Origin of the sequence: Streptococcus sp. 27098_8_91 (assembly GCF_041432385.1) — a bacterium.
Taxonomy (GTDB): Bacteria; Bacillota; Bacilli; order Lactobacillales; family Streptococcaceae; genus Streptococcus.
The window spans coordinates 55,092-112,762 of the sequence record NZ_JAPVZN010000004.1 but is presented as its reverse complement, the minus strand read 5'-3'; the positions used below and the strand labels follow the sequence as shown (position 1 = coordinate 112,762).

The 57,671-nt window shown below is 40.0% G+C and carries 55 protein-coding genes, 2 tRNA genes and 2 pseudogenes (2 of these 59 cut by a window edge); 5 read left to right on the top strand and 54 right to left on the bottom strand.

Going from position 1 to position 57,671, the window contains the following annotated elements; genetic code table 11:
• From trmFO to O3611_RS05225, 10 genes are all read right to left on the bottom strand, one after another.
• Nucleotides 1-1,021 carry the 5' portion of a methylenetetrahydrofolate--tRNA-(uracil(54)-C(5))-methyltransferase (FADH(2)-oxidizing) TrmFO gene (gene trmFO / locus O3611_RS05270; protein WP_371608034.1) on the bottom strand. Its footprint begins 314 nt before the window's first position, so the window shows 1,021 of its 1,335 coding nt (coding positions 1-1,021); the start codon lies at nucleotides 1,019-1,021; the stop codon falls past the left edge of the window.
• A 235-nt stretch (nucleotides 1,022-1,256) separates the two neighbouring features.
• Entirely contained in the window at nucleotides 1,257-2,135 is an 879-nt protein-coding gene (gene rsmI, locus O3611_RS05265) for a 16S rRNA (cytidine(1402)-2'-O)-methyltransferase (protein WP_371608033.1), read from the bottom strand.
• A 2-nt stretch (nucleotides 2,136-2,137) separates the two neighbouring features.
• A complete protein-coding gene (gene yabA / locus O3611_RS05260; RefSeq protein ID WP_001034369.1) occupies nucleotides 2,138-2,455 on the bottom strand; it encodes a DNA replication initiation control protein YabA in 318 nt (105 codons plus the stop codon).
• 24 nt (nucleotides 2,456-2,479) lie between these two features.
• Nucleotides 2,480-3,376, bottom strand: coding sequence for a DNA polymerase III subunit delta' (locus tag O3611_RS05255; protein WP_371608032.1), 897 nt, complete (start codon nucleotides 3,374-3,376; stop codon nucleotides 2,480-2,482).
• On the bottom strand, nucleotides 3,373-4,011 hold the full coding sequence (tmk, locus tag O3611_RS05250) for a dTMP kinase (RefSeq protein ID WP_371608031.1): 639 nt from the start codon (nucleotides 4,009-4,011) through the stop codon (nucleotides 3,373-3,375). Before tmk ends, O3611_RS05255 begins: the two co-directional genes overlap by 4 nt.
• Before the next feature lie 119 nt (nucleotides 4,012-4,130).
• Nucleotides 4,131-4,928: a pyrroline-5-carboxylate reductase gene (gene proC / locus O3611_RS05245; protein ID WP_371608030.1), complete on the bottom strand. Its 798-nt coding sequence runs from the start codon at nucleotides 4,926-4,928 to the stop codon at nucleotides 4,131-4,133.
• A 3-nt stretch (nucleotides 4,929-4,931) separates the two neighbouring features.
• Complete coding sequence (locus O3611_RS05240) at nucleotides 4,932-6,194, bottom strand: glutamate-5-semialdehyde dehydrogenase (protein ID WP_371608029.1); 1,263 nt, start codon at nucleotides 6,192-6,194, stop codon at nucleotides 4,932-4,934.
• 9 nt (nucleotides 6,195-6,203) lie between these two features.
• A complete protein-coding gene (gene proB, locus O3611_RS05235; RefSeq protein WP_371608028.1) occupies nucleotides 6,204-7,313 on the bottom strand; it encodes a glutamate 5-kinase in 1,110 nt (369 codons plus the stop codon).
• Nucleotides 7,314-7,470: 157 nt separating this feature from the next.
• Nucleotides 7,471-8,667 carry an elongation factor Tu gene (gene tuf / locus O3611_RS05230; protein ID WP_001040718.1) on the bottom strand — a complete coding sequence of 399 codons (1,197 nt, stop codon included), beginning with the start codon at nucleotides 8,665-8,667 and terminating at the stop codon, nucleotides 7,471-7,473.
• Nucleotides 8,668-8,887: 220 nt separating this feature from the next.
• Nucleotides 8,888-9,997, bottom strand: a complete 1,110-nt coding sequence (locus tag O3611_RS05225) for an AI-2E family transporter (RefSeq protein WP_371608027.1) — start codon at nucleotides 9,995-9,997, stop codon at nucleotides 8,888-8,890.
• Nucleotides 9,998-10,102: 105 nt separating this feature from the next.
• Here O3611_RS05225 and pbp3 point away from each other — a divergent pair, with 105 nt between their 5' ends.
• A complete protein-coding gene (gene pbp3, locus O3611_RS05220; protein ID WP_075231256.1) occupies nucleotides 10,103-11,344 on the top strand; it encodes a D-alanyl-D-alanine carboxypeptidase PBP3 in 1,242 nt (413 codons plus the stop codon).
• 29 nt (nucleotides 11,345-11,373) lie between these two features.
• Here the strand turns inward: pbp3 and O3611_RS05215 are convergent, their stop codons facing one another.
• The 29 genes and pseudogenes from O3611_RS05215 to O3611_RS05075 form a co-directional block, all read right to left on the bottom strand.
• A complete protein-coding gene (locus O3611_RS05215) occupies nucleotides 11,374-12,771 on the bottom strand; it encodes an APC family permease (RefSeq protein ID WP_371608026.1) in 1,398 nt (465 codons plus the stop codon).
• Between the two features lie 282 nt (nucleotides 12,772-13,053).
• Nucleotides 13,054-14,466, bottom strand: coding sequence for a Fe-S cluster assembly protein SufB (gene sufB / locus O3611_RS05210; protein WP_371608025.1), 1,413 nt, complete (start codon nucleotides 14,464-14,466; stop codon nucleotides 13,054-13,056).
• Between the two features lie 56 nt (nucleotides 14,467-14,522).
• Nucleotides 14,523-14,963 carry a Fe-S cluster assembly sulfur transfer protein SufU gene (gene sufU / locus O3611_RS05205; RefSeq protein WP_371560852.1) on the bottom strand — a complete coding sequence of 147 codons (441 nt, stop codon included), beginning with the start codon at nucleotides 14,961-14,963 and terminating at the stop codon, nucleotides 14,523-14,525.
• Nucleotides 14,950-16,176 (bottom strand): cysteine desulfurase, encoded by a 1,227-nt coding sequence (locus tag O3611_RS05200; RefSeq protein ID WP_371608024.1) that lies wholly within the window; start codon nucleotides 16,174-16,176, stop codon nucleotides 14,950-14,952. Before O3611_RS05200 ends, sufU begins: the two co-directional genes overlap by 14 nt.
• A gap of 10 nt (nucleotides 16,177-16,186) precedes the next feature.
• On the bottom strand, nucleotides 16,187-17,449 hold the full coding sequence (sufD, locus tag O3611_RS05195) for a Fe-S cluster assembly protein SufD (protein WP_084945975.1): 1,263 nt from the start codon (nucleotides 17,447-17,449) through the stop codon (nucleotides 16,187-16,189).
• Between the two features lie 27 nt (nucleotides 17,450-17,476).
• Nucleotides 17,477-18,247, bottom strand: coding sequence for a Fe-S cluster assembly ATPase SufC (sufC, locus tag O3611_RS05190; RefSeq protein WP_049503774.1), 771 nt, complete (start codon nucleotides 18,245-18,247; stop codon nucleotides 17,477-17,479).
• Nucleotides 18,248-18,400: 153 nt separating this feature from the next.
• Entirely contained in the window at nucleotides 18,401-18,595 is a 195-nt protein-coding gene (locus O3611_RS05185; protein ID WP_049503772.1) for a DUF3272 family protein, read from the bottom strand.
• A 22-nt stretch (nucleotides 18,596-18,617) separates the two neighbouring features.
• Nucleotides 18,618-20,282, bottom strand: a complete 1,665-nt coding sequence (gene dnaX, locus O3611_RS05180) for a DNA polymerase III subunit gamma/tau (RefSeq protein ID WP_371608023.1) — start codon at nucleotides 20,280-20,282, stop codon at nucleotides 18,618-18,620.
• Nucleotides 20,282-20,779: a GAF domain-containing protein gene (locus O3611_RS05175; RefSeq protein ID WP_070460986.1), complete on the bottom strand. Its 498-nt coding sequence runs from the start codon at nucleotides 20,777-20,779 to the stop codon at nucleotides 20,282-20,284. The genes dnaX and O3611_RS05175 overlap by 1 nt, the downstream gene beginning before the upstream one ends.
• An 85-nt stretch (nucleotides 20,780-20,864) precedes the next feature.
• Nucleotides 20,865-22,067 carry a 30S ribosomal protein S1 gene (gene rpsA, locus O3611_RS05170; protein WP_075231263.1) on the bottom strand — a complete coding sequence of 401 codons (1,203 nt, stop codon included), beginning with the start codon at nucleotides 22,065-22,067 and terminating at the stop codon, nucleotides 20,865-20,867.
• Between the two features lie 161 nt (nucleotides 22,068-22,228).
• A tRNA-Gln gene (locus O3611_RS05165) sits at nucleotides 22,229-22,300 on the bottom strand.
• Nucleotides 22,301-22,309: 9 nt separating this feature from the next.
• Nucleotides 22,310-22,390 (bottom strand) — tRNA-Tyr (locus tag O3611_RS05160).
• 49 nt (nucleotides 22,391-22,439) lie between these two features.
• Nucleotides 22,440-22,670, bottom strand: coding sequence for a DUF2969 domain-containing protein (locus tag O3611_RS05155; protein ID WP_075229097.1), 231 nt, complete (start codon nucleotides 22,668-22,670; stop codon nucleotides 22,440-22,442).
• Nucleotides 22,671-22,804: 134 nt separating this feature from the next.
• On the bottom strand, nucleotides 22,805-23,449 hold the full coding sequence (pcp, locus tag O3611_RS05150) for a pyroglutamyl-peptidase I (protein ID WP_371608022.1): 645 nt from the start codon (nucleotides 23,447-23,449) through the stop codon (nucleotides 22,805-22,807).
• Between the two features lie 13 nt (nucleotides 23,450-23,462).
• A complete protein-coding gene (locus O3611_RS05145) occupies nucleotides 23,463-24,386 on the bottom strand; it encodes a DUF979 domain-containing protein (protein ID WP_371608021.1) in 924 nt (307 codons plus the stop codon).
• On the bottom strand, nucleotides 24,383-25,072 hold the full coding sequence (locus tag O3611_RS05140; RefSeq protein WP_371608020.1) for a 5-oxoproline transporter, DUF969 family subunit: 690 nt from the start codon (nucleotides 25,070-25,072) through the stop codon (nucleotides 24,383-24,385). The genes O3611_RS05145 and O3611_RS05140 overlap by 4 nt, the downstream gene beginning before the upstream one ends.
• A 34-nt stretch (nucleotides 25,073-25,106) precedes the next feature.
• Nucleotides 25,107-27,074 carry a peptide ABC transporter substrate-binding protein gene (locus O3611_RS05135; RefSeq protein ID WP_371608019.1) on the bottom strand — a complete coding sequence of 656 codons (1,968 nt, stop codon included), beginning with the start codon at nucleotides 27,072-27,074 and terminating at the stop codon, nucleotides 25,107-25,109.
• 20 nt (nucleotides 27,075-27,094) lie between these two features.
• Complete coding sequence (locus tag O3611_RS05130) at nucleotides 27,095-28,117, bottom strand: branched-chain amino acid aminotransferase (RefSeq protein WP_371608018.1); 1,023 nt, start codon at nucleotides 28,115-28,117, stop codon at nucleotides 27,095-27,097.
• Between the two features lie 143 nt (nucleotides 28,118-28,260).
• On the bottom strand, nucleotides 28,261-30,312 hold the full coding sequence (locus O3611_RS05125) for a thiol-activated cytolysin family protein (RefSeq protein ID WP_371608017.1): 2,052 nt from the start codon (nucleotides 30,310-30,312) through the stop codon (nucleotides 28,261-28,263).
• A 327-nt stretch (nucleotides 30,313-30,639) separates the two neighbouring features.
• Nucleotides 30,640-33,120 carry a DNA topoisomerase IV subunit A gene (gene parC / locus O3611_RS05120; protein WP_371608016.1) on the bottom strand — a complete coding sequence of 827 codons (2,481 nt, stop codon included), beginning with the start codon at nucleotides 33,118-33,120 and terminating at the stop codon, nucleotides 30,640-30,642.
• 365 nt (nucleotides 33,121-33,485) lie between these two features.
• A complete protein-coding gene (locus O3611_RS05115; protein WP_371608015.1) occupies nucleotides 33,486-34,334 on the bottom strand; it encodes an aminoglycoside 6-adenylyltransferase in 849 nt (282 codons plus the stop codon).
• Between the two features lie 16 nt (nucleotides 34,335-34,350).
• Nucleotides 34,351-34,569, bottom strand: a pseudogene (locus O3611_RS05110) (GNAT family N-acetyltransferase); the annotation flags it as partial.
• A 65-nt stretch (nucleotides 34,570-34,634) separates the two neighbouring features.
• Entirely contained in the window at nucleotides 34,635-35,009 is a 375-nt protein-coding gene (locus tag O3611_RS05105; protein WP_371608014.1) for a GNAT family N-acetyltransferase, read from the bottom strand.
• A gap of 26 nt (nucleotides 35,010-35,035) precedes the next feature.
• Nucleotides 35,036-35,797, bottom strand: a pseudogene (locus O3611_RS05100) (DUF6261 family protein).
• 180 nt (nucleotides 35,798-35,977) lie between these two features.
• Entirely contained in the window at nucleotides 35,978-36,982 is a 1,005-nt protein-coding gene (locus O3611_RS05095; RefSeq protein WP_371608013.1) for a hypothetical protein, read from the bottom strand.
• A gap of 18 nt (nucleotides 36,983-37,000) precedes the next feature.
• Complete coding sequence (parE, locus tag O3611_RS05090; RefSeq protein ID WP_371608012.1) at nucleotides 37,001-38,944, bottom strand: DNA topoisomerase IV subunit B; 1,944 nt, start codon at nucleotides 38,942-38,944, stop codon at nucleotides 37,001-37,003.
• Nucleotides 38,945-39,071: 127 nt separating this feature from the next.
• Nucleotides 39,072-39,914 (bottom strand): amino acid ABC transporter substrate-binding protein, encoded by an 843-nt coding sequence (locus tag O3611_RS05085; RefSeq protein ID WP_371608011.1) that lies wholly within the window; start codon nucleotides 39,912-39,914, stop codon nucleotides 39,072-39,074.
• A 9-nt stretch (nucleotides 39,915-39,923) separates the two neighbouring features.
• A complete protein-coding gene (locus O3611_RS05080; protein WP_371608010.1) occupies nucleotides 39,924-40,553 on the bottom strand; it encodes an amino acid ABC transporter ATP-binding protein in 630 nt (209 codons plus the stop codon).
• Between the two features lie 10 nt (nucleotides 40,554-40,563).
• Complete coding sequence (locus tag O3611_RS05075; protein ID WP_006153198.1) at nucleotides 40,564-41,205, bottom strand: amino acid ABC transporter permease; 642 nt, start codon at nucleotides 41,203-41,205, stop codon at nucleotides 40,564-40,566.
• Nucleotides 41,206-41,420: 215 nt separating this feature from the next.
• Between O3611_RS05075 and plsY the strand changes: the two genes are divergently transcribed.
• The gene (gene plsY / locus O3611_RS05070) at nucleotides 41,421-42,062 is read left to right on the top strand and encodes a glycerol-3-phosphate 1-O-acyltransferase PlsY (RefSeq protein WP_371608009.1); all 642 of its coding nucleotides are present in this window, start codon (nucleotides 41,421-41,423) and stop codon (nucleotides 42,060-42,062) included.
• Nucleotides 42,063-42,156: 94 nt separating this feature from the next.
• On the opposite strand, the gene O3611_RS05065 is transcribed toward plsY, so the two are convergent.
• The 10 genes from O3611_RS05065 to O3611_RS05020 form a co-directional block, all read right to left on the bottom strand.
• Nucleotides 42,157-43,113 carry an ABC transporter permease gene (locus O3611_RS05065; RefSeq protein WP_371608008.1) on the bottom strand — a complete coding sequence of 319 codons (957 nt, stop codon included), beginning with the start codon at nucleotides 43,111-43,113 and terminating at the stop codon, nucleotides 42,157-42,159.
• 2 nt (nucleotides 43,114-43,115) lie between these two features.
• Nucleotides 43,116-44,174 carry an ABC transporter permease gene (locus O3611_RS05060; RefSeq protein WP_371608007.1) on the bottom strand — a complete coding sequence of 353 codons (1,059 nt, stop codon included), beginning with the start codon at nucleotides 44,172-44,174 and terminating at the stop codon, nucleotides 43,116-43,118.
• Complete coding sequence (locus tag O3611_RS05055) at nucleotides 44,167-45,702, bottom strand: ABC transporter ATP-binding protein (RefSeq protein ID WP_371608006.1); 1,536 nt, start codon at nucleotides 45,700-45,702, stop codon at nucleotides 44,167-44,169. Before O3611_RS05055 ends, O3611_RS05060 begins: the two co-directional genes overlap by 8 nt.
• A 141-nt stretch (nucleotides 45,703-45,843) precedes the next feature.
• Complete coding sequence (locus O3611_RS05050; protein ID WP_045763743.1) at nucleotides 45,844-46,899, bottom strand: BMP family protein; 1,056 nt, start codon at nucleotides 46,897-46,899, stop codon at nucleotides 45,844-45,846.
• A gap of 94 nt (nucleotides 46,900-46,993) precedes the next feature.
• A complete protein-coding gene (locus tag O3611_RS05045; protein WP_000246080.1) occupies nucleotides 46,994-47,383 on the bottom strand; it encodes a cytidine deaminase in 390 nt (129 codons plus the stop codon).
• On the bottom strand, nucleotides 47,370-48,032 hold the full coding sequence (gene deoC / locus O3611_RS05040; protein ID WP_371608005.1) for a deoxyribose-phosphate aldolase: 663 nt from the start codon (nucleotides 48,030-48,032) through the stop codon (nucleotides 47,370-47,372). Before deoC ends, O3611_RS05045 begins: the two co-directional genes overlap by 14 nt.
• A 17-nt stretch (nucleotides 48,033-48,049) precedes the next feature.
• Nucleotides 48,050-49,333 carry a pyrimidine-nucleoside phosphorylase gene (locus O3611_RS05035; RefSeq protein WP_371608004.1) on the bottom strand — a complete coding sequence of 428 codons (1,284 nt, stop codon included), beginning with the start codon at nucleotides 49,331-49,333 and terminating at the stop codon, nucleotides 48,050-48,052.
• Entirely contained in the window at nucleotides 49,330-49,920 is a 591-nt protein-coding gene (locus tag O3611_RS05030) for a class I SAM-dependent methyltransferase (RefSeq protein ID WP_371608003.1), read from the bottom strand. The genes O3611_RS05035 and O3611_RS05030 overlap by 4 nt, the downstream gene beginning before the upstream one ends.
• 107 nt (nucleotides 49,921-50,027) lie before the next feature.
• Nucleotides 50,028-50,306, bottom strand: coding sequence for a 1,4-dihydroxy-2-naphthoate prenyltransferase (locus O3611_RS05025; RefSeq protein ID WP_371561098.1), 279 nt, complete (start codon nucleotides 50,304-50,306; stop codon nucleotides 50,028-50,030).
• A 169-nt stretch (nucleotides 50,307-50,475) separates the two neighbouring features.
• On the bottom strand, nucleotides 50,476-50,880 hold the full coding sequence (locus O3611_RS05020) for a hypothetical protein (protein ID WP_371608002.1): 405 nt from the start codon (nucleotides 50,878-50,880) through the stop codon (nucleotides 50,476-50,478).
• Nucleotides 50,881-51,080: 200 nt separating this feature from the next.
• Here O3611_RS05020 and coaA point away from each other — a divergent pair, with 200 nt between their 5' ends.
• From coaA to O3611_RS05005, 3 genes are all read left to right on the top strand, one after another.
• A complete protein-coding gene (gene coaA / locus O3611_RS05015) occupies nucleotides 51,081-52,001 on the top strand; it encodes a type I pantothenate kinase (RefSeq protein WP_371608001.1) in 921 nt (306 codons plus the stop codon).
• Nucleotides 52,002-52,053: 52 nt separating this feature from the next.
• A complete protein-coding gene (gene rpsT / locus O3611_RS05010) occupies nucleotides 52,054-52,302 on the top strand; it encodes a 30S ribosomal protein S20 (RefSeq protein WP_029689628.1) in 249 nt (82 codons plus the stop codon).
• Nucleotides 52,303-52,367: 65 nt separating this feature from the next.
• Nucleotides 52,368-52,883, top strand: a complete 516-nt coding sequence (locus O3611_RS05005) for a DNA topology modulation protein (protein WP_371608000.1) — start codon at nucleotides 52,368-52,370, stop codon at nucleotides 52,881-52,883.
• A gap of 338 nt (nucleotides 52,884-53,221) precedes the next feature.
• Here O3611_RS05005 and O3611_RS05000 read toward each other — a convergent pair whose 3' ends face one another.
• The 5 genes from O3611_RS05000 to O3611_RS04980 all read right to left on the bottom strand — a co-directional run.
• Nucleotides 53,222-53,971 carry an NAD-dependent protein deacylase gene (locus tag O3611_RS05000; RefSeq protein ID WP_371607999.1) on the bottom strand — a complete coding sequence of 250 codons (750 nt, stop codon included), beginning with the start codon at nucleotides 53,969-53,971 and terminating at the stop codon, nucleotides 53,222-53,224.
• 231 nt (nucleotides 53,972-54,202) lie between these two features.
• Nucleotides 54,203-54,913, bottom strand: coding sequence for a purine-nucleoside phosphorylase (gene deoD, locus O3611_RS04995; protein ID WP_075231957.1), 711 nt, complete (start codon nucleotides 54,911-54,913; stop codon nucleotides 54,203-54,205).
• A 352-nt stretch (nucleotides 54,914-55,265) separates the two neighbouring features.
• Complete coding sequence (locus O3611_RS04990; protein WP_371607998.1) at nucleotides 55,266-55,976, bottom strand: type 1 glutamine amidotransferase; 711 nt, start codon at nucleotides 55,974-55,976, stop codon at nucleotides 55,266-55,268.
• A complete protein-coding gene (locus O3611_RS04985; protein ID WP_371607997.1) occupies nucleotides 55,973-57,208 on the bottom strand; it encodes a chloride channel protein in 1,236 nt (411 codons plus the stop codon). Before O3611_RS04985 ends, O3611_RS04990 begins: the two co-directional genes overlap by 4 nt.
• A gap of 4 nt (nucleotides 57,209-57,212) precedes the next feature.
• Nucleotides 57,213-57,671: the 3' portion of a purine-nucleoside phosphorylase gene (locus O3611_RS04980; RefSeq protein WP_371607996.1), read on the bottom strand. It continues 351 nt past the right edge of the window; 459 of the gene's 810 nt are visible here — the last part of the coding sequence; the start codon falls outside the window, past its right edge; the stop codon is at nucleotides 57,213-57,215.

Below are 57,671 nucleotides of genomic sequence, written 5' to 3'. Positions count from 1 at the left end.
GTTGTTTCTTAGAACGGTAGGTCTGTTCAAGAAGATTTGGTGAATCCATATAAGAATTGCGGTGCATGACCCCATAACGAACAAACTCCGCATTTTCAAGACCTGGAATCATTTGGAAGACACGCTTTTGTTCTCCCCATTTAAGGTGAGTTTGGAAACCAACGATGTTATAAAGACTACCTGCAGCATTGTCCTGACGAAGCTGAACGACCGCATAAGGAGTTTTAAATTCTCCATCACGAGGACCTGTGTAATCGTCTGGATACTCCAAACCAACTGGCTTCATGGGTCCATAGAGCATGGTTTTGATGCCTCGTTTAGCCATGACTTCGATTGGCATACAGCCTTCAAAGTATTTTTCTTTTTCAAAAGAGTTAAGAGGTGCTTCTTCTGCATTAACCAAAGCTTCATGGAAATCCATAAACTCTTGCTTGGTCATCGGAGCATTGAGATAGGCAGCTTCTCCCTTATCATAACGAGATTTGAGATAAACCTTGTTCATATCGATTGTATTGACATCCACAATAGGCGCTGCAGCATCGTAAAAATAAAAACCGTCACCGCCATTAAGAGCATGAATTTTCTCAGCAAGTGCATCACTAGTCAAAGGTCCAGTCGCTACAACTGTAATAGCATCTGTTGGCAATTCTGTAATTTCGTCACGAACGACCTCAATCAAGGGATGGTTGGCAATCTTCTCAGTAACCATTTGAGAAAAACCGTCACGGTCAACCGCGAGAGCACCACCAGCAGGAACACGCGTTGCTTCTGCTGATTCCAAGATAAGAGAACCTAGACGACGCATTTCTTCCTTGAGGAGACCTACAGCATTTGTAAGAGCATCTCCACGCAAGGAATTAGAACACACTAATTCTGCAAAATTGTCAGTTTTGTGTTGCGGTGTTGACTTGACACCACGCATTTCATAAAGTTTAACTGGAATACCACGCTCTGCGATTTGGTAGGCTGCTTCAGAACCTGCCAAACCAGCACCGATAACATTGATATAAGATTGAGACACGACACTAATACCTCTTTGGGAGTGTGAAGTAAAGATTCACATAAAAAAAGCCAACCGAACTTTTCTCGCTTTCGAGTTTTCAGGCTCAGGCTGAAAAAGTCCACAGGACTTACTTCGCTTTCGAGTTTTCAGGCTCAGGCTGAAAAAGTCCACAGGACTTTTTCACTCCCACAAATCTTTCTATTTTTTCTTCTTCTAGTATAACAAAAAAAGGGAAGAAGGAAAACTTCCCTGTCTAGTTGTTTTCTTGATTGTCTTCCCATTCGTGGTAGGCGGCGTAGAGTTGGCTTTTATTCCACTGGTAAATCTTAGCGACTTCCTTAATGGCTTGATTTTTCTTGATTCCTTGTTGGATACGCTCTTGGATTTCTAAGAACAAGTCCTCTTCATCCTTATCTTCTACTTCTTGACTAGCACCCTCTACAATGAGAAGACACTCGCCCTTAAGTGGTGTTTCAGCAATGCTTTCTAATAATTCAGTAATAGTCCCACGCTGATATTCTTCAAAGATTTTGGTCAATTCTCTAACCAAGACTACCGAGCGGTCGCCGTAGACTTCTAGCATATTTTCCAGTGTATCTGCAACACGGTGAGGTGATTCATAGAAAATTTGGGTCTCTGGATAAGCTTTTTTGGCTTCGAAAAATTGCTTTTGTTGGCCTGATTTTCGTGGTAAGAAACCATAAAAGATGTGGGGTTGTGGTGCCAAGCCACTGGCAATCAAGGCAGAAATCCCTGCACTAGCTCCTGGAACTGTGACAACTGCGATATCTTCTTCAATGGCAGCCTTGACCAAATCATGCCCCGGGTCAGAAATACTAGGCATCCCTGCATCAGATACTTGGGCAAGATTTTGACCTTGTTTCAACAAACCAATCAAATCAGGAATTTTTTCCTTGGCGTTATGTTCGTGAAAACTAATTTGCTTGGTTGAGATCTCAAAATGCTTGAGCAAAAGTCCAGTATTACGAGTATCTTCTGCCGCGATCCAGTCGACCTCTTTCAAGGTATGAATGGCGCGAAAAGTCATATCATCTAGATTACCAATTGGCGTTGCGACTAGATAAAGCTTACCATAGGGAGTATGTCCCTTAAAACTCTTTTGAATCTGCATACTTACTCCCTAAATAACAATTCATCACAAAACATGCATTCCGCATCTTGCTCTCGACGTTGACCATAAAAGTCACGGCAAACATGAAAACCGTCCTCATAAATACGACGGACATTTTCCCTTACATGTTTCGTTTTGGCTGGAGCTGTCTCCTCAACCTCTCCCAAACGTTCTCTCAGTTTATCATTTTCTAAACGAAGAGCTGTATTTTCCTCTACCAAACTCTTGAGATTTTTCTTGATAGCTTCGACGTCTGCCAAGGTTACCAACAATTGCTGTGAAAAGTCATCTAAAGCATCAAATAATTCTTTTTTATTCATTACAGCCCTTTCTATAATCTATCTTTACTTTAAATTTTTTTGTAAAACGAGGTATTCCAAAGCGTTTTGAAAGCTAACATTGGCCCGCCACATTTTTCGAGTTTGGACGAGATTTTGCAAGATGTTCCGCGCAGAAACATTGAGAACCTCCTGACCAGCTAATACCTCTAAAATTCTGAGCACTTGATCTTGCTTTTCTTTATCATCAGCCAAACTCGTTAGTTTCGCAACCTGCAAATAGGATTCTTTTTTATGGGCTAAAAGCCAAGAAAAGAGACGTTCACTTTCATCTACTAGTGTCCAAAATCCTGCTTGATGCACTAGCTTATCAGCCTCTGCCTGTGATTGACTAAACTGAGCCAATAACCTAGCTTTATTTTTTACTAAACCAGCCTCTTCAAGCTGTGACATTAAAGTAGAGACTTGCTTCTTAAATTGGAAAATCTGTGTCCGACTTCGAATCGTTGGTAACATCTGTTCCTCATCATCGGTCAAAAAGAAAATATAAATCTCACTTTGTGGCTCTTCAATAACCTTCAAGAGTGAATTTGCAGCATTTACATGCATTTTTTCTGCTTGTTCGATAATAAAGACCTGACGTTGATTTTCAATACCAGACTGGGAAAATTGACCAACTAATTCTCGAATACGCTCCGTCTTAATGACTTGATTCAGAGGTTTAATGATGGTCACATCAGGAAATTCTTCCTGCTCAATCAATTTACAATTCCGACATTTTTCACAAGGTAAAATATCAGTTTTCTCACTACAAAAGAGACTTTTAGACAAGAAAAGGGCCATCTCTAAACTTCCAAAATTACCTGAAAAGAGATAGGCATGATTAAGTTGCCCTTGCTCTAAAATATGAACAAAACGTTCAAATTGTAGAGGTTGACAAGTTCTTAATTGCTCTTGTTTCATCTCCGTAGTCCCATCCTATCAAAAAGTAGCTGTTGCGTATTCTCAATCACTTGATCAAGTGGTAGGCTAGCATCGATTTTTTCGATGCGATTTCCTTCTCTTTCAATAAGAGAAAGGTAACCTTGACGAACTTTTCGGTGTAGATCCAGACCTTCCATGTCCAAACGATTGACTTCCCGATTACTGTTGGCAGCAATACGTGCCAGTCCCTCTTCCACCTCAATATCAAAATAAAGAGTCAAATCAGGTTTTAGTCCATCAGTCGCAAACTCATTAAGCCAATTAATGGCATCGATATCTAAACCACGCCCAAAGCCCTGATAAGCAACCGAACTATCGATAAAGCGATCCATGATAACCAGTTTTCCAGCTGCAAGTGCTGGTAAGACCTTTTCCACCAAGTGTTGTCGACGACTAGCAATATAGAGGAGAAGCTCAGTCTTAGGATCCATTTCAGTATGACTAGGATCTAGGATAACTTCGCGAATTTTTTCTCCAATTAAGACCCCACCTGGTTCACGGGTTGTTAAAACTTCCACTCCCCTATCCTCTAATACAGGGATTAGGGCTTCAAGAACGCTTGTTTTTCCTGCTCCCTCTGGTCCCTCAAGAGAGACTAAAAATCCTTTTGACATGTCTGACTCATTTCTATTTTTCTCTCTTCTATTCTATCAAAAAAATGGGGATTTGTGAAAAGCTTTTTTCATTTCCTTCTTTGTAAGAAAAAAAGAGGGTGAGTTTTAACGCTCACCTCTTATTTACCTAATTCTTGAGTCCTTATGTAGGCTTGATTGACAGCATCCATAACGGTTCCTCTAAAAGCATGTTCTTCTAGACTTGCTACACCAGCAATGGTTGAACCACCTGGACTGCAAACTTGGTCTTTCAAGACTCCAGGATGTTGCTGACTTTCTAGGACCATTTGACCTGCACCAACTACTGTTTGAGCCGCCATTTTCAATGCCGTTTCTCTTGGTAATCCTGTTTGAACTCCTGCATCTGCCAAAGCTTCGATAAATAGATAGACAAAGGCTGGTCCACAGCCTGCAAGTCCTGTTGCTGCATCTATTAAACCATCACTTATTTCAACCAACTGCCCTGCATTGGCTAACAGTTGACAAAATAGTTCATTGTCTTCTGGATGACAATTTGCAGACAAGGCATAACTAATCACTCCTTGCCCAATAGCAACAGGTGTATTAGGCATGATGCGAATAATCCTATGGTGACTTGGAAGAAGACTAGCGAGTTTTTCCAAGGTCAAACCAGCAGCCATGGAAATCAAAAGAAGACTTTCTCGTTTCTCAAGGATTGACTGATATTGAGTAAGCAGTTCTGAGAATTGAGCTGGCTTTACTCCTAGAAAAATCACATCTGCTTCTGCAAAAATTTCGTCATTACTAGAAGCCAGACCACCATAATTGGCAATAAAAGCCTCCACCTTGGCTTGACTACGATTAGCAAGGAGAATCTGATGACTCGTTTTTGCCTGCAAGACAGCCTTAGCCAAACTGGAACCCATATTCCCCAAGCCGATAAATCCAATCTTCATCTCTTACTCCCTTATCTGTCCGTCACCAGTAACCACATACTTGTAGCTAGTCAATTCCTTCAATCCCATTGGTCCACGCGCATGTAGTTTCTGAGTAGAAATCCCCATTTCACAACCAAGACCAAATTGGCCACCATCTGTGAAACGAGTCGAAGCATTGACATAAACCGCTGCCGAGTCCACTTGACCTGTAAAGTAAGCTATAGCATCAGCATTTTCAGTCACAATCGCATCCGAATGATGGGTGCTGTGGGTTTCGATATGCTCTACAGCTTCATCAAGACTAGAAACTACTTTAACAGCTAGGACATAGTCTAAAAACTCAGTGTCAAAGTCTTGAGCCTCAGCAGGTTGACCTGAAATAAACTGCATTGCTTTGCTATCTAGGCGGAATTGAATCGGTTCCCGTCCAGTTTCTTTTCGATCGTCAACAAGAACTTGCTCCAAACGAGGAAGGAAGCTTGCTGCCTTGTCTTCATGAACCAGTAGAACCTCCATGGCATTACAAACAGAAGGACGACTGGTTTTAGCATTGTTGATGATAGACAGAGCCTTGTCTTCGTCTGCATCCTTATCCACATAGACATGGACAATCCCAGTCCCTGTCTCGATAACAGGTACAATAGCATTCTCAACCACAGCATTGATCAAACCAGCCCCTCCGCGAGGAATAAGAAGATCTAGATAACCCTTAGCCTTCATCATGGCATAACTACTTTCACGACTGGTATCTTCTACTAATTGAATGACGTCTGGATGAATGGTGGTAGTCTCCAAGCCCTTCTTCAAGGCTGCAACAATAGCATGAGCTGTTTGGTAGGCATCCTTACCGCTACGAAGAACAACCGCATTTCCACTCTTGAGAGCAAGGGCAGCTGCATCCGAAGTCACATTAGGACGACTTTCATAAATAATGCCAATAACACCCATAGCCACACGCTTCTTAGTAATAACCAAACCATTTTCAAGCTGACTTCTTTCTAGGACTTCACCGATTGGATCTGGTAAAGCAACCACTTCACGAATCCCAGTTGCCATTGCTTCTATACGCCCTGCATCCAAATAAAGACGATCCAGCATAACATCTGAGATTTTCCCCTTAGCCGCTTCCATATCGAGGGCATTGGCCGCTAAAATTTCCTCAGTAGCTGCCAACAAGTGATCAGCCATGGCTAGCAAGGCTTGATTTTTCACCTCTTCACTAGCTGTGTTAATCGATTTTTTAACAGCCTGTACCTGTTCAAATTGTTCTTGTGTACTTACCATAGTTTACCTCTAAAATTCTGTAAAGAGTAGTTGGATTTCAGGAGTAATAGAAATCCAGTCATCACGGTGAATCAGAACTCCCTTGGCTTTTTGAGAACGAAGGACATCTTTGAGCCCCGATGCACCTAGTTGCACTCTACCTTTTCCGAGTGATTTTCCAGTTTCCTTATCAAATACCGTTACAATATCACCATAAGAAAAATTGCTCTCAACATCTACAACCCCTGATAAAAGGAGACTCTTTCCATGTTGAGAGAGGGCTTCTGCCGCCCCTTTATCAACCCAAATTGCTCCCTGACTTTTGGCATAAAAGGCTAGCCATTGTTTCTGGGTACGAAGTCCCTTTTCCTGTGCAACAAAGAAAGAACCATCCAAAGTCTTCTCTGCCGCCTCTATCATAGCATCAGCTTTCAAGGATGAACAGATATATACGGGAACACCTGACTCAGTTGCAATGGTAGCAGCTTTTATTTTCGTCAACATACCACCAGTTCCATTAGATGATCCTGATCCACCAGCCATATCAATAATTTCACGATTGATGGTCTCAATTCTCTCCAGACGTTTAGCTCTTGGATCCGAGTTAGGATTACCAGTATAAAGACCGTCTACATCTGTTAAGAGGACCAAAAGATCTGCCTGCACCATTGCAGCTACCTGAGCACTGAGCGTATCATTATCCCCGACCTTGAGCTCATCAATAACGACACTGTCATTTTCATTGATAATAGGAATCGCACCACGATTAAGTAGGACTGACAAAGCTTGATGGGCATTTTTATAACGTCGCTTATCGACAAAATCATCCTGAGTTAGCAAGATTTGCGCTGAAACAATCTGTCTTAAGAGCAAATTTGTTGTATATTCTTCCAGAAGCAATCCTTGACCAACCGCTGCTGAAGCTTGCTTATCCGCAATCTTGGTCGGTCGTTTTTTAAATCCTAATGCTCCAAAACCTGCTGCAACAGCCCCAGAAGATACCAAAATCAGCTCATGACCTGCTTCATGCAGCATTGCAAGCTGTTGTGTGATAGCTTTTACTTTACTGCGAGATAAACTTCCATCTTTATGTGTCAGCGATGAAGTTCCCACTTTAAATACGATACGCTTGTACTTCATATTTTTCTCCAAATTTAATATTTAACCATTTTACCATGATTTTATGAAATTGTAAAAAAGTAACTCTCTCACTTTTGATCGCAAAAAAAGAACCTTGCATAGCAAGATTCTTTTAGTGTCTGACTTAAATAATTGTTCTTCTGGGAACTAAATCGAATTAAGCTTCGATTTCTGTAACCATACCTGAACCAACAGTACGTCCACCCTCACGGATAGAGAATGTAGTACCTTGTTCTACGGCGATTGGGTGGATCAACTCAACGTCGATTGTCACGTTATCACCTGGCATTACCATTTCAGTACCTGCTGGAAGTTCGATTGAACCTGTAACGTCAGTAGTACGGAAGTAGAATTGTGGACGGTAGTTGTTGAAGAATGGAGTGTGACGTCCACCTTCTTCTTTAGTAAGGATGTAAACTTCACCTTTGAATTTAGTGTGTGGGTTGATTGAACCTGGTTTAGCGATAACTTGTCCACGTTCGATTTCGTCACGTTGAACACCACGAAGAAGGACACCTACGTTGTCTCCTGCAAGACCTTCGTCAAGTTGTTTACGGAACATTTCAACACCAGTAACAACTGCTTTTTTAGTTTCTTCTTTGATACCAACGATTTCGATTTCGTCGTTGACACGAACAGTACCACGGTCGATACGTCCTGAAGCAACTGTACCACGTCCAGTGATTGAGAATACGTCTTCGACTGGAAGAAGCAATGGTTTGTCAGTGTCACGTTCTGGTTCTGGAATGTACTCATCAACAGTGTTCATCAATTCCATGATGATGTCTTCGTATTTAGAGTCACCTTCAAGAGCTTTAAGAGCTGAACCTTGGATAACTGGAAGATCGTCACCTGGGAAGTCGTATTCTGAAAGAAGGTCACGGATTTCCATTTCAACCAATTCAAGCAATTCTTCGTCGTCAACCAAGTCGATCTTGTTCATGAAGACGATAAGGTGTTTAACACCAACCTGACGTGAAAGAAGGATGTGCTCACGAGTTTGTGGCATTGGTCCGTCAGTTGAAGCTACTACAAGGATAGCTCCGTCCATTTGAGCGGCACCAGTGATCATGTTTTTAACGTAGTCCGCGTGTCCTGGAGCGTCGATGTGAGCGTAGTGACGTTTTTCAGTTTCGTACTCAACGTGCGCAGTGTTGATTGTGATACCGCGTTCGCGTTCTTCTGGAGCAGCATCGATAGACGCATAGTCTTTAGGTTGGTTAACTGCTGAAGGCAAGCGACGTGCCAAAACAGTTGTGATAGCTGCAGTTAGGGTAGTTTTACCGTGGTCAACGTGTCCGATAGTACCAATGTTAACGTGTGGTTTACTACGATCGTATTTTTCTTTTGCCATTTGAGTAAAAGCCTCCAATAAAATATATTTTATAGATAGACAGTAGGCAATACAGTCTAACTTTCCTTACTATTTTATCAAATTTCAGCTAAATTGCAAGTGTTTTACAAAGTTTTTGTGAATTATTCTTATTCTCACTCTACTTCCTCTACCAATTTATTTAAAATATCTATAACTAGGCTTATTTTTAGAAAAAAGAACCAGAGCGGATCTAGTTCTTTCATTCTGATAAGTGCTTCTCTTCTTCTTGTGCTTCCTTATGATTTTCATACAGTCGCGCTAAGAATTTAGCAATCTCTTTTAAAATGGAATAGGTTGGAACAGCAACAATCATCCCAATCACACCATAAATATTACTTGATAATAAAAGCAAGACTAAAATAGTAATCGGGTGAACCTTCATAACCCCACCCACAATACGTGGATATAAAATATTTCCATCAACTTGCTGAATAATCAACATATAAATGACAGCAATAATCATTTTATGAGGATCGGTGAAGAGATTTGAGATGATCATTGGAATCAAGCCAATGCTTGGTCCTACATACGGAATCAAATTAGCCAATCCAGAAAAAATGGCGAAGACCAAGGCATATCTTAGACCAATCACACTATAACCGATAAAAGCTAAACATCCAATAATAACTGCATCTATAGACACTCCACTAATGTAACGAGAAATAGTTGTATTTAGGTTTGTCAATAAACCAGATATGTTCAATTTATCTCGTTTTAATATAGTTCTTTCTAGCATGGGTAAAAATTTATGCCCATCAAGTAATAAGTAAATCAAGAAAACTGGTGTCATGATGATAATCAATACAGTGCTTACGAGTGCAGATAGAACACTTCCAACACTATTTGTCACACTGTTCAAGATATTTTGCAAAATATCAACATAAGAGAGGTTCAGTTGCTGAATAGTTTGTTGGATATCTAGATTTTGCTGGGCTGGATGTTTTGATAACTCAATGACTAAATCTTGAAGACGACCGTAAATGTTTTGACTCGAGTAAATTAAGCTACTTAACTGATTAATCAAAATCGGCAGCAGATAAACAAAACTAAGTACGAGTGCACAAACTAAGGCACAAAGGGTTAACAAAATCCCAATGATTCGATTGATTTTACATTCCTTCTCTAAAAAGATAACAATTGGGTTGGTTAGATAATACAAAAATCCTCCCAGTAAAAAAGGAATCATGATTGTATTTGCAACACTGACAAAGGGTGTAATAATAGCACCCATTTCTTTCCATAGATAGAAAATTAAGGTTATTAGTAGAATTTCAGTTGTCCAGAAGAATAGTTTGTTTCTCCGAAACATAGGCCACCTCCTCTTTTCCCTATTTTACCATATTTCAAAAAAGATTGATAGCCTTCATCATAAAAACAAGAATATTTTTTGTCTTTATGATAGAATAAAGTTACTATGAAGAAATTATTTTTAACATTAATCACGCTTATTTCATTTGGTTCTGCTACTACTGTTTTTGCTCAGGATTTTGATGTCGCAGCAAAACATGCCATCGCTGTTGAGGCTAACAGTGGTAAGATTTTGTATGAAAAAGATGCGACCCAACCGGTTGAAATTGCCTCTATCAGTAAACTACTTACCGTTTACCTAGTATATGAAGCTCTAGAGCAAGGCAAAATCACTCTTTCTACTCCTGTAGAAATCTCAGATTATCCTTACCAGCTCACTACTAATTCTGAAGCGAGTAACGTTCCTATGGAAGCTCGTAACTACACAGTTGAGGAATTGCTAGAAGCTACTCTGGTATCCAGTGCTAACAGTGCAGCCATTGCCCTAGCTGAAAAAATTGCTGGCTCTGAAAAAGACTTCGTTGATATGATGAAGGCCAAACTACTGGAATGGGGGATTCAAGATGCTACCCTCGTCAATACAACTGGTCTTAACAATGAAACTCTTGGGAATAATATCTATCCTGGTTCTAAGAAAGATGATGAAAATAAATTGAGCGCTTATGATGTTGCTGTCGTTGCTCGCAACCTCATCCTCAAGTATCCTCAGGTCTTAGAAATCACCAAGAAACCTTCTTCGACTTTCGCTGGTATGACCATTAATTCTACTAACTATATGTTGGAGGGAATGCCTGCCTATCGTGGGGGTGTTGATGGACTTAAAACTGGTACGACTGATAAGGCTGGAGCATCCTTTGTAGGTACTACAGTCGAAAAAGGAATGCGTATCATTACTGTTGTTTTAAATGCTGACAACCAAGATACCAATCCATATGCACGCTTTACAGCTACTTCTTCTCTCTTAGATTATATTTCCTCTACCTTTGCTCTCCAGACCATCGTCAAGCAGGGTGAAAGTTATGAGGATAGTAAAAGTCCTGTTTTAGATGGAAAAGATGACACAGTCACAGCGGTCGCAAAAGAAGATATCAAAATTGTTCAACGTTTGGGCAGTCGAGCTCAATCAACTATTACCTATACTGCTGATACTACTGAACATACTGCACCACTTGAAGCAGGAACAGTTGTTGGCCATCTCACTTATGAAGATAAAGATCTAGTCGGGCAAGGTTACATCACTACTGACAAACCTAACTTTGAAATGGTTGCAGAAAAAAATGTTGACAAAGCCTTTTTCTTAAAAGTTTGGTGGAATCGATTTGTTCGATTTGTAAACGAAAAGTTATAAAAAAATCGCGAATTTCGCGATTTTTTTCTTTATTCATTTTCAGCTACAGTCGAATGGTTATATCCATAAACAAAGTAAATAATAACTCCTATTAATAAAGCTAGTCCAAATGCCATCCATGTTTCTAGGGTATACTGAAGCATGAATGAGAGGCAAATCAGAATAGACAAGATTGGTAAAAAAGGTACCAGGGGAGTTTTAAATTCTCCCTCTTTGGGCATACCCTTATCTTTTCTCAATTTGATAATTCCATAGGCTAAGAGAATAAGATAGGCTAAAGTACAGATATTGAGAAAGGCTGCGATACTTGCCAGAGGGAAGATACCCGCTGCTATCGCTGAAACTCCACCTGTTAAAATGGTTGCATTCTTTGGAACGCGACTAGTCTTGGTTACTTGTTTGAAGCTTTGAGGCAATAGTCCATCGCGGGCCAAGCTATAAATCATTCGTGACAAGGCATAGGTCATGGAAATACATACCGTAATCAAGGTAAAAATCGCAACGAGCGAAACATAATTAGCTGCCCAACCAATACCAATACTTCTAAGAGCAAAAGCCACTGCATCATCAACATTGAGCTTGCTATAGTGAACGATACCTGTCAATATCAAAGTAACCAAGGCATACAGAATGGTTACAATGGTTAAGGATAAAACAATCCCACGTGGAATATTCTTTTGTGGACTTTGAATTTCATCAACTGCCATAGAAATGGATTCAAAACCTAAGAATCCAAAGAACATGAGTGAAGCACCTGCTATAATTCCAGTGCTTCCACCATAAATTTGACCAAAACCAAATGGTGCAAAATCTGACCAATTTTCAGGTTTAATGTACCAAATTCCAACAAGGATAAACAAGGCAAGAGCAGAAAATTTTAAAACAACAAGAATAGAATTAAAACGAAGAGCTGCTTTCGAATTTAAAAGTACAACGCCTGTAACAAGTAGAATTACTAAAATTGGTAAAAAATCAATATAAGTACCATGTTCAGGATTAAAAGTTCCATTTAAAGCTTGTGGCAAGGAAATTCCATAATGGCTAAGCAAACCCTTAAAATAGGCCGCCCAACCTGAAGCGACGCCAGAAACAGCTGTCATAAATTCCATGATAGTCAGCCAACCTGCAATCCAGGCTGGAAATTCACCCAAAATTGCATATAAATAACTATATGCTCCACCCGTTGCAGGAACACGAGAAGCAAATTCTGCAAAAAAGAGTGCAGATAAGGACACGCAGATAGCAGAAATTACAATCGATACCACAAGGGCAGGTCCTGCTAATGTTGCTGCAGCAGTCCCTGTAATGGTAAAAATACCTGTTCCCACCATAGCACCAATTCCCAAGAGAATTAAGTCCCATAGTTTTAAATGGCGATGCATTTCTGTCTTACCTAGACTAACGTCTTTGGTTCTAAAAATATTCATCATTCATCTCCCACTTTATGTGATTGTATTATTTTACCATACAAAAGACTTTTTGTGAATATTTATTAGCATCTTTCATCAAAAAAACTGAGAGTGGGACAGAAATCGGTAATTCGTTAGAATACGATTTCGTCGTCCCACCTCCGCACAGTTGAGTAGGGCTGTAAAAGCTGATGAAATCAGCGTAGTAGAGTCCACTCAACCACTGCATCTTGCTCGACAATCCAAAGACAATTGAGAGGCTAGGACTTTTGTCCCAGCCTCAGTTTCTGTTCATAAAGTTTATCCGACTGATCCTTCCATCTCATAGCTAATCAAGCGGTTAAGCTCAACTGCGTATTCCATTGGAAGTTCTTTGGTGAAGGGTTCTACAAATCCCATAACGATCATCTCAGTAGCTTCAGATTCTGACAAACCACGACTCATGAGGTAGTATAGTTGTTCTTCTGAAATCTTAGAAACCTTAGCTTCGTGCTCCAAAGCTACTTGCGAGTTGTGAATTTCATTAAACGGAATAGTATCTGATGCTGACAAGTCATCCATGATAATGGTATCACACTCGATGTGAGAAACAGATTTCTTAGAGTTCTTGTTGAAAGTCACTTGTCCACGGTAGTCAACCTTTCCTCCACCTTTAGCGATGGATTTAGAGACGATTGACGAACTTGTATGTGGTGCATTGTGGATCATCTTGGCACCCGTATCTTGGTGTTGCCCTTCATTGGCAAAGGCAATCGAAAGCATAGTTCCACGCGCCCCTTCTCCATCAAGGTAAACAGATGGGTACTTCATGGTTGTTTTGGCACCCAAGTTTCCGTCGATCCACTCAACTGTCGCATCTTTCAAGGCTTTGGCACGTTTTGTTACCAAGTTATAAACGTTATCAGACCAGTTTTGGATGGTTGTATAACGCATGTAAGCTCCGTCCAAAGCAAAGATTTCTACAATGGCAGCATGCAAACTGTTACTTGAATAAGTTGGCGCTGTACATCCTTCAACATAGTGAACACTTGCTCCTTCATCAACGATAATCAAGGTACGTTCAAACTGACCAGTATTTTCGTTGTTGATACGGAAGTAAGTTTGAAGTGGAATATCTACCTTGACACCTTTTGGTACGTAAATAAAGGTTCCACCTGACCATACTGCTGAGTTGAGGGCAGCCAGCTTGTTATCAGTCGGCGGTACTAACTTCGCAAAGTATTGTTTAAACAAGTCTGGGTACTCTTTGAGGGCAGAATCTGTATCTGTAAAGATAATTCCTAACTTCTCAAATTCTTCTTTCATGTTGTGGTAAACCACTTCTGACTCATACTGGGCAGAAGCTCCAGCAAGATAAGCACGCTCAGCTTCAGGAATCCCAATACGTTCAAAGGTTTCTTTGATTTTTTCAGGAACTTCATCCCAAGAACGGGCTGGTTTATCAGATGGTTTTTGGTAGTAAATCAAGTCATCAAAATCAATCTCTGACAAGTCTGCTCCCCATGTTTGCATGGGCATTTTTTTGAAGGTTTCATAAGATTTCAAACGGAATTCTAACATCCACTCAGGTTCACCCTTAGCAGCTGATAATTCGCGAATGACAGCTTCGTTCAATCCTTTTCCTGTCGATAGGACAGGCTCTACATCATCATGGAAACCAAATTTATATTCACCAAGGTCAATTGGTTTTGGTTCTACTCTTTCTTCAGCCATAATATCCTTTCTTTCATTCTTTATTTCTATGATTTATAAGACAAAGAAAGCTTGTCTTATTTATTATCTTGATTTTCAATTGTTTTCTTAAGGGCGTTCCAAGCTAGGGTTGCGCATTTGATTCGTTGAGGAAACTTGGCAACTCCTGATAAGAAAGCTGCATCTCCAAGTTGATCTTGACGCTCATCCTTTTGACCTTGAACCATTTCAGAAAAGATGGTTGCAAGCTCTAGGATTTCTTGCTTGGTCTTTCCTAAGACTGCATCTGTCATCATACTAGCAGAGGCAGTTGAAATCGTACAACCAGAGTTTAGAAAAGCGATATCTTCCAAGCGATCATCTGCATCAAACTTGACAGAGAGATTGATGACATCACCACAGGTAGGATTGTTGAGACTGATTTGTTCTGCGTCTTCTAACTTACCTTGGTGATGTGGATTTTTCGAATGGTCCGCTACAACTGCCATATAAAGGCTATCTAGTTTAGAAAGTGCCATTGAAAAACTCCTTTGTCTTTTGTAAGGCATCGACTAGCTTGTCGCAATCTGCCTTTGTATTGTAGATATAAAAACTTGCACGAGCTGTTGCTGGAACATCCAAATACTGGAGCAAGGGTTGCGCACAATGGTGACCGGCACGAACTGCTACACCTTCATAATCCAGAGCTGTCGCAAGGTCGTGAGGATGAAGATCCCCTAAATTAAAGGCAATGACACCTGAACGCTGAGCCAAGTCCTGTGAACCGTAGATAGTCAATCCTTCAATTGCCTGCAATTTTGGAAAGACATATGTGATCAATTCTTGTTCATGGGCTTCAATGGCTGCCATACCAAGATTTTCAAGATAATCTACTGCAGCAGCAAGTCCAATTGCTCCTGCCATATTAGGAGTTCCAGCCTCGAATTTCCAAGGCAATTCCTTCCAGCTTGCAGATTGTTCATAAACGAAATCAATCATCTCGCCACCAAACTCCACCGGTGACATTTGTTCCAGATACTTTTCTTTGCCATAAAGAACACCGATGCCTGTCGGACCAGCCATCTTGTGACCTGAGAAAGTAAAGAAATCTACATCCAAGTACTGGACATCAATCTTCATATGCGGTGTAGACTGAGCACCATCCACCACCATAATAGCTCCAACTTCATGAGCCATTTGAGTGATTTCCTTGATAGGATTAACCACACCAAGAACGTTTGATGCGTGAGCTAGTGAAACAAATTTAACTTTGTCAGTCAATTTAGAACGCAAGTCTTCCATATCCAGAGCTCCATCCTTGAGATAGACAAAGACCAGCTCAGCTCCAGTCTTACGACAGACTTCCTGCCAAGGAATGATGTTGGAATGGTGTTCCATGACAGAAATCAAGACCTGGTCTCCCTCAGTCAGAACTTCCCCAGCAAAGCGCGCTACCCAGTTGAGACTAGTTGTGGTACCTCTGGTAAAGAGAACTTCCTTTGTTGAGCCTGCATTGATAAACTTACGAATAGTTTCACGAGCAGCCTCATAGGAAGCTGTCGCACGTTCAGCCAAGGTATGAACCCCACGATGAACATTGGCATTATCCTGCTTATAGTAGCGATTAATGGCTTCCAGAACTGCTAGTGGTTTTTGTGTCGTCGCGGCATTATCCAGATAAACCAGAGGTTCATCGTTGACAATCTGGTCTAAAATTGGAAAATCCTTACGAATCACTTCTACATCTAACATAGGCTTCCCCTTAGCGTTTTGACAATTTTTCTTCGATAGTTGCAATCATTTCATCACGAACTTCCTTGACTGGAATCTCAACGATAACTGAACCAAGGAAACCACGGACAACCAAGCGTTCTGCAGTTGCCTTATCCAAGCCACGGCTCATGAGGTAGTACATATCTTCTGGATCTACCTGACCGATAGAAGCCGCGTGACCTGCAGTAACGTCATTTTCATCAATTAAAAGAATTGGGTTAGCATCTGAACGCGCTTGGTCTGAAAGCATGAGAACACGACTTTCTTGTTGCGCATCTGCTCCCTTAGCACCCTTGATAATGTGGCCAATACCATTGAAGGTCAAAGTTGCTTTTTCAAGGATAACCCCATGTTGAAGGATATTACCGATAGAGTTGCAACCATAGTTAGTCACTCGCGTATCAATTCCTTGTACCTGACGACCACTTGAAAGAGCTACGACTTTAAGGTCGGCATGGCTACCGTTACCAATCAAGTCACTATCAAAATCCGCAACGACATTTCCTTCGTTCATGACACCGATAGCCCAGTCAATGCTTGCATCGTTGCCTAATTTACCACGGCGGCTAATGTAGGCAGTGACATTCTCACCAAGACGATCAATTGCAGCAAATTTCACTTGAGCACCAGAACGTGCAATCACTTCAACAGTGATATTAGCAGTCGCCTTAGCACTACCCTCACCGCGTGATTCTAAACGTTCGAGGTAGCTGATTTTAGAGTTTTTACCTGCAATGATCAGAATATGCTTGTTAAATGGCACATCGCTATCGCTGTCTTGGTAGAAAATACCTTCAATTGGTTCTGTGATTTCTACGTTATCAGGGATATAGAGAACAGCACCACTGTTAAAGTACGCAGTGTGATAAGCTGCCAACTTGTCATCGTCATACTTAACAGATGACATGAAGAATTCTTCGATCAGCTCTGGAATTTCTTCTAAAGCTGAATGGAAGTCTGTAAAGACCACTCCTTGTTCAGCCAACTCAACTGGAGTTTGTTCAAAAACAGTCTGGGTTCCTACTTGCACCAACTTCAAGTGATTGTCTAGAGCAGTGAAGTCAGGGACATTTGCTGACGGTTCACTTTCTGTAATAGTTCCATCACCCAGATTCCAACGGTGGAATTTGACACGCTCAATGACTGGCAATTCTAGGCTCTCAATCTTGTCAAAAGCTTTTTGACGGAGATCAGCCAACCAGCTTGGTTCGGCGTGCATTTCTGAAAAAAGTTTAATAGTTTCTTTAGTCATTTACTTCTCCTAAAAGATACGAGGGAATTACAATTCTTCCTTGTAGTCGTAGCCAAGTTCTTCAGCTAGTTTTGCGTATCCTTCACGTTCCAAACGCGCAGCCAATTCTGGACCACCAGAAAGGACAACACGCCCTTCCATCATCACATGTACCACGTCTGGTGTGATGTAGTTCAAAAGACGTTGGTAGTGAGTGATAATCATAGCACCAAAGCCTTCACCACGCATAGCATTCACACCTTTAGATACAACTTTAAGAGCGTCAATATCAAGACCTGAGTCAATCTCATCAAGAAGAGCAAAAGTTGGTTCCAACATCAAGAGTTGAAGAATTTCGTTACGTTTTTTCTCACCACCTGAGAAACCTTCGTTGAGGTAACGCTCTGCCATTTCTTCTTTCATGTTGAGCAATTCCATTTTTTCGTCTAGCTTAGTGATAAACTCACGCACTGAAATCTTCTCATCATCTTCTTTACCAGCATTTATAGCTGCACGAAGAAACTCAGCGTTGGTAATTCCAGGAATTTCTGATGGATATTGCATAGCAAGGAAAAGTCCCATACGCGCACGCTCGTCCACTTCCAATTCAAGGATATTTACGCCATCAAACAAGACTTCACCTTTGGTTACTTCATAGTTAGGATTTCCCATAATAGCGGCAGAAAGAGTTGATTTACCAGTACCATTTGGTCCCATGATAGCTGCAATCTCTCCTGTTTTAAGAGTCAGATTGACCCCTTTTAAAATTTCTTTTCCTTCAATTTCAACGTGAAGATCTTTGATCTCTAATACTGACATGATAGTTCCTTTCTTTTTCAATCCGTTTTACCATTTTTGCTAGAAAATTGTCCTTATTTTTCTAGTAAAAAACGATAAAATGTCAATAAATATACTTTAATAGTATAACAAAAAAAAGCCTAAAAGGCTTTAATTTTGTCTAGAAGCTGAGGGTTACTTCTTTCCTCGAAAATGGTCATCAATAGCGTTGACAATTTTACCCATAATATAGCTGACTCTAAAATTTCTTAGAATTAAAATAGCCCAAAGCAAGGCCATAATATACCGTTGCTCCATGATGGATTCATTAAGGAAATAGGTCTCAGCAGCAGTAAATAAGGCCATGATTATAAATTGTTGTCTGTTCATCGTATTATGTCACAATATCCTTTTAGTCTTCTTCTATGGTCACTTTATCCGCTAGAAATTCAAATCCTTGAGGAAGGACAGATTCTTCCACTTCTTCCTTAACTGGTTGACCTTGTGACGATTTAGCCTTAGCTGAGAAATCAGCCCTGACTTCTTTCCATTCTTCCATGGAAATAGCAAGAATCTCTGGTGAAAATCCCGCTGCTTGACTAAGGATATTGCCAAACATGGTGTTCAGATTATCACGTTTCATGGTTTGGCCAGCATTGAAGTTAGATTCAAATGCAAGAATCGCGTGGTGCTCATTAGCCGCAACAGGTTGAGAACCGACTAAAAGTGCCTTATCTGGACCTGACAAGCTTTCAATAACTTCTCCCCAAGCATTTTGGAGACGGATTAGATTTTGACGGGCTAAATCAGGATTTTCAACAGCTTCTTGAAGAATAGACTGAACCTTATTGCGATCTACGCGATAAATTGACTTGCTGTTAACTGGGCGACTTGGTGCTGGTGTGGCCTGCTTGGGACTTGTATTAACATTTGCTAGAGCCTGTTTCAATCGTGCAACTTCTTCTCTTAGTGTTGCCAATTCACCAGCGACTTGACCTGTTATTTCAGGCTTAACTTCAAGCTCAGCTAGACGAATGGTCATCATTTCAGCATAAATCTTAGGCTGTAAGCTAGCCTTGATATCAGCTAAACTACTTGTTGTAATTCCAATCATCTCGAACAAAACAGCCTGTGAAAGACCTAGGTTATCCTTAAAGAGATCACTATAGTGAGTATTCTCCCCACCAGTTTGGACAATCAAAATATCTCGTAAATACTGCAACAAATCCGTTACAAATCGTGTCATGCTCTTTCCGTTATCAAAAATCAAATCAAGATTTTCCAAAGCACGAGGCACATCCTTTTGTGCCAAAGCAGCCACATAATCGTCCAAAGCACTTAGACTAATGGTCCCCGTAATTTCCTCGGAAACAGCTGTTGTTAATCTAGCATCTTGAGTCAAGCTCAATGCTTGGTCTAAAATGGACAAAGCATCCCGCATACCACCTTCTGCTCTACGAGCGATAATCTCAACAGCCTCAGACTCATAATCAATCCCTTCCTTTTCTAAAATATGGAAGATATGGTCTCGAATATCCTGAGTCTTGATAGACTTAAATTCAAATCTCTGAACCCGAGATAAGATGGTTGCAGGAATCTTATGAAGCTCAGTCGTTGCCAAAATAAAGACTACATTTGGAGTTGGTTCCTCAAGAGTTTTCAAAAGGGCATTGAAGGCTCCTGTTGAAAGCATATGAACCTCATCAATGATATAGACCTTATACTTAGCTATACTTGGAGCATAGGTTGATTTATCACGGATATCACGAATTTCATCCACTCCATTGTTAGAGGCCGCGTCCATTTCGATAACGTCTTCCAAGCTACCGTCTGTTACAGCTTGACAGATATAACAGTTATTGCAAGGTTCTCCTCCCTCTTGATTAGGGCAGTTCATAGCCTTGGCAAAAATTTTGGCTACACTGGTTTTTCCAGTTCCACGAGGCCCTGAAAATAGATAGGCATGGCTAATCTTTTCCTGCTCTACGGCTTGTTTCAGAGTTTTTGCAACAATTTCCTGGCCTACTAACTGTGAAAATGTTTGACTTCTATATTTTCGATAAAGGGCCTGATACATTACGCTTTCTCCTCAAACATTGAAAAATTCCATTCGGTTTTCTCTAACAAAATAGAAACAAACTCTTCCAGATATTTCAGATCCAAGTCATCATAATCATCAACAAGAGATGAATCTAAATCTAGAACGCCCAGAAGACGTCCCTCTTTAACCATCGGCACAACAATTTCACTACGAGCACTACTATCACAAGAAATATAGTTTGGGTAGGTTTTAACATCACCAACAATCACTGTTTGACGACTAGCTGCAGACTCTCCACAAACACCTTTTCCAAGAGCGATTCGTACACATGAAACTCCACCTTGAAAGGGTCCCAAGATCAGTTCATTCCCATCAAATAGATAGAAACCTGCAAAAACAGTATTGGGAAAGCTTGTTTTTAGCAGGGCACTGGCATTTGATAGATTAGCCAACACATTGGGCTCTCCTTCTAAAAGATAAGAGAGCTGTTCATTTATTGTTTGATAAAGTGATTCTTTTTCTGAATATAACATAAAACCATTATATCAAAAAATGCTAGTAGAAAAAAGAAAAATCCCTTGTTTTAAAAACAAAGGATTTTATTCAAATTTGAATGGATTAAAGTTCGATGTCTCCGAACAAGTCAGCCATTGAGAATCCTGTTTGAGTTTCAGGAAGTTCAAAATCACGTTTTTCTTGACGTTTTGGACGACGTGGACGTGGAGCACGTTTTTCTTCTTTTTGTCCTTCTTCTTGAGCTGGACGTTCTTCAAGAGCTTTGATAGAAAGTGAAACGCGTTCTGCATCAGCGTTAACTTCAAGAACTTTAACAGTAACTTCTTGACCAACTTTAAGAGCTTCTTTTGGATTTTCAATACGTTTGTGTGAAATTTGTGATACGTGAACAAGTCCATCGATACCTGGCAATACTTCAACAAATGCACCGAAGTCAGTCAAACGTTTAACTGTACCTTCTACAACATCACCTTTAGCCAATTTTTGCTCAACGCCATCCCATGGTCCAGGTGTTGTAGCTTTAAGTGAAAGTGATACACGTCCTTCTTCTTCGTTAAGATCAAGGATTTTCACTTCAACTTCTTCACCAACAGTTACAACTGATTTTGGTGAAACGTTACGTTCGTGTGACAATTCAGTCAAGTGAACCAATCCGTCAACACCACCAAGGTCGATGAAAGCACCGAAGCTTGTGATACGTGCAACTTTACCAGTTACAACATCACCAACAGCCAATTTACCGAATACTTCAGCACGAGCTGCTGCAGTTGCTGCTTCTACAACTTCACGACGTGAAAGGATGAAGCGGTTTTCTTTAGGATCAACTTCTTTGATTTTAGCATCAAACTCTTGACCTACAAAACGCTCAGTGTTACGTACAAAACGAGTGTCCAACATTGAAGCTGGGATAAATCCACGTACGCCTTCAAATTCAACTGAAAGTCCACCTTTAACAGCGCGAGTTCCTTTAACTGTAACAACTTCTTCTTCGCGCCCTACAAGTTTGTCCCATGCTTTGCGAGCTTCAAGGCGTTTTTTAGATACAAGGTATGTTACTGTATCAGTATCTTTACCAACCACTTGACGAAGTACAAGAACATCCAATACTTCACCTACTTTTACAAAGTCATTGATATCTGCATCGCGATCGTTTGTCAATTCGCGAAGAGTCAAGACACCTTCAACACCAGTTCCTGAGATTGCAACGTTAGCTTGATTAGCATCAACTGTCAATACTTCAGCACTAACAACATCACCAGGTTCAACTTGGCTAACGCTATTTAGCAAATCTTCAAATTCGTTCATCTAAAAAATCCTCCAACAATCAAGCTTTTCTTAAACTTGACATACTTATAATTTTTTCCTAAGCACCCGCAAAGACATGTTATATCGTTCACGTCCTTCAATTATAAAAATAAAATACCCTAAGATATTTTTCTTTTTATCTTGAATTTATTACCTAAGAACTGGGGTAGCTGGATTCGAACCAACGCATGAGGGAGTCAAAGTCCCTTGCCTTACCGCTTGGCTATACCCCAAAAGTGAAATGGAGAGAGAGGGATTCGAACCCCCGAACCCGAAGGAGCGGATTTACAGTCCGCCGCGTTTAGCCTCTTCGCTATCTCTCCAATGTTCAACAAAAACTATTATATCATGAAAATTTACAAAAAACAAGCTTTATTTTGCTAAATTATAGTTTTCAATCAAAATTTCCACAGCTTTTTCAAGTTTTTTATAAAAACTATCGACATTTCCATTCTTTATGATCGCAAATTGATTGTCTAATTCGGCAATTTCACCAATGATCTTTTTACCAATGGTTAAAGTGTAACCGTCATACTTTTCTTTCCCAACTAAAACAGTTGCATCCGTTAATTGAATTTCAATTTTTTTATCTTTTTTACTCATACTCTACCTCTTTTCACTCTTCCTATTGTACAAGAAATTTAGAAAACTGGCAAGAAAAAACTCTATACCAAGCCAAGCTTGACACAGAGTTTTTGTAAAAAATATAGAATTTTTTATCTAGAGATGACTCATTATTAATGGGTTGTTCCACCTACTAACTTCAAGTCCTTATCTTTATAGTCTACGATAGCTCTAATTGCTGCCTCAATACCTCTGACAATATCTGTTAAGCACATGGATGCCGTATTAGGCTTGTTCAACACTTGTTCTGTCATATAGGGAATATGCATAAAACCTGCTCTCATATGGGGAAATTTCTTATCCGCTAAATAGAGAGCCTGATACATCAAATGGTTGCAAACAAAAGTTCCTGCTGTATTTGAAACTGTAGCTGGTAGCCCTTCTTCTTTTATGGCTTGTACCATCGCTTTAATAGGGAGTGTGCTAAAATAGGCAACTTCTCCATCAAGGCGAATTGGAGTGTCAATCGGTTGATTCCCTTGGTTATCAGGAATTCTAGCATCATCTTGATTGATAGCGACTCTCTCAGGAGTTAAACTCGCTCTTCCTCCTGCTTGGCCGATGCAAAGCACAACATCTGGTTGATATCGAACTATTTCTGCTTCTAAAACCTCTGCTGATTGATAAAAGACCGTTGGGATTGATACCCAATGAACCTCTGCGCCATGAATCTCTGACGGTAATGATTTAACAGCTTCCAAGGCTGGATTGATCTTTTCACCACCGAAAGGATCAAAACCTGTTACTAATATTTTCATTTTATTTCCTTTGCTAAAATGCCAAAAAGTACATCAAAAATACATGTATGATAATCATGACAATAGCTACTCCTACTTGCACTTTGATAACGCCATTTGGATCTTTCATATCCAGAAGAGCTGCCGGTAAAGCATTAAAGTTAGCCGCCATTGGAGTCAATAAGGTGCCACAGCAACCTGCCGTCATTGCTAGAGCAGCGGCTACGATTGGATCAGCTCCCAAGGCAAATACAAAGGGAACTCCAATTCCAGCAGTAATAACAGTAAAGGCAGCAAAGGCATTCCCCATTATCATGGAAAATAGAACCATCCCAAGGACATAAGCTACCACTCCCATAAAACGACTGCCCGATGGAACTAAACCACTTATCAAGTGAGAAATCAGGTCTCCAACTCCTGCTACGGTAAATATTGCCCCTAAAGCACCTAAAAGTTGAGGCACAATCCCACTGGTTGAAACTTGTTGCACCATGCGATTGTTTTCTGCTAACAAACTTCTAGGAGAACTCTTAGTAATCAATAAAAGAGAGATGGTTGCGACAAATGCAGCAAGACTGATAGCAATCTTACTAAACTCAGGGATCATTTTTGCTAATACCAAAGCAATCAAAGCCATTAACATGACCGGAATAAAAATTTTATTCTTTAGTCGTTTAGCTTCAATGTTTGCCTTGACTTCATCCAGAGACGGTAAGGTTCCGATACGAACCTGTTTAAAGAGAGTTAGTAGTGCTAATAGCACTACGATAACTCCAATACAGATAGAAGGTAGATAAGAGCCACCGATAAAACTGATGCCCAATAAAGCCCAAAACCCAGCTGTTCCAAAGCGAACTGGGTTTGTTTTATCTTTATAGCTACAATAAGCCGTATGAAGAAATTGACAACCAATCACAATATAGGTCAACTCTAATAACTGACTTGCTAGATTGCTCATTCTTCTTTTCCTTTACTAAGCTTTTTCACTAGCAGTTTTCTATCAAACAGGTAATTGTAAATTCCTACCACAAGTAGGGCCACTCCTGCAACAATAAGCGAAGCCGAAGCGATGCCTGCATAATTACTTTCATAACCTAATTGGTCCAGAGTGCCCCCCACCAAGAGGACACCACCTGCACCAACGAAAGTGTTCTGAGCAAAGAAATTTGCAAAATTATCATTTGCTGCTGCACGCGCTTTTAGCGCTTCGCTCTCCTGCTCCGTTAATTTTCTACCTAATTGAGACTCTGCTGCTGCTTGTCCCATGGGTTGGACCAAGGGCCTTACAAACTGCGGATGTCCTCCTAGACGGATGGCAAAGAAGCTATCGAGTTCCCGAAAAAAGAAATACACTGTATAAAAACTTCCTACGGTCAGACCTTTAATCTTTTGAATCAAGTCAATCGAACGTTGCTTGAGGCCAAAAGTTTCAGATAAACCTACCAGTGGCAAGGTTACCATAAAAATCGTAAGAACTCGTTGATTACTAAATTCTTTTCCCAAAATTTCCAAGAATTCAACAAGAGAAACTCCAGAAACTAGAGCGGTAACTAAACTAGCTAAGACTACCGTTGCGATGGTATCTAACTTATAGATAAAACCAATCACAATGATAAATATCCCTATTAGTTTAATCCATTCCATATAGGCCCCTTTATTCCAAAAGTACTAGTCTGTTTTATTTGACATGACTTTCTAATTCTTTTTGGTATTTATTGTTTGATTCCAATTTTTCTTTTTGCCATTTTTCAAGAGCTGCTTGATATTCTTTAGCAGTTACAATCTCTTTTTGCAATTTCATTCCCTTGAAGATGTATGGATCACCCTTAATACCTACTTGTGAGTATGGTTTAGAGAATGGAACGACATTGCTGACAACTGGTGAACCACCTGATGAAGCTGTTGGCATCAAGAGAGAACTATCAGTAAACCAAGCTTGAGCTTTAGCATATTTTTCATATCTCTTATCTAAGTCATTTTTCTCAGAAACTGCATCATCCAAGAGTTTCTTATATTCGTCCAAACCTAGTTGAGCTACTACTTCCTTGTCTTTTCCTTTAGTAATACCAAGGTGTTTCATAGCGGAACCAGTCTTAGGATCCATGATATTGAGATAACTTGCTGGGTCTTGATAGCTTGGAGCCCATCCAGTACTGTTCAAGTCATAGTCTTTTTGAGCAGGAACACGCGCTTGAGATGTAATGCTTTCCTTCTCGTTATCAGTCATCTGAAGAACATCGATCACGACATTTTCAGAACCAAGAGTTGACTCGATTGATTGCTTGAAGGAATTGCTTTGTTGAACGGCAATGGTATCTGTCTGTTCAACTGGGACATCCAAGTGAATTGGGAAGGTTACACCTTTTGCTTCCAACTCTTTCTTAGCTTTTTCAAATGAAGCTTTGGCTTTGTCAGGATTGTAGATGGTATCTTTTCCGTCGACGAGCTCAACACCTTTCCATTGGTCTCCATAGTTGACCAATTCTTTTTGAGCGATATCACCAAAGTTTTTACCACCAGATTGAACGAAATTGTCTGGTACTAAGCTATTACGAATAATCTTGTCCGCACCATCTTCACCATTGAGCTGGGCAGCATAAGAATGACGGTTGAAGGCAAAGTTGATTGCTTGACGGAAGTCCTTGTTCAGCATTGCTTCTTTTGTAGAAGTTTTCTGTTCTTCACTTGTTTTCGCTGTCTTATTGAAAGATTGACGGTTTACGTTAAAGGTAAAGTAGTAACTAGTTGAATCCTGTGGACTATATGTAATTTTATCCCCGTATTGTTCCAAAGTAGAAGCAAAGTTTGAGCTACTTGGGAAGAGGCGAGCTGTTGTGTAAACACCCGAAGAGAAGCTACGGATCAAGGATTCTTGGTCTGATCCATCATAGTAAGTTAATTTAACTTTCTCGATTTTAACCTTCTCTTTATCCCAATAATTTGGGTTCTTTTCATATTCGATTAAAGATTTTGAAGTCAATGTCTTCAAAATATATGGACCGTTATAAAGAATACCAGCTGGGCTGACCGTTCCGTAATTCTTACCTGATGCTTTGAGGAATTCTTCATTTACTGGTAACATAGTTGCTGAAGTTACTTTTGAATTCCAGAAAGTTTCAGGTGCGTTTAGAGTGTACTCAACAGTATAGTCATCTACTGCCTTAACACCGACTGTAGAGAAGTCATTAGTCTCACCAGTCATATATTCATTCAAGCCCTTGATTGAGTTTTGAATAAGAGTGACACCGTCTGATTTGCCATCTGCTACGTGTTTCAACCCAGTAACAAAGTCATGCGCAGTTACTTCAGCGTATTCTTCACCTTCTGAAGTATACCATTTAACCCCTTTACGAAGTTTATAAGTATAAGTCAAACCGTCTTGTGAGACACTCCAATCCTCAGCGAGGGAAGGAATCAAATTCCCATATTCGTCGTTCTCTAACAATCCATCAACGACGTTACCGATGATATCAGTCGTTGATGTACGAGTTGCGATACTATAGTCCAAAGATGATGGGTCTACTCCATAGACATATGAGAAGGTTGTAGGGGCATCTGCTTCCTTGTCTGCTTTCCCACAAGCTACAAGAAGAGCTGCTGTACTCAGGACCACGCCTGCTGTTAACATCCACTTTTTCGTTTTCATAAAGATCTCCTTTAATAATTTTAATCTACTTTTACAATCCATCCTTCTGGTGCTTCAATGTCACCAAATTGGATACCTGTCAATTCATCGTATAGTTTACGAGTCACTGGACCAACCTCTGTCTCACTGTAGAAAACATGGAAGTCGTCACCGTGCTGGATTCCTCCAATTGGTGAGATTACTGCTGCAGTACCGCAAGCACCTGCTTCTACAAATCGATCTAAGTCATCAATTGGCACATCCCCCTCAACAGGTTTCAAGCCCAAACGATGCTCTGCTAAATAAAGCAATGAATACTTAGTAATCGATGGCAAGATTGATGGACTCAATGGCGTTACAAATTCATTATCAGCTGTAATCCCAAAGAAGTTTGCTGAACCGACTTCTTCAATCTTGGTATGAGTTGATGGATCTAGATAAATAACATCTGAGAAATGACGGGATTTAGCCATTTTTCCTGGCAAAAGACTAGCTGCATAGTTACCTCCGACCTTAGCAGCTCCTGTTCCATTCGGTGCAGCACGGTCATACTCATCTTGAATCAAGAAGTTTGTTGGCACTAGTCCACCTTTGAAGTAATTTCCAACCGGCATAGCAAAGATGGTAAAGATATACTCTTCTGCTGGTTTTACCCCGATGATATCTCCGACACCAATCAACAGCGGGCGAAGATAAAGGGTTCCACCCGTTCCATAAGGTGGTACGTATTCTTGATTGGCACGGACGACTGCCTTACAAGCCTCTACAAACATTTCTGTTGGAACTTGTGGCATCAAGAGACGATCACTGGTACGTTGCAGACGTTTAGCATTTTCATCTGGACGGAAAAGTTGAACACTACCATCCTTTGTACGATAGGCTTTTAACCCTTCAAATGCTTGCTGTCCATAGTGAAGGCTCGGAGATGATTCGGAAATATGCAAGGTTGCGTCTTCTGTTAATTCTCCTTGAGTCCATTGTCCATCTTTAAAATAAGCGATATAACGATAAGGTAGTTTCATATAGGAAAAACCGAGATTTTCCCAATCAATCGTAACTGTCATGACAATCTCCTCTATTCTAATCAAAACTATGTATTCTATTCTACACTATTCTCTAAAAAATTCAAGTATTTTTTGTAATTTTCTGAAAATTTCACTAAAAAAGAAACCAGTCACTGGGACTGATTCCTTTTACAAGTGAAAAATTAGTTATTTTCAACTTTTTCATCGTATTTTGGTCTGATTGTTGTACCTGAGTTAATAATTGTACGTTTTTGAACAAGAGGAAGGTCTGTACGATTGTAAACTGTACGCCATGGTTCCCAAGCAAGACCTGTTTTTTCTTGAATCTTCACGCGTACATTACGTACATTTCCTTTAAATTGAAGTTCAGTTTGGAAGCCAGCTGTTCTGTTTTTACCATTATCTTCCCATTGACGTGAGCGAATGCTTTCAACTCCATCCTTATCATAAGTTACTTCATCCCAGTAAACATAGTAACGAGCGATATAAGCTCCCTTATGTTGTAAATTGAGGTAACCATTTTTGTATGAAGTCACTTTAGTTTCAATGTAATCTGTATTGCTTTGAATTGTGGCCACTTGATTATCTTTCAAGAATGCAGTCTTATAAGAAATCGGAACAGCAGGGTTTTGCGTACTGAAAGAAGCTCCTTCTTGAATCAATTTCTTCAAATCTTCTACTGTACCTGTCACAACACGTGCAGCACCATCAGCATTTCCACCTACGATTGAAACTGTTACAGTTGTATTCTTTAAAACACGTGCCCATTCAGATTCTGGTTTAATTGGCACTCCTTTGATTACAGCATTGATTGCTGCTTTCAACTCGGTACTCTTGCTTGTTGTTTCAAACTTAACATACATTTGACGTCCGTATGATACGCTTGATACATATACAGGAGGAGTATTTTCATCAATTCCACGTGCTTTCAATTGATCAACTGTTACTCCTGAGGCAAATACATCTGATGGATTTTTTGGAGCATCAAAGTTAGCAGTATAGTAAACTTGTTTAAAATCAACTACCTCAATTTGTTTTTCACCTTTATTGACAGCTTCAAAGTCAATTTTTAAATTAACTCCAATTTTTTCAAAGTCACTTCCAAATTTTGCTTTTAATTGATTCATGCTATAAGCAGAAGTTGATTCGTACTGCATACGTGCTGGAGCAGGGTTATTCCCAGCATATTTTTCATGCCAACGATTTAACAAGGTATTTACACCTTCCTGCATACCACTTACAGTTGGATTAGCATCTACATAGCTATCTCCGCCTACCATTCCTGGTAAATCAACACTAATTCTACCTTTGCTACGATCTAAACTAATTTGTTGTGGTTTATTTTCTAGAAGGTCTTGATTTGCTTTAAACAAAGCACCTAGGAAAATATCTCCGTTGCCATTAATGGCAACATCAGCAGAACCATTAGAAAGATTTTTCTTCACTTTTTCCACAACCACAAATTCATTTCCTTGTTGTTTTGTGCTTGTATTAGTGTAATTTTCTAACGCTTCGCCTTTTCTAGTTAAAATATTTAATTTATCATAATTTAAACCAAATAAATAGTTATTTAGCTCTGCAGTATAATCTTTTTTAGCTTTATTTTCTGTTTCAACTTTGTTTTCTGTTTTCTTATCTGCTACTACTTTTTCTTCTTCTACAGCACGATATACTTCAACTTCTGCTAAACTAAGAGGAGTGTTAGATTTATTTAATTCAATTTTTACATATCGTGCATTAACTCCAGTGAATTGAACGTCAATTGTTGGTTGATTATTTAAGCTATCTACATGTTGACGAGCCACTTCGTTTCCATCTTTATCTAACAAAACAACATCAAAATTAGATAAACGATCCTCTACATTACTGTCTCCACGATTGTAAATACGAACAGTTCCTACTGAGTCTTCTTTCTCTAAATCAACTTTCCACCAAGAATGATCTTGAAAATCTGTATGTGTAACTGAGCGATGTCCGTAGTCATTATCTCGATTACCATCAACCGCTCTAGAGGCATCTCCTCCATAAACAGTTGAACTCTGACTCGCAGGTTTATGAGCAGCAATATTTTCACCAGCAACTGCAGCAACGCTTGGCTCTGTTGCTTTTACTACATTTGTTTGAAATACAAGGCCAGAACCTAGCAAAAATGTTGCGATGGCAACACCACATACTCCAACACTACGTTTACGAATAGAAAAACGAAATCCTTTATCTTGTTTATTTTGAGACATACAAAACTCCTTTATATTTAAACCAACTATTTCTTGAACGCGCTTTCTTGAAACGATATTAGTATAACATAAAAATAAATATGACGCAATCGTTTTCTTAAAAAAATATTATTTTTTATTAATCTAGCTTGAATAATTGACCATATGTTAAAAATTTTACATTTAAATATCAAGTGGTCTATACCACTAAAAAACAAGAAAACGAGCAGGCTTACGTCCCTATCAGTTAGGAATCTGCACTGTTCGTTTTTGTATATATAATCAAATTCAACTCTTAAATCTATGGCTTAACAAATTTCTCAATGAAAAGCTTTTCATTGCTTTTTATCATTTCTTAGATTCAAATTCTATATAAGCTTTCTTAAGATAAGCGTCAAAAACTTCTTCATCTGAAATAGTATCAGAAATGAAGCTTCCATTGCTGGTTCGTTCTGACAGGTTCAAGTCTTGCAATCGGCTTTCATAGATCGTTCCTTTGTTAGATTGGACAAGCAGAGTTTGGTCGTTCTCTTCCACTTCTGTACTGAAAAGATCACCGATGAAGCCTTGTTCTGCAACTGCACCTGCTAAGAAGACACGATGCGGTTTGTTTTTTAACTCACGCAAGACTTGTAATCCTCGTTTGGCACGGCTGGTTGCTGGAATTTCGTCAATAGAAACACGTTTCAAGCTGCCACGATGCGTCAAAAGATAGAAAGATGAAGTGTTGCAGATAAAGGCAGATTGTACGACATCGTCAGCTTTCAAATTCATGGCTTTGACACCGGCAGCCTTGGCACCGATGACTGGAACCTCTTCGATATTAAAGCGAAGGGCATAACCGTTTCGACTAATCAAGAGAACATCATCAAGCTTGATTGGTGCAAGAGCTACAATCTGGTCAGTCTCATCTTTGAGCTTAGCATACTTGACAGACTTAGAACGATAGGTTCTCCAAGGAGAGAATTCTTTGCGTTCGACACGTTTGATTTGACCAAGGCGAGTTGCTGCAAAGTAGGTTGTCGCATCATCAAACTGATCCACGACATCTACATATAGAACTTCTTCATTGGTTTCAAAGTTTGTAATAGACTGGCTCAGATGCTCTCCGATATCCTTCCAACGAATATCTGCTAACTCGTGGACTGGTCTATAGATGACATTTCCAAGCGTTGTAAAGATTAAGAGATGCTGGGTAGTTTTAACAGATTGGACAAATAGCAATCGGTCATCATCCCGTTTACCAATTTCCTCTAGCGTTGAAGCTGAGAAAGAACGAGGACTGGTACGTTTGATATAGCCTGCCTTAGTCACGCTGACGTATGTATCTTCTTCAGCAATCAAACTAGCAGTATCAATCTCAATTACTTTTGCTGTATCTTCTAAAGAACTTAAACGAGGTGTCGCAAATTTTTTCTTGACTTCACGGAGTTCTTTCTTCATGAGATTGTACATAGTTCGTTCATCACCGATGATAGCCGCAAGCATAGCAATCTTTTCACGAAGTTCTGCTTCTTCTTCTTGCAAGACAACCACGTCTGTATTGGTCAAACGATACAATTGCAAGGTAACAATGGCCTCAGCCTGTTCTTCTGTAAAATCATAGCTGACCTTGAGGTTTTCCTTGGCATCAGCCTTATTCTCAGAAGCACGGATAAGGGCAATGACTTCATCCAAAATTGAGATAACGCGAATCAAACCTTCCACGATATGGAGACGTTTTTCAGCCTTTTCCTTGTCAAAGCGAGAACGCGCCAAGATAACTTCACGACGGTGGGCGATATAACTAGACAAGATTGGTACAATTCCAACCTGACGAGGTGTGAAATTGTCAATCGCCACCATGTTGAAGTTGTAATTGATTTGCAAGTCAGTGTACTTGAAAAGGTAGTTGAGAACAAGTTCCGTGTTCGCATCTTTTTTGAGTTCTATAGCGATGCGAAGACCATCACGGTCAGACTCATCACGAACCTCAGCGATACCTGCCACCTTGTTATTGACACGGACTTCATCAATTTTCTTGACTAAGTTAGCCTTATTAATCTCATAGGGAATTTCAGTGACAACGATTTGTTCCTTACCACCTTTAAGTTTCTCAATTTCAGTCTTGGAACGAACGACCACGCGCCCCTTACCAGTTTCATAGGCCTTTTTGATTTCGTCTCGTCCTTGAATAATGGCTCCTGTAGGGAAGTCTGGTCCAGGCAAGAATTCCATCAACTTATCTACCTTGGCAGTCGGATGATCAATCATATAGACTGTAGCGTCAATGACCTCAGCCAAATTATGCGGTGGAATATCTGTGGCATACCCAGCTGAAATCCCAGTTGAACCATTGACTAAGAGGTTTGGAAAGGCTGCTGGTAAGACAGTTGGTTCCTTCTCGGTATCATCAAAGTTCCAAGCAAAGGGAACTGTCTTTTTCTCGATATCTTGAAGGAGATAGCCTGCAATCTCAGACAAACGAGCCTCTGTATAACGCATAGCCGCAGGCGGATCTCCGTCCATAGAACCATTGTTACCATGCATTTCAACTAGAATCTCACGGTTCTTCCAGTCCTGAGACATACGAACCATGGCATCATATATAGAAGAGTCCCCGTGTGGGTGGAAATTCCCCATGATATTTCCGACAGACTTAGCCGACTTACGGTAGCTCTTATCAAAAGTATTGCCATCCTTATTCATCGAATAAAGAATACGGCGTTGAACCGGCTTCAATCCATCCCGAATGTCTGGCAAAGCCCGGTCTTGAATGATGTATTTGGAGTAGCGACCAAAGCGCTCTCCCATGATGTCCTCTAAGGACATATTTTGGATATTACTCATATAGGATACAAAGCCCGTAAAATGCAAAGTGAAAATAGGAAATTCTTACAGTGAGCGATGCTCACAAGAGAATTTATCTTTTTCACACAGCATTTAGGGCGTGTTCAACTCCTTTCAAAAAATGTAGAGTAGGTTTTTATACAGTGAAGGATACTTTACAGAAATTAGTCTCGTATTCAGTTACTATAAATAACCAAACTATCCTTTCTGTAATTTAATGTGTTTAAAATTTGTTGCATCAGTTAGTAATAAGGAGTTTTCACCCAGCATTTAGGGCGTGTTCAACTCCTTTCAAAGAATGTAGAGTAGGTTTTATAGAAAAGGATTTCAGTTACTTTATATAACTAAACTATCCTCTCTGTAGTTTAAAGTTTTGAATTGTGTTCTTTATTTTCTAAGTGATTTAGAAGTTTTTCCTCAGCATATCTCATCATCTTCTCAGCCACTTCTTTTTCATACTTAAATCCCATCTTTTGAGCAAGATATTGAGCTTCTTGATGGAAAAATTCCATGGTTGCTAATAAAGACTGAGTGATTTTGTATAAACTTGAGAAATCAAGAAGAGCAGAGAATTCCTTCTCCTTCTCAGAAGGCAAGTAGTTAAAGAGGTACTTGTAGTTCTTACCGATGTCGACTAATCCTCTATTTCTTGCGACCTGCCAAGCTAAGATTTTCAAGAGTTCTTGCTGACAAATACCATAGAGATGGTCCGTTGCATAGATGATTTGCTTGCGATAAATTCCTTTAACCACGTAGGCTGACACCCACCAAAATTCATTGCAAGATTTTTCAAAATCCGTCTCACTAGCTGGACTTGTCCAGAAGCGCTGAGAACTGGGAGAATAGGACTCGAACAAGCCCTTCTCGTCTACTAAAACTGTGAATCCTGCCTCACTATCCACCCATTCGTTGATGTGTTCTTTAGGACAGATAGTTAGATCAATGCGATTCCCATCTTCAAAAAGCATGAGATAGAGACGACGGTTGCCTAGGACATTATGTTGCTCAATGATACGTGTGCCAAAGGAGTCCAACCAAGCAAGATTGCTTGTTAGAGTGTCTAAGTCGTCCACAACATAGACTACGTCGTAATCCTGAAACTCATCTTTTGGTGCTTGATCATCTGTTCTAGAACCCGATAAAGCGACAGCATCGACTTTTAAACTTTCAGCTATTTGTAAAATCAGATTCATCATTTCAGTTTCAGTTCTCATGGGAATACCTGCCTTTTTAGTGGAAACTCTTGATTCTGTAAAGGACATGTCTATAAACCGGACTGTCTGCTGGAGCTTTTTCATTATCAAATTCTTTGACAAATTCCATGCTCAGTTTTTGCATGACTTTTTGCGAAAGTTGATTGAGTAAGGATGTAAAAGAGTAAACTTCTGACAAGCCAGCTTGCTGAAAAGCAAAGTCTAGACAGGCTTGGGCAGCCTCCGTCGCATAACCATCTTGGCTAGTTCAAGCGAATCTGTCAGACCCAGTTTGTTGTCAAGCGTCATTGGCTGTCTCTTTCATTCAGATTTTCTAAATCCTGTACCAACAGGTTTAAAACTTATTGACCGATAAAATCCATCTGCTTCAGATATTAATTCAATCCGTGTCAAAGGATAATTTTTGTGGATCTCCTCAATCAGCTGCTGTCCCAGTCTTTTTCTACGGTGGGATTTATCAATAATTATTTCAGCTAAAAAGGTCGTCATCACTTCATCTGTCAAGTAGCGGGCAAAACCAAGGATTTTCTGGTTCTCTTCAACTACCAAGTAATGGGACAGATTTGTTGAAAATAATGATGTCACTTTTTCCTCTGTAAAAGAAATCCATTTTTCACTTTGATAAAGGCTATAAATAGCTTGACAATCTTTTCTGCTTGCAGGTCTGATAATCATCTTCTATTCCTCCAAATCTGTCAGACTTAATTAATACTCCCCACTGCTTCCGTTACCTTCATAGCAGGTTTGCGTTTTTTATAGCGACTACGGATAGCGTTGAGATGGTCACGGAGATCGGCATACTGCTTTTTATCTGGATAAGCATAAGCGTTGATTGCAGTAAAATCCACAAGGAAGTCATAGATTTCTTGCAGTTTCACTCGGACTTCCTTGTTTTGACTAGATGCCTTGCCCTTTTGCTCAGCCAAGCGCTCCTTATAGGCTTTCTCAAACTGAGCCTGCGCCTTTGTCAAGGTTTCTACATGAGTTGTCAAATGCAGGGTTGCAAGGGCAGTTTGGTAGTCAGTGTCTTTTATCTCCTTGAGCAAATGGTTAATAGCTTCTGTCTCTTTCTCGTAGCTCATACTCGTTATCCCAGCATAATTTTTGAAAAATTTGCTGAATTTTTCGTAAGCTTCCTTGCTACTTGCCTCTTTCACACGAGAGAAGGCCTTGACCAAACCAGTCAAGGTAGAAAGCGCATCATCACGCTCACGATCAGACGCTTCCAGACTAGCCACCGTTTGACTGGCCTTGGAACGGTGCAAACCAGCTTGCAAAGTTTCAAGAAGTTTCTCCATATCCCCAAGCTTCGTTGCGTAAACCTGCTCAGACTTATTGGCTTTTGTAAAAGCCTCCAACTCGTCCTTACTCTCAGATAAAAGTTGGAAGAATTCGTTGTTTTATAAATTACGTACAGTCAAACTCGTGATGCCATATTCTTTTTCATAAAACTCCTCTTTCAATAATATGTTTTTAAGTTTTTGCTCTAAAAAAAATCAGAACATATCTAAATATTCGTATTTTACTCCAATAACTCAAAGCACACATGTGTGTTTTGAGTTATTTCCCACTAGACAAGATATTCTTCAGGTGGGCTTTCTTGTTTAAAAACTGGAAAAGATAATTATTCGTGTGGGATGAAGTCATTTCTTTTTCAATTCATTCAACTTAGACAAATTTCTTCCCATCTCCAGACTGAGAATCACAAACAAGGTGGAAGAATAAATATTATCATACCATTGTTCCAATTCCTCATCATTCATATTTAGATGATATTGCTTATCGTTGTTATGTCTTAACCCTCCTTTGTTATACATCTCAGAAAGATTATCAAAAACAGCAATTTTCTTAGGAATCTTTTTGCCTTTCTTATCCGTTTCAGTCCCTTTTGTTTGTAACACTATTTTTAATTCATTATAAATATCCTTTAATTCTTTAGGTAGTGTTTCAGGATGTTCAAACTCCTTGAGATATGGCTCCAAATAGCCTGCTAAAGAAAGAAGTATTTCTTTCTTACGCTGTATATTTCCCTTATTTAAAAAATGATTATATTCTAAAACCTTTATCGCATCTTCAATACTAGTTTCAGATACAATCTGAGAAACTTCCGAGGCATAAACATTCTTTTCAACAATAATTATATTACCATCTTGTAGAGTTTTCCATTCATGATTTGTTTTATCTAGAGAATACAATATTCTTTGACGTAACTTGTCATATTGATCCATTAGAGAAGTATGATCTCTCATTTCAGCCAAGATTTCAAATTGATCATCAGTTTCAGGAATCCAACCTGAATAATCATCTATTTCTTCAAGTTCTTTAGACGTCACATAGTTTTTTGCAAATTTATCTTTATTTATTATTTCTGAATATAAATCTAAAATAAATTCAAAAACAGTATAAAGGCAATCAACACTGGTAAAACGTTGGTAAATGACTGTAAATTTTTCTTCAAATGTAACATGCTGTCCTTTCTTCTCCACTGGATAATACTTTTTATATCCATCGGAAAAAAATTCCTGAAGATTAGTTTTATAATTTTTTATATAGATGTCTTCTTGCAGTATTTTTTTTACTATGTCTATTTCTTTCTTAGCATCAAAGCGCATACTTTTAATAAACTCAAAATAATTCTGTCTCACCATAATATTTCCTATACTTTCTTAAAACACTGTCGCTTCTTCCAGCGTAAACTTGACATTATCTTCAATCCACTTACGACGTGGTTCAACCTTGTCACCCATGAGGACATTGACTCGGCGTTCGGCGCGAGCTAGGTCTTCAATGGTGACACGGATGAGGGTACGAGTTTCTGGATTCATGGTTGTTTCCCAGAGTTGGTCCGCGTTCATCTCACCAAGACCTTTATATCGTTGGAGTGTTGCACCTTTACCGAACTGCTTGCGAAGTTCTTCTAGCTCGCCATCCGTCCAAGCGTAGGCCACTTCTTCTTTCTTTCCTTTACCTTTGGACATCTTGTAAAGAGGAGGAAGGGCGATATAGACATGTCCTGCCTCGACTAAAGGACGCATGTAGCGATAAAAGAAGGTTAAGAGAAGGGTTTGAATGTGGGCACCATCGGTGTCCGCATCGGTCATGATAATGATCTTATCATAGTTAGCGTCTTCAAGGGAGAAATCTGCCCCTACACCAGCACCGATGGTATAAATCATGGTGTTGATTTCTTCATTTTTGAGGATATCCGCCATCTTGGCCTTGGCTGTATTGATAACCTTACCACGAAGAGGCAAGATAGCTTGGAACTTACGGTCACGACCTTGTTTAGCAGAACCTCCGGCAGAATCTCCCTCGACTAGATAGAGTTCATTCTTTGCAGGATTTTTAGATTGGGCTGGCGTCAATTTTCCAGAAAGCAAGCCCTTGTCCTTTTTATTTTTCTTACCATTTCGGCTCTCATCACGCGCTTTACGGGCCGCCTCACGAGCATCACGGGCCTTGATAGCTTTACGAATAAGATTTGAAGCTAATTCCCCATTTTCCATAAGGAAGAAAGTCAGTTTTTCAGCAACAATACTATCAACGATTGGACGAGCTAGTGGACTTCCTAGTTTATCCTTAGTCTGTCCTTCAAACTGAAGATGTTCTTCGGGAACTAGGATAGAAAGAACAGCCGCTAATCCTTCACGGTAATCCGAACCTTCTAGGTTTTTATCTTTTTCTTTGAGAAGGCCAGTTTTTCGCGCATAGTCATTCATGACTTTGGTAATAGCAGACTTAAGTCCTGTCTCATGCGTTCCACCATCTTTGGTACGGACGTTATTGACAAAGGACAAGATGTTATCTGAAAATCCATCATTGTACTGGAGGGCTACTTCCACTTGGAAACCGTTGTCTTCACCTTCAAAGTAAAGAACTGGCGTCAAGGTTTCCTTGTCTTCATTGAGGTAAGAAACAAAATCCTGCACACCATTCTCATAATGGAATTCAATTGCTTCGTCTGTTCGCTTATCCGTTAATGACAAGGTTACATTTTTCAGAAGAAAGGCTGACTCATTGAGACGCTCTGAAATGGTATTGTACTTGAAGTCTGTCGTAGAAAAAATACTGGCATCTGGCATGAAGGTAACTTTAGTACCTGTCTTAGACTTAGGTGCAGTCCCAACCTTTTCTAGAGTGGTAACTGGCTTGCCTCCATTTTCAAAGCGTTGTTTGTAAACAGCCCCATCACGAGTAATTTCTACCTCTAACCAACTAGAGAGGGCATTGACGACAGAAGATCCAACCCCGTGGAGACCTCCTGATGTCTTATAACCACCCTGACCGAATTTCCCTCCGGCGTGAAGGATGGTAAAGATAACCTCTACCGTTGGAATTCCCATAGCGTGCATTCCAGTCGGCATTCCACGTCCATGGTCTTGAACCGTTAAACTTCCGTCTTTATTAATGGTCACATCGATCCGGTCACCAAATCCAGACAAGGCCTCATCGACCGCATTATCGACGATTTCCCAGACTAGGTGGTGGAGACCAGCACCATCGGTCGATCCGATATACATCCCTGGACGTTTACGGACCGCATCCAACCCTTCTAGCACCTGAATGGCATCATCATTATAATTGTTAATATTGATTTCCTTTTTTGACACAAGGAACCTCCTATTCGTTCATCTTTACTATTTTACAGGTTTTCTAGGGATTTTGCAAAATTTTTCTAATTGAGCAGGTTTGAACTCAATTATTTATTCTTCAAAAAAAGAAACCAAGACGAGAGTCTCAGTTTTCTTTTCCTTTAACTTGACTTGTTGCAATATCTTCACCAAACCATTTTTGGCTAATTTCTTGGAATTTTCCATCTTGATACAATTCCACAAAAGCTTGATTCAAATTCGCTAACAAGGTCTTATCAGCTGGTCTCACTCCAACTGCAAAAGACTCGCTCTCAAAACCAGCTGAAAAAATCTCATACTGGTCTAAAATTCCTTCAGTTTCAAGATAATAATTGGCGTAAACACGGTCTATTAAGAGGGCATCAATCCGATCATTTTGCAGGTCAATCAAGGCTTCTGTAAAACTTTGATATTGGTTTGCCTTCTTATCTTTTACAATATTTTTTAAGAGTTCCGGTTGAGCTTCAAAATCTATATAACCAGAGGAACCTGCTTGGGCTCCCAAAACCTTGCCTGTCATATCAGACACTGATTGGATATTTTGCGATTTTTTAGAAACGAGAACCTGCTGATTCTCCATATAAGGAATTGTAAAAGCAACCTTTTCACGGCGTTCATCTGTTGCTGAATAGCCGTTCCAAATTGCATCAATAGTGCCGTTTTGAAGTTCTGTTTCCTTCATATCCCAATCAATGGGTTGAAACTGTACCTTGAACCCCAGTTTCTCAGAAACGGCTTGGGCTAAATCAATATCAAATCCAACATATTGCCCATTCTTTTCTTCAAAGCCCATAGGAACAAAAGTATTGTCAAATCCGATAGTAATTGTTCCTTGTTGTTGGTATTTTTCCCAATTATCTACTTTAGGATTGCTAGCTTTTTGTGTGCATCCTACAAGGAAAAAAGCCAGAAAGAATACCAAAACAAGGCTGATTTTCTTTCGATTCATAGACACCTCCTACTTAGGCTCTACTTTGAGAATCTGGTCAGCAATATTCTCTGCAAACTGGAGGTCGTGGGTCACGACAATCTGCGTCATGCCTAAGTCTCGATTTTGTAAAATCAGTTTTTCAACTTCGAGACGCAACTCTGGATCAAGGGCAGACGTTGGTTCATCATATCCAATCACTTCTGGATCTATCATCATTGCACGTGCTAAGGCAACCCGTTGCTTTTGACCACCAGATAATGAGTATGGATAAGCATCTGCGTGAGCTTCAAGCCCTAGACGAGCGAGTAAGTCAGCCGCCTTCTTCTTTGCGTCTACTTCAGACATTCCCATAGTCTTAATAGGTGACAAGATCAAGTTCTCCATAACGGATAAGTGAGGAAAAAGCTGAAAATCTTGAAAAACAAAACCTAACAAGTGACGCTTCTCAAGTTCATCCAATGGTAGGGATGCTCCATTATAAAAGATCTCTCCTGAATCAATAGTTTCAAGTCCAGCTAACATTCTGAGCAAGGTTGTCTTTCCACCACCAGAAGGACCAACGATAGCCAAAATCTGCTTTTCAGGAATTGTTAAACTGAAATTGGATAAAATTTCTTTTTTTCCAAATTTTTTGCTGATATTTCTTAACTCTAACATGGAAAACCTCCTATCTATAGTAGCTGAACTTCTTCTCAAGTTTCTTAGCTAGAATTGTAACGATACCAATCATAAGCAGATAAATAGCTCCTGCTAGAAACATTGGAATCAAGCTAGCGTCACGATTGGCCGCAGTTCGACTAGCTAGGATTAAATCTGAAATACCGAGTGCATAGACCAGAGAAGTATCCTTAACCAAACTCATAACCTCGTTAAATACACTTGGTAAGACAATCTTGGTCACCTGTGGCAAAATGATATAACGAACGGTATCAATAGGATTAAATTTCAAAACCTTAGCTGCTTCGTATTGCCCCTGAGGAATGGTTGCAATCCCACCCCGGAATATTTCTGCAAAATAGGCTGCATAATTAAGCGTGAAGGCAATAATGGCTGCTGGTACTCGGTCGAGTCGAATTCCGATACTTGGTAGGACATAATAAATAAAAATTAGTTGCAAGAGCAAGGGTGTCCCGCGCATCACCCAGATATAGATATCAATCATGTAATGGAGGGGTTTCCAATGGACCTGTAAGCAAAAGGCAACCAAAATGCCTAAAGGGATTGAAAAAAGTAAGACCAGTGCAAAAACTTGTAAGGTCATTGTCGCACCGCTCAATAAACTTGGTAATATCTCGAATAAGTAAGACATACTCCACCTCCTAAAAATAATTGTTCTCATTATAGCATAAATAAACACAAAATCAAGGAATTTCAGAAACTTTCATGAATTTTTAAAACTTTAGCCTTAATTTCCGAACAATAGTGCTCATGAGAAAAATTTTCTACTTACATAAAGAATCAGATGTCACAAAATGAGAAAAGATTCCTTTCCGTTTCTCTCCTATTTCATGGTATAATAGAAGCATGATGACAATAGTATTATTAATTTTAGCTTATTTATTGGGTTCTATCCCTTCAGGACTTTGGATTGGACTAGCCTTCTTTAAGATAAATATACGTGAACATGGTTCTGGCAATACTGGAACAACCAATACCTTCCGTATTTTAGGTAAGAAAGCGGGTATGGCAACCTTCGTGATTGACTTTTTCAAAGGAACCATCGCAACCCTACTTCCCCTTATCTTCCATGTACAAGGAATCTCTCCTCTAATTTTTGGTCTCTTAGCCGTAATCGGGCATACTTTCCCAATTTTTGCAGGATTTAAGGGAGGTAAAGCTGTCGCAACCAGTGCTGGAGTTATTTTCGGATTTGCTCCTCTATTTTGCCTCTATCTAGCAGTAGTCTTCTTCGGAACCCTTTATCTAGGCAGCATGATTTCTCTCTCTAGTGTTACTGCTGCTCTCGCTGCTGTACTTGGGGTGATTCTCTTTCCACTTATCGGTTTCCTACTTCCAAGTTACGATTTATTATTCGTAGCGATTATCCTAGCTCTCGCAGGTTTAATTATTATCCGCCACAAAGATAATATCAATCGTATTCGTAATAAAACAGAAAATCTTGTTCCTTGGGGACTAAATCTTACCCATCAAAACCCTAAAAAATAGAGCAGATGATGGAACAAAAAAATGAAGTTTTCGCCAGAGTTTCATTTCAAATACTAAAAAACGAGGTCGGGATTTTTCCCAACCTCGTTTGTGTTTATTTAGATTTGATATAGTTGATACCATCCGCCTTCGGTGCAACTGCTTTACCAAAGAAGGTTGCTAGAACGACAATGGTCAAGAGATATGGTGCAATTTGCAAGTAAACGGCTGGAACTCCTTGCAAGAAAGGAAGTTGAGAACCGATAACTGCTAAACTTTGTGATAGTCCAAAGAAGAGACTTGAAAGCATAGCACCAACAGGATTCCATTTACCGAAGATCATAGCAGCAAGTGCGATAAATCCAGGTCCAACGATGGTTGTAACTGAGAAGTTAACGGAAATTGACTGAGCGTAGATAGCTCCACCGATTCCTCCAAGGAAACCTGAAATCACAACTCCAAGATATCTCATCTTGTAGACATTAATCCCCAAAGTATCTGCTGCTTGTGGGTGTTCACCAACTGAACGAAGACGAAGTCCAAAGCGAGTCTTAAAGAGGATAAACCAAGCTAAGAATGAGAAGGCAATTGCTAGGTAACCAAGTAAACTTGTTGACTTGAAGAAGATATCTCCGATAACTGGGATATTAGCCAAAAGAGGGAAATCAAAACGTCCAAATGTTTGCGTTAAATTATCCGTTTGTCCCTTGTTATAAAGCACCTTCACCAAGAAAACCGCCAAGGCTGGAGCCATCAAGTTAAGTACGGTACCACTGACAACATGGTCAGCACGAAAATGAACTGTAGCTACTGCGTGAATCAGTGAAAAGATAGCTCCGACTAATCCACCAACTAGAAGAGCCAACCAAGGAGTTAATGCTCCCAAATCTTGTGCAAATTCAAGGTTAAAAACAACTCCAGAGAAGGCACCCATGACCATGATTCCTTCAAGTCCAACGTTAACAACTCCACCACGTTCAGAGAAAACGCCTCCGATACTTGTGAAAATAAGTGGTGCTGAGTAAATCAACATTGAAGAAACCATAAGGGTTAGCATTGTTGTAATCGACATCCTTATTTACCTCCTTTAAGTTGTTTTCTTGGTTTGACAAAGCGTTCGATGATGTAGTGAACGCTGACAAAGAAGATAATTGAGGCTGTAACGATACTTACAAGCTCAGATGGCACTTGTGCAGCATTCATACCAGGTGCTCCAACTTGAAGTACTCCGAACAAGAAGGCCGCAAAAAGAATTCCAATTGGTGAGTTTGCAGCGAGTAGACTAACCGCCATTCCGTTAAAGCCGATCGCTAATGATGAACCCTGAACATAAACGTTTTGGAAGGTTCCAAGTCCTTCTACTGCTCCACCTAGACCTGCAAGGGCACCTGAGATAATCATTGATAGGATGATGGTGCGTTTAGCTGAAATACCTGCATATTCAGACGCATTTGGGTTCAAACCAACTGCACGAATTTCAAAACCTAGAGTTGTCTTTTTAAGCAAGAACCAGATAACTCCGACTGCAATGATAGCAAAGAAAATACCGATGTTCATACGAGAATTTCCTGTTAGTTCAGCAAGCCATGGTGTCTGATAAGTTGCATTGGCACTAACACGAATGGATGAGTCAGTACTTTGCATAATTTCTTTAGGGAAGTGGTGGATAAAGGCATTTCCCACATAAAGAACAATGTAGTTCATCATGATGGTAACAATAACCTCAGATGTTCCAAGATAAGCTCTAAGAACACCTGGAATCGCACCAACAATTCCCCCTGCAACTAGCGCAATGATAATGGTTGCGAGAATCAGCAAAGGACGTGGCATATCAGGATGAGTCAGGGCAAACCAGCCACTAAGAACCCAACCCGCGAGGGCTTGCCCAGGAAGCCCAACGTTAAAGAAGCCAGCACGACTTGCAACTGCAAACCCTAGAGCGATCAAGACTAACGGACCCATAGCACGGAAAATTTCACCAATACCACGAACACTACCAAAGGCTGTATAGAACAATTCTTCATAGCCCCAGATGGCATCATAGCCAAAAATCCACATAACGATGGCTCCAAGCAAGATTCCAAGGAAAACAGAAATCAAGGGAACCGAAATTTGTTGTAATTTTTTAGACATCACTCTTCTCCTTTTCCAAGTTACCACCAGCCATCAAGACACCAAGCTCTTGCTTGTTGGTTGTTTCTGGTGTCACAATCCCTTGAATCTTACCATCGTGGATAACGGCAATTCTGTCAGAGACATTTAAAATCTCATCCAACTCAAAGCTGACTACAAGGACAGCCTTACCATTATCACGTGCTTCAATCAAGCGTTTGTGAATGTACTCAATGGCACCGACATCCAGACCACGAGTTGGTTGGCTGACGATAAGGAGATCAGGATTTCGATCAATCTCCCGAGCGATGATTGCTTTTTGTTGATTTCCTCCAGAAAGGGCAGAAGCTGGAACAATCTCACTAGCAGCACGAACATCAAACTCCTGCATCAATTTTTTTGCATAGTCAAGGATATTCGTATAATTTAAAATTCCCTTCTTGCTAAGAGGTTCTTTATAGTAGGTTTGAAGAGCGATATTTTCAGAAATCATCATTTCCAAGACCAAACCATCACGGTGACGGTCTTCCGGAACGTGACCAACGCTCAGTTCAGTAATTTGACGTGGATGCAATCCTACAATGGACTGGCCTTTCAATTCCACACTACCAGACTCAATCTTACGAAGTCCTGTGATAGCTTGGATCAATTCAGACTGACCATTTCCATCAATTCCGGCAATTCCGACAATCTCACCAGCTCGAACATCGAGTGAAAGATTTTTAACAGCAGGAACGCCACGGTTTTCATGAACAACCAAGTCTTTGATGGAAAGAACGACTTCTTTAGGTTGTGGTGCTTGCTTCTCAGTTTTGAAGGAAACAGAACGTCCCACCATCATCTCAGCCAAGTCAGCGTTAGTCGCACCCGCAATTTCAACTGTTTCGATTGATTTACCACGACGGATAACTGTAACGCGGTCAGAAACTGCACGAATTTCATCCAACTTGTGGGTAATCAAGATAATTGATTTGCCTTCTTTGACCAAGTTCTTCATGATAGCCATCAACTCATCGATTTCTGATGGTGTTAAAACGGCAGTCGGTTCGTCAAAGATAAGAATATCGGCACCACGATAAAGTGTCTTCAAAATTTCAACACGTTGTTGAGCCCCAACAGAGATATCTGCTACTTTGGCAGAAGGATCTACAGCTAGTCCATAACGCTCTGATAATTCAAGAATTTCTCGACTTGCTCGAGCAATATCTAGAACTCCATTTTTGGTTAATTCGCTTCCCAAAATGATATTTTCAGCAACAGTGAAAGCCTCTACCAACATAAAGTGCTGGTGAACCATCCCAATTCCTAGGCTAGCTGCTTTTGATGGCGAGTCTAGTTTTACAACTTGACCGTTAACCACAATTTCACCACTAGTTGGTTCTAGAAGCCCTGCAAGCATGTTCATAAGAGTGGACTTACCAGCTCCATTTTCTCCTAAAAGTGCATGAATTTCACCTTTACGAAGTTCAAGGTTAATCTTGTCGTTAGCGACAAATTCACCAAAAACTTTGGTAATTTCACGCATCTCAATGACATTTTCGTGTGCCATGTACTCTTCCTTTCAGAGTTTTATTTTATTTCAATAAAACCTGCTAAAGAAACTTAGCAAGCTCTATTGAGACAAAACAATTTGTCTCAATTCTTAAAGAAGCGGCCACAGGCCGCTCCCCTAAGAAATGACTTTCATCCATTATTTTTCAGGAACTTTTACACTTCCATCAAGGATTTTAGCTTTTGCATCTTCAACAGCTTTTTTACCTTCTTCAGAAAGGTTAGTTGTTACTAGATCAACCCCTTTATCCTTCAATGAGTAAACGATCACTTGACCGCCAGGGAATTCACCTTTTTCAGTTTTGTTTGCAATATCTTGAACTGTTGTTCCGACTTGTTTCAAAGTAGAAGCAAGCACGAAGTTTGATTCTTTACCATCTTTAGAAGTGTATTTACCTTCTTCAACTTGGTCACGGTCTACACCGATAACCCAAACTTTTTCGCCTTCGTTTTTGCTTTCATTCAAAGATTTAGCTTCTGAGAAGACACCTGCACCAGTACCACCAGCTGCTTGGTAGATTACGTCTGCACCTGCAGCGTATTGAGCTGCAGCGATTGTTTTACCTTTAGCGGCATCACCAAATGAACCAGCGTAGTCTACTTGTACTTTGATAGATGGGTCAACTGACTCAACACCAGCTTTGAAACCAGCTGCGAAACGAGAAATAACTTCAGATTCCATACCACCTACAAAACCAACTTGTTTTGTTTTAGTAGTTTTAGCTGCTGCTACACCTGCAAGGTAAGCTGCTTCATTATCAGCAAATGTTACACTTGCTACGTTCTTTTGATCTTTAATCACATCATCAATCAAAACATAGTTCAAGTCTGCATGTTCTTTCGCTGCTTCTTCAACCGCATTGTGAAGGGCAAAACCAACACCATAAATCAAGTTGTAGCTTCCTGCTGCTTGGTTCAAGTTGTTAGCGTAGTCAGCTTCACTTGTTGATTGGAAGTATGTGTAGCCTTTATCTTTTGCAAGATTGTGCTCTTTACCCCAAGCTTGAAGACCTTCCCAAGCTGATTGGTTGAATGATTTATCATCAACACCACCAGTATCTGTAACGATAGCTGCTTTAGTCTTCAAATCAGAAGATGAAGATGCTGCGTTACGAGAAGAGCGATTACCACATGCAGCAAGTCCAAATGCTGCTACTGCAACTAGACCAAGGCCTAGCCATTGTTTCTTGTTCATTACTGAACCTCCTAAATAAGATGCGCAACGAAGTTGCAAGTATGGATTGATTGGCCACAAGGACCCTTGTCACTCAGGGAGTGACGCAGACTAACTAATGCAAGTCTGTAAATGAGTATGGAAGTAATTCCCCGACCGTCATCTCGACCGTCGATTTATCTTTGGCAACTAAAGTCACCTTTAGATCTTGTTCAAAAAATTCGACCATAACTTGGCGACAAGCTCCGCAAGGAGAAATAGGTTTCTCAGTTTGACCGTAAACAATCAGTTCTGAAAACTCACGTTGTCCTTCGGAGATAGCTTTAAAGATTGCTGTTCTCTCACCACAGTTGGTCAAGGGGTAGCTAGCATTTTCAATATTGCATCCTGTATATACACTTCCGTCCTTGGCAACCAAAACGGCACCAATCGGAAAATGTGAATAAGGAACATAGGCATTTTTACTAGTCTCAATCGCTAAATCAATCAACTCAGTAGTCGCCATCTGCTAACTCTCCTTTTAAGATTGCTACACCAGAAGATGTTCCGATACGAGTAGCTCCTGCTTCAACAAAGGCTACAGCATCTGCATAAGAACGAGCCCCTCCTGCTGCTTTGACTCCCATGTCTGGACCAACAGTCTGACGCATTAATTTAACATCCGGTAGGGTTGCACCACCTGTTGAGAAGCCTGTTGACGTCTTGACAAAGTCTGCTCCTGCTTTCTGAGCTAGCTGACAAGCTAGAACTTTTTCTTCATCAGTCAACAAACAAGCCTCGATAATAACCTTAACCAGTTTGTCTCCGCTTGCTTCAACAACAGCTCGAATATCTGACTCAACTAAATCAGCATTCCCAGACTTGAGTGCTCCAACATTGATAACCATATCAATCTCATCAGCACCATTTTGGATAGCTTCTTTGGTTTCGAAGGCTTTAACAGCAGATGTTGTGGATCCAAGAGGGAAGCCTACAACCGTACAAACCTTAACATCAGTATTTTCTAGACCAGCTTTTGCATGAGAAACCCAGCAAGGATTAACACAAACACTGGCAAAATCGTACTCTCTTGCTTCAGATAGCAAACGATCAATTTGTTCCTCTGTTGCATCTTGTTTTAAAAGCGTATGATCAATGTATTTATTTAATTTCATTTCGGTTTTTCCTTAAATTAGGAGATGATTTCGATAATTTCACGCGATTTTATCACTTCATCACTTATTTTAATTTTAACATATTTTTGGAAATCTGTAACTAGTTCCGGAGAAATTTTGCCATTTGTATATACTTTTGCAACAATTTCACCCTTTCTGACAAAGTCTCCAACTTTCTTCTCAAAGACAATCCCCGTCTCATAGTCAAGGGCGTCTGTTTTCACTGCACGACCAGCACCCAATCTCATGGCAAAAAGACCAAACTCCATGGCTGGAAGTTCTGCGATAATACCATCCTCCTGAGCAGGAATATCAACTACATGCTCAACCTTTACTGGACGATAGAGGTCTTCTAAATCTCCACCCTGAGCTACAACCATCTCTTCGAATTTCTGGAGCGCCTTACCATTTTCAAGATGTTGCCTTACTTCCTCAACAGTTTTTTCAACATTAGCTAAAGATAGCATAATCTGAGCTAACTCGCAGATAAAATGACTAATATCTTCACGTCCCTTACCTTGAAGAATTTCTAGTGCTTCTAGTATTTCCAAGCGGTTTCCAATGGCACGTCCCAAGGGTTGACTCATGTCCGTAATGACTGCTACTGTCTTACGACCTACAGCCTTTCCAAGATTTACCATAGTTTGAGCCAATTCACGGGCCTCGTCCACTGTTTTCATGAAGGCACCTTCACCAACAGTAACGTCAAGTAAGATGGCGTCAGCTCCAGCTGCAATCTTTTTACTCATGACTGAGCTAGCAATCAAGGGAATAGTATCAACCGTTGCCGTCACATCACGAAGGGCATAGAGCAATTTATCAGCCTTAACCAGTTGATCGGACTGGCCAATGACTGAGACACCAATATCCTGAACTTGTTTGATAAATCCATCCTGATTTCGTTCAATCTGAAAACCTTTGATGGATTCTAGCTTATCAATGGTCCCACCAGTATGACCCAGACCTCTACCACTCATCTTAGCAACTGGAACACCAAAACTAGCTACCAAGGGTGCTAGGATTAAAGTTACCTTATCACCAACTCCACCAGTAGAGTGTTTATCCACCTTAATGCCTTCGATTGGCGATAAATTAAATTCCTGACCTGTCTTAACCATGTTCATAGTCAAGTCAGAAATCTCATCTATAGTCATTCCCTGAAAATATACTGCCATAGCAAAAGCGGCCATCTGGTAGTCAGGAACAGTTCCTGCCACATAACCTTCAATCAACCATTGAATCTCACTGGAGCTTAGTTCTTGGCCGTTTCTTTTTTTCTGGATTAGATCTACTGCTCTCATTCTTTCACACTTCTAAGGATATAATATCCCTTATCTTTCTTTACAACCTCACAATTGCCGAAAACTTCTTCCATCTTACTTTTGGCACTAGGAGCTCCTTGTTTTTTCTGGATGACGATCGTCAAATCTCCACCATCTACTAAAAAGTCTATACTTTTCTCGATGATTTCGTGGACTACTTGCTTGCCTGCACGTATAGGAGGATTGGAAATGACATGGTCAAATTGTCCTTCTACCTGCTCATAAATATTAGACTGGAAGATAGTCGCTTGAACCTTGTTTTTTACTGCATTTTGCTGGGCTAAATCCAGGGCACGATTATTGATATCCACCATCGTTGCTTGGGCACCATATGCTTTAACCAAAGACAAACCTATCGGACCATAGCCACAACCAACATCAAGAATTTTTTCACCTTTTTCAATATCTAAACATCTTAACAACAACTGACTTCCAAAGTCAATCATTTTTTTACTAAAGACACCAGCATCTGTCAAAAAGGTCATCTTTTGCCCAAGTAGCTCAACTCTAAGCTCATGAACATCATGGGCTGCATCTGGATTTTCTGCATAATACATTTTACTCATGACACTATTTTACCATAAAAATAAGTTATTTGTAAATCGTTTACAAAGATAGCAAGCCCTTAAATCACATTGTATTTTCTCAAAAATAATATAAATTCGGATTGACATTAGGGACCTAGTAAAAAGCTCCCAACTGCCATGGTAATCGGAAAAGCAAAAATGCAAGCAAGACCAAAAAAGAAGAGCCAGCACTTTCTTTTAAAGAAAGCTAGCACAAGGTAGCCAAGACCTATGAGGGGTAATAAGATAAACAAAACAAAAGTGGTCCAGTTATAGCTCTGAGTTCCTATCGTAAAGGAGAAATTCACCCAGTTTGGTGATAACCATAAAACAACTACAAATAGGCTGATCAAAACCAAGATCTTATCTCTTAATCTCGTTTTCATCTGAGCACCTCCTTTATAGGTTTTCCCCCTTATATTTTAACAAAGAAAGCGCTTTTCTTCAATCTCTATCAATTATTGGAAACGAATGACAAGTCATTGAGAGCTACAAGGTATCACAGTCAGGATAAAACAACAAATTTATTGTCTATAATCAGATTCATTTTGATTACTATTGCTTTACCTTCAAATACTTAATTATCAACAGGATTCCCAAGAAGATGTTTAGATAAAAGCCAAACTGATAAGTTTGGGTCAGGATTTCCAAACTTGTCCACAGGCGTATCAAATCTTCTATTGACATGCGAAATAAATAACCCTCTGTAGCAATCCACAAAATCAAAAATAGATAACTACCAGCAGCAAGGAATTTTGTCCAACCTTTCCTTAACAACCATGCAATGAGGAGTGAACAAATGAAAATAGTTGTTACAATGGCATAATCCATTAAAAATGTAAAACCGTAATAAATTTCCACAAAACGTCTACCATTATCCACATTGACTCCTTTTATAAAAGGTAAAGCAAAACTTAAAATAAAACAGAGTTCCAATATGTAACTTTTTAAGATTTTCATAGTACACCTCCTATGAGTTTTGAACTAAAAGCCCCCTTTATTAGCTGATAAAATCAGGAGAAAGCAGCTCCTACTTCATCAATAAATTGTTCATTCTCTATCTACTTATAGTATAAACTACTGACTTATCACATTCAAGAAACCGCTTTATTTTTTTAGCTTTTTATGGTATGATAGACAAAATATCTAGGGGAAAATAAATGACCAACGAATTTTTACATTTTGAAAGGATAAACCGCGAAACTTGGCAATCCTTGCATCGCAAAACAACTCCTCCCTTGACCGAGGAAGAGTTAGATTCTATTAAGAGTTTCAATGACCAGATTAGCCTTCAAGACGTTACAGATATCTATCTGCCATTGGCACATCTGATTCAGATTTACAAACGTTCCAAAGAAGACCTTGCCTTCTCAAAAGGCATTTTCCTTCAAAGAGAGAGCAAAAAACAGCCCTTTATTATTGGTGTTTCAGGAAGTGTCGCTGTCGGTAAATCAACTACTAGTCGGCTCTTGCAAATTTTGCTGTCTCGTATCGTTCCTGGAGCAAGTGTTGAACTAGTGACTACGGATGGTTTTTTATACTCAAATAGTGTCTTAATTGAGCAAGATATCCTTAATCGTAAAGGTTTTCCTGAGAGCTACGACATGGAAGCTTTGCTTAATTTCCTAGACCAACTTAAAAATGGGCAGGATGTTGATATTCCTGTTTATTCCCATGAAATCTATGATATAGTGCCAGGTCAAAAACAACGAGTTCAAGCTGCTGATTTTGTCATTGTTGAGGGAATCAATGTGTTCCAAAATCCACATAATGCTCGTCTCTATATTACCGATTTCTTTGACTTTTCAATCTATGTCGATGCTGCAGTCGAAGACATTGAAAGTTGGTATTTGGATCGTTTCTTAAAACTCCTTAGCTTTGCTCAAGATGATCCAGGCAACTATTACTACCGTTTCACTCAACTTCCTCTTAGTGAAGTCAAGGATTTTGCTCACCAAGTTTGGACCAGTATCAACCTCACCAATCTCCAAAATTACATTGAACCGACACGAAATCGTGCCGAGGTCATTCTCCATAAATCTAAAAATCACGAAATTGATGAAATTTACTTAAAAAAATAATTTTCCCTTGTCAAAACGTAAGTTTTCAGATATAATGGTATAGTTAGTAAAAATGGAGGTAAGAACATTGGCAAACATTAAATCAGCTATCAAACGCGCTGAATTGAACGTTAAACAAAACGAAAAGAACTCAGCTCAAAAATCAGCTATGCGTACTGCTATCAAAGCTTTTGAAGCAAACCCATCTGAAGAACTTTACCGTGCTGCCAGCTCAGCTATCGATAAAGCAGAAACTAAAGGTTTGATCCACAAAAACAAAGCTAGCCGTGATAAAGCACGTCTTGCAGCTAAACTTGGTTAATCTTTAACTGCATACAAAATGAGCTCTTCGGAGCTTTTTTTGTGCAAATTTTTCTGGAGATTATTATGAAAATAGCTATCATTGGATATTCTGGATCAGGAAAATCAACTCTGGCAGAAAAACTAGCTAATCACTACTCTATCCCCAAACTTCATATGGATACTCTCCAATTTCAGCCAGGGTGGCAAGATAGTGACCGCGACTGGATGCTGAACGAAATGAAAACTTTTCTAGCCAACAACGAAAACTGGGTCATTGATGGTAATTACTCTTGGTGTTGTTATGAGGAAAGAATGGACCAAGCTGACCAGATCATCTTTTTAAACTTCTCTGCTTGGAATTGTTTGCTAAGAGCCTTTAAGCGCTATTTAAAATACAGAGGAAAAGTGAGAGAAAGTATGGCTAAGGGATGCCCCGAGCAATTCAACTGGGAATTTATTCGTTGGATTCTCTGGGATGGTCGAACAAAAAATGCTAGGGATAGATACCAATACTTAAACAATACTTACCCAGAAAAGATGCATATTCTCCATTCTCAAGCAGAGATTGATTGTTTCTTGAAAGCTCTTAAAAATAAATGATAGAGTAACATTTCATTAAAGTCAGCATGGACTGAATGACTAAAAAAGAGAGTGGGACAGAAATCGGTAATTCGTTAGAATTCGATTTCGTCATCCCACATCCGCACAGTTGAGTAGGGCTGTAAAAGCTGATGAAATCAGCGTAGTAGAGCCCACTCAACCACTGCGTCTTGCTCGACAATTGAGAGGCTAGGACTTTTGTCCCAGCCTCTTTTCTGTTTCATTTTATTCAACAATCAAGAAGAACTCAATCAAATATGAGATCCCCTGAGGAATGGAGCGAACCTTGTTCATAGTTTCTGAGTTCGTAATACAAAAAAACTGAAGGAAGTATAGTCCTACTTCTTCCAGTTTTTGTATTGTCTCAATTTAGAAAAAACTTCTCCAATCTTACCTTCGATAACTAAATCAGCTTGGCTGTCTTGAGGAGTACTGGACTTGTTGATAACGACAAGATTTGACCCTGAAAAATAATTGATTAGGCTAGCTGCAGGATAAACGACTAAGGAAGTTCCTCCAATAATCAATAAATCTGCTTGCTGAATGACTTGGGCTGCTCGACTAAAAACATCCATATCCAGAGGTTCCTCATAAAGGGTTACGTCAGGTTTGACCACCTTACCACAATCTAAGCAGTAAGGAACTGAACCTTCAAGTGCCAAAAATGCATTCAAATCATAAAATCGATGACAGCCCAAACAGTAATTTCGATCTGCACTACCATGCAATTTCAAAACATTCTGAGATCCTGCCATTTCATGGAGACTATCGATATTTTGCGTCACAATCGCCTTTAATTTACCTGTTTTTTCCAAAGACGCTAGATAATCATGCGCTAAATTTGGCTTGGCATCTGGATAGACCAGATACTTTTTGTAGAAGTCAAAAAAATCCTCTGGATAGCGCTCAAACATAGTGCGTGAAACCAGTTGCTCGGCAGTAAAATGGCGCCCCAACTTAAGACTATAAACACCATCAGAACTTCGAAAATCTGGAATATTAGACTCTGTAGAAACCCCTGCACCACCAAAAAAGACAATTCTCTGACTTTGATCAATAATACCTTGTAGTTGTTCAATTTTATCCATTTTACCCCTCCTTAAGTTTTTTGTTCTAAAAAAGTTGAAAACCTTTAGCTTCTGTCAACCAGGCTTTCAACTTTATTTGATTATGATTTAGATATTTAACTGACTACTTTTGGTCCTTTGACACAATTAGGCTTTCTTCAATTTCCTTATTCTTACCTATTTCAGGATTGATTCATTGTTGGTGGTTATCATTTTAAGAACAAGAGAAATCATTCTGAATATAGCCTACCTTTAGTCAGCAATCAATGTTTCCAAACCAACCTTCATCATATCTGTGAAAGTATTTTGGCGCTCTTCAGCTGTAGTGTCTTCTTCTGGGTTAACCAAGCTGTCAGAAATCGTCATAATGGCAAGAGCATCAACATGGTGTTGGGCAGCAAGATAGTAAAGGGCTGCTGCTTCCATCTCCACTGCTTTCACTCCCCACTTACCAAGTTCGATATTCTTCTCAAAGTAATTTGAGTAAAAGACATCTGAAGACAAGACATTACCAACGTGAGTGGTCATATCAAGATCTTTGGCGATATGGTAGGCTTTATCTAGTAAATCAAAGCTAGCGATTTGTGGAAAATCATATAGTGGCCAGTCGTTACGGATGATGTTTGAGTTGGTAGCAGCTGCTTGCGCCAAGACCAATTCACGGACGTGAACATCCTCATTCAAAGAACCAGCAGTTCCGACACGGATCAATTTCTTCACACCGTAATCGACAATCAATTCACGCGCATAGATGGAGATTGATGGCATTCCCATCCCTGTTCCCATAACAGATACACGATGGCCCTTGTAAGTCCCAGTGTAACCAAACATGTTACGGACTTCGTTAAAGCAAACAGCATCTTCTAAAAAGTTCTCAGCGATAAATTTCGCACGAAGAGGATCTCCAGGAAGAAGAATTTTATCAGCAATTTCACCCTGCTTAGCAGCAATATGGATAGACATAGTTTATGATACAAAGAGCGACCAGAAAGCGACTGAAAATTAGGAATCTGACGAGAAATCCTGATTTCACAGTCAGATTATCTATTTTCCGAGCTTTCCGCTCGTGTTCAAATCTGAACACACGCTCTACCTTTCTTTTTTGATATACAAGACAGGCGACAGAGAACAAAGTAAAAATAGGAAACTGGCGACGCATTGTAAATGCTAGACAGTTTATCTTTTTTACACAGTTCTCCGCCCGTATTCAGTTCAGCGAATACAGTTAACCCATCCTTTCTTTTTTAATTGAGTAATTAGAAAAGCTTTCCGCTCGTGTTCAAATCTGAACACATGCTCTACCTTTCTATTATTTTTAATTTGTTAATGAATCCAAAAATGCATAGAGTTTTGCATTCATTTCTTGATAATCATATGCACGAATAGCTTCAGGCTTTTGAACATAAGTCAAATTCTTGCTTTGTTCTTCCAAAACTTCTTCACCATCCGCAGCAATTAAGAGCTCTACTGCTTCTGGATCAAATTCCAAATGAGCTTGGAAGGCATAGTGTTTAGGACTAAAGCGAATAATCTGACGTGGACAGCCTTGACTGGTCGCAAGGACGATAGCATCCTCTGTTAATCCCGGCATATCTCCATGCCAGTGACCAGTATTTAAAGTTTGTCCAAAAACTTTGACATGATTGTCTTTTAATCCAGCTTCAGTTAGCGTTATTGGAAAAACACCAATCTCACGCTCTGGACTATGTTCATACTCTGCGCCATAAGCAACAGATAGGAGTTGAGCACCAAGACAGACACCAACAATATAACGATCTGCCTTCATAGCCTTTTGAATCAGCTCAATCTCTTCCTGAGGATCGTAGTATGGAAAAGTTTCCCGATCTTCATCTGGCGATTGAGGTCCTCCCATTACGATCAAAAAGTCGATCTCATCCACTGTCTCTGGTAAGGCTTCATTCTCATAGACTTTGGTCGTGGTCACTTGATGGCCACGCTCCTGCGCCCATTTTAGATAAGCGCCCGGCACTTCAAAGGTTTCATGCAGTACAAAATGTACCTTCATCGTTTCTTCTCCCATCTCTTTCGAATCACGTAAGACAGACTAGCTGCAAGTACAAGCGGAATTGTCAAACTCCAAGTTTGGCCTGTAAATCCAAGGCTCAGGGCAATAGCTGCCAGAGGAGCTTTTAAGGACGTCCCTAAAAAGACGGTCGCTCCTAGTAACATCCCTAAAGCAGGATCCAGATGAATACCAACTACAGTCAAAAGCAAGGTCACTAGATAGCCAGATCCAATCCCTAAGGCAAATGATGGTGTCAAAGTTCCCCCATACGCACCATTGCGCAAGAGGAGATAAACCAGAAGCCCCTTCACTGCAAGAGCCAGTGGAAGATAAGGAATCGACTGACTAGACAAGAGGACTTGCGCTAGTACCTGGCCATTCCCCATAAAGATAGGGAAAAAGGCTACTAGGCTCCCCAGCACTAGAAAGGCTAGAGGAAGAGCCCAAAGAATCGTCCCAGCCTTCCGCCGTTTGTGACTAGCCCGCTTGGCGAGGAAAGCAAAGACCAGAGCCAAGGGAGTAACCAAGAAAGCAATCACAATAGCCTGGAAGAAACTGCTAGCCGACCATGAGACTGCGGACAGGTGATAAATAGCCTCCTGACCAATGATGGACTGAGCGACCCAGGTGGCTAGATAAGTGCTGGTCAAAACCAGTAGAAGGTTCTGCCAACTGTAGGCGAGTCCTAAGGTCTCAAAGACGAACAAGCTACTGGCAAAGGGAACTTGATAGACCGCAGCTAAACCAGCTCCAGCACCACAGGCAATCAAGACTTTTCGCTCTTTGAGGGCTAGAGAAAAACCTTTCGCCAAGCGATCAGCTAGAAGAGCCCCGACCTCACGTGGTGCTCCTTCTTTTCCGACCGATGCACCTGCTCCGACAATCGCAACCTGCATACCTGCATGAAGGAGGTGGGCTAAGAGCGCTGGTTCCCTGTCTCCAGCTAAGTCAATTTGCTGGCGAATAGACAGAATCTTATAACGCTTTTGCAAGATATACCAAAAACCAGCTGCCAAGCACCCAGTCACACATAAGACCAAAAATCTACGGAGACCTCCAGCTTCTTGAAATTGCTGGAGTAAATCCGACTCATCTTGGCCAAAAGCCAGCCCTTGCACCCCTTCTAGTAGATAATGACAGGCAATTCCGACCAGACCCGTCCCTATTCCTAATGATAAAGTGGCTAGAAGCACTCTCAGTCCATAGGGCATACTTTGGAGTCGTACTCTCATAGTCTTACAATTCTGCAAGAATAGCTTTAAGCAATCCTTTAAAGTCTCCTTTGACACGTTCGGTAACTTCTACCACTTCTTCGTGGTTGAGTTCTTCTTGGAAACCAGCAGCAAAGTTGGTGATACATGAAATACCAAGAACCTTCAAGCCAGAGTGTGCTGCAACGATAACTTCAGGAACAGTGGACATACCAACCGCATCTGCACCAAGTGTCTTATATGCACGGATTTCAGCTGGAGTTTCATACGTTGGACCAGTTACACCGATATAAACACCATCATCAAGTTTAACACCAAGTTTTTCAGCAACTGCATGAGCTGTAGCACGATAGTCTGGAGTATAGGCTTTTGACATGTCTGGGAATCGTGGACCGAAGTCATCCAAGTTTTCACCGATTAGAGGGTTTTGGCCTGTCATATTGATGTGGTCAGTGATAGCCATCAAAGTACCAGGACCAAAGCC

Coding starts and splice junctions, on each gene's coding strand:
- rsmI (WP_371608033.1), bottom strand. CDS start 2,135: ATGCAGATTCAAAAGAGTTTTAAGGGACATACTCCCTATGGTAAGCTT.
- yabA (WP_001034369.1), bottom strand. CDS start 2,455: ATGAATAAAAAAGAATTATTTGATGCTTTAGATGACTTTTCACAGCAA.
- O3611_RS05255 (WP_371608032.1), bottom strand. CDS start 3,376: ATGAAACAAGAGCAATTAAGAACTTGTCAACCTCTACAATTTGAACGT.
- tmk (WP_371608031.1), bottom strand. CDS start 4,011: ATGTCAAAAGGATTTTTAGTCTCTCTTGAGGGACCAGAGGGAGCAGGA.
- proC (WP_371608030.1), bottom strand. CDS start 4,928: ATGAAGATTGGATTTATCGGCTTGGGGAATATGGGTTCCAGTTTGGCT.
- O3611_RS05240 (WP_371608029.1), bottom strand. CDS start 6,194: ATGGTAAGTACACAAGAACAATTTGAACAGGTACAGGCTGTTAAAAAA.
- proB (WP_371608028.1), bottom strand. CDS start 7,313: ATGAAGTACAAGCGTATCGTATTTAAAGTGGGAACTTCATCGCTGACA.
- tuf (WP_001040718.1), bottom strand. CDS start 8,667: ATGGCAAAAGAAAAATACGATCGTAGTAAACCACACGTTAACATTGGT.
- O3611_RS05225 (WP_371608027.1), bottom strand. CDS start 9,997: ATGTTTCGGAGAAACAAACTATTCTTCTGGACAACTGAAATTCTACTA.
- pbp3 (WP_075231256.1), top strand. CDS start 10,103: ATGAAGAAATTATTTTTAACATTAATCACGCTTATTTCATTTGGTTCT.
- O3611_RS05215 (WP_371608026.1), bottom strand. CDS start 12,771: ATGAATATTTTTAGAACCAAAGACGTTAGTCTAGGTAAGACAGAAATG.
- sufB (WP_371608025.1), bottom strand. CDS start 14,466: ATGGCTGAAGAAAGAGTAGAACCAAAACCAATTGACCTTGGTGAATAT.
- sufU (WP_371560852.1), bottom strand. CDS start 14,963: ATGGCACTTTCTAAACTAGATAGCCTTTATATGGCAGTTGTAGCGGAC.
- O3611_RS05200 (WP_371608024.1), bottom strand. CDS start 16,176: ATGTTAGATGTAGAAGTGATTCGTAAGGATTTTCCAATTTTAGACCAG.
- sufD (WP_084945975.1), bottom strand. CDS start 17,449: ATGACTAAAGAAACTATTAAACTTTTTTCAGAAATGCACGCCGAACCA.
- sufC (WP_049503774.1), bottom strand. CDS start 18,247: ATGTCAGTATTAGAGATCAAAGATCTTCACGTTGAAATTGAAGGAAAA.
- O3611_RS05185 (WP_049503772.1), bottom strand. CDS start 18,595: ATGAACAGACAACAATTTATAATCATGGCCTTATTTACTGCTGCTGAG.
- dnaX (WP_371608023.1), bottom strand. CDS start 20,282: ATGTATCAGGCCCTTTATCGAAAATATAGAAGTCAAACATTTTCACAG.
- O3611_RS05175 (WP_070460986.1), bottom strand. CDS start 20,779: ATGTTATATTCAGAAAAAGAATCACTTTATCAAACAATAAATGAACAG.
- rpsA (WP_075231263.1), bottom strand. CDS start 22,067: ATGAACGAATTTGAAGATTTGCTAAATAGCGTTAGCCAAGTTGAACCT.
- O3611_RS05155 (WP_075229097.1), bottom strand. CDS start 22,670: ATGAGTAAAAAAGATAAAAAAATTGAAATTCAATTAACGGATGCAACT.
- pcp (WP_371608022.1), bottom strand. CDS start 23,449: ATGAAAATATTAGTAACAGGTTTTGATCCTTTCGGTGGTGAAAAGATC.
- O3611_RS05145 (WP_371608021.1), bottom strand. CDS start 24,386: ATGAGCAATCTAGCAAGTCAGTTATTAGAGTTGACCTATATTGTGATT.
- O3611_RS05140 (WP_371608020.1), bottom strand. CDS start 25,072: ATGGAATGGATTAAACTAATAGGGATATTTATCATTGTGATTGGTTTT.
- O3611_RS05135 (WP_371608019.1), bottom strand. CDS start 27,074: ATGAAAACGAAAAAGTGGATGTTAACAGCAGGCGTGGTCCTGAGTACA.
- O3611_RS05130 (WP_371608018.1), bottom strand. CDS start 28,117: ATGACAGTTACGATTGATTGGGAAAATCTCGGTTTTTCCTATATGAAA.
- O3611_RS05125 (WP_371608017.1), bottom strand. CDS start 30,312: ATGTCTCAAAATAAACAAGATAAAGGATTTCGTTTTTCTATTCGTAAA.
- parC (WP_371608016.1), bottom strand. CDS start 33,120: ATGAGTAATATCCAAAATATGTCCTTAGAGGACATCATGGGAGAGCGC.
- O3611_RS05115 (WP_371608015.1), bottom strand. CDS start 34,334: ATGAGAACTGAAACTGAAATGATGAATCTGATTTTACAAATAGCTGAA.
- O3611_RS05105 (WP_371608014.1), bottom strand. CDS start 35,009: ATGATTATCAGACCTGCAAGCAGAAAAGATTGTCAAGCTATTTATAGC.
- O3611_RS05095 (WP_371608013.1), bottom strand. CDS start 36,982: ATGGTGAGACAGAATTATTTTGAGTTTATTAAAAGTATGCGCTTTGAT.
- O3611_RS05085 (WP_371608011.1), bottom strand. CDS start 39,914: ATGAATCGAAAGAAAATCAGCCTTGTTTTGGTATTCTTTCTGGCTTTT.
- O3611_RS05080 (WP_371608010.1), bottom strand. CDS start 40,553: ATGTTAGAGTTAAGAAATATCAGCAAAAAATTTGGAAAAAAAGAAATT.
- O3611_RS05075 (WP_006153198.1), bottom strand. CDS start 41,205: ATGTCTTACTTATTCGAGATATTACCAAGTTTATTGAGCGGTGCGACA.
- plsY (WP_371608009.1), top strand. CDS start 41,421: ATGATGACAATAGTATTATTAATTTTAGCTTATTTATTGGGTTCTATC.
- O3611_RS05065 (WP_371608008.1), bottom strand. CDS start 43,113: ATGTCGATTACAACAATGCTAACCCTTATGGTTTCTTCAATGTTGATT.
- O3611_RS05060 (WP_371608007.1), bottom strand. CDS start 44,174: ATGTCTAAAAAATTACAACAAATTTCGGTTCCCTTGATTTCTGTTTTC.
- O3611_RS05055 (WP_371608006.1), bottom strand. CDS start 45,702: ATGGCACACGAAAATGTCATTGAGATGCGTGAAATTACCAAAGTTTTT.
- O3611_RS05050 (WP_045763743.1), bottom strand. CDS start 46,899: ATGAACAAGAAACAATGGCTAGGCCTTGGTCTAGTTGCAGTAGCAGCA.
- O3611_RS05045 (WP_000246080.1), bottom strand. CDS start 47,383: ATGGCGACTACTGAGTTGATTGATTTAGCGATTGAGACTAGTAAAAAT.
- deoC (WP_371608005.1), bottom strand. CDS start 48,032: ATGAAATTAAATAAATACATTGATCATACGCTTTTAAAACAAGATGCA.
- O3611_RS05035 (WP_371608004.1), bottom strand. CDS start 49,333: ATGAGAGCAGTAGATCTAATCCAGAAAAAAAGAAACGGCCAAGAACTA.
- O3611_RS05030 (WP_371608003.1), bottom strand. CDS start 49,920: ATGAGTAAAATGTATTATGCAGAAAATCCAGATGCAGCCCATGATGTT.
- O3611_RS05025 (WP_371561098.1), bottom strand. CDS start 50,306: ATGAAAACGAGATTAAGAGATAAGATCTTGGTTTTGATCAGCCTATTT.
- O3611_RS05020 (WP_371608002.1), bottom strand. CDS start 50,880: ATGAAAATCTTAAAAAGTTACATATTGGAACTCTGTTTTATTTTAAGT.
- coaA (WP_371608001.1), top strand. CDS start 51,081: ATGACCAACGAATTTTTACATTTTGAAAGGATAAACCGCGAAACTTGG.
- rpsT (WP_029689628.1), top strand. CDS start 52,054: ATGGAGGTAAGAACATTGGCAAACATTAAATCAGCTATCAAACGCGCT.
- O3611_RS05005 (WP_371608000.1), top strand. CDS start 52,368: ATGAAAATAGCTATCATTGGATATTCTGGATCAGGAAAATCAACTCTG.
- O3611_RS05000 (WP_371607999.1), bottom strand. CDS start 53,971: ATGGATAAAATTGAACAACTACAAGGTATTATTGATCAAAGTCAGAGA.
- deoD (WP_075231957.1), bottom strand. CDS start 54,913: ATGTCTATCCATATTGCTGCTAAGCAGGGTGAAATTGCTGATAAAATT.
- O3611_RS04990 (WP_371607998.1), bottom strand. CDS start 55,976: ATGAAGGTACATTTTGTACTGCATGAAACCTTTGAAGTGCCGGGCGCT.
- O3611_RS04985 (WP_371607997.1), bottom strand. CDS start 57,208: ATGAGAGTACGACTCCAAAGTATGCCCTATGGACTGAGAGTGCTTCTA.